We start from the raw sequence: 49,222 nt of genomic DNA, 5'->3' as shown, positions 1-49,222 counted from the left end.
CGCGGCCTCCAGCGCGAAGCCCGTGAGCCCGGCCGCGGCCAGGCGCTGCAGGCCCGCGGCATCGAAGGGGTTGAGCATCCCGATGACGACCGTGCCGGGCTTCATGCGCGCGGCCTCGCCGTCGTCGGGCGCGCGTACCTTCAGCACGACGTCGGCGCCGAAGGCGCCCGCCAGGTCGGTGATCTCCGCCCCCGCCGCCTGGTACGCGGCATCGGTGACGCTGGCCGCAAGGCCCGCGCCCGACTGCACGCGCACCGTGTGGCCTTGGGCCGTGAGTTTCTTGGCTGTCTCCGCGGTCACGGCGACTCGGGTCTCGCCTGGCGCAGTTTCGGCCGGCACGCCTATCAGCATGGACTTCTCCTCAGGGGCAGCGTTGGAATTCGCGCCGAGCTTACATGAAGACGCATCTCTCAAGATACCGGCGCGCCCTTGCGCGATTTCGCGCGATTTGGCGATTTCCGCCTCGCTACACTGGCGCCGCGAGCGACCGGCACACAGATTGCCGGCTCTAAGGAACAACGTTCAGGGGGATAAAAAATGAGAATTGCCGCGCTTGACGACGAGGCGAGCCAGATCGAACTGATCCGGCACACGATGGAGAGCATCGGCCACGAGTGCCACGGCTTCGCGGAGGGCAAGCTGCTGCTGCGCGACCTGCGCCAGCAGACCTACGACCTGCTGATCCTCGACTGGAGCCTTCCCGATGTGCAGGGGCCCCGGGTCGTCCATTGGATCCGCGAAGAACTCAACAGCCGCCTTCCCATTCTTTTCGTGACCAACCGGCGCGAAGAGCAGGACATGGTCGAGGGCCTCGCGGCGGGCGCGGACGACTTCATGGTCAAGCCCATCCGCGTGGCCGAGCTGCAGGCGCGCGTGCGCGCCCTCCTGCGACGCTCCTACCCGACCCGGCACGACGCGGAGCTCGTCTTCGGCGCCTACCGGTTCACGCCGGCGACGCGCGGCTTGCAGATCAACGGCCTGCCGGTCGACCTGAGCCACCGCGAATACGAGCTGGCCTTGTTCCTGTTCCAGAACCTCGGCCGCCTGCTGTCGCGCGAGCACCTGCGAGAGGCCGTCTGGGGCGTGGGCATCGAGACGCCCTCCCGCTCTCTGGACACCCACATCTCGCGCCTGCGGGTCAAGCTCGACCTCCTGCCAGCCAATGGCTTCCTGCTGTCGGCGGTCTATCGTCTGGGCTACCGGCTCGAAGCGATCGACAGCGACCTGCTCGCGCCGATCTACCCCGCGACCGTCACCGCGCCGGAATGAAAGCGCTCGGCTGGCCGCTCACGGCGGTCGCGATGCTGCTCGGCTTCGACCTCGGCAGCGCCCAAGCACAGGCGGCCCCCTCCACGATGGCGCCCGCGCGCGTGGAATTCGTGCAGGGCAAGGCCACCACCCTGCCCGAGGGAAAGACCGTCGCCCCGGGCGCCACGGTCCCCGAAGGCATGCGGCTGCAAGTGCCGGACGACGGCTTCCTCCAACTGCGCCTCGCGGATGGTTCGCTGCTGCGGGTGCTGGCCCGGTCCGACATCCAGATGCGGCGCCTGCGGCGCAACCGCACGACCGGCCGCTCGGAGACGATCGTCGACGTGCGTCGCGGCCAGGTCGAATCGGAAGTCGTCCCGAAGAAGCCGGGCCGGGTGTTCGAGATCAGGGCCCCCGGCGCGGTGGCCAGCGTGCGCGGCACGCGTTTCGCCATGTCGGTCGACCCCGATGGCCGGGTCGGCATCGCGGTGAGCGAAGGCGAGGTGCTCTTGCGCCTGCGCAACAGGAGCCGGGGCGGCCGCGACGCCGCGCTCGCCACCACCGTCACGGCGGGCCAGAGCATCGTGCTCGGCAGCGACGGCCGGCTCGGCCAGCGGCACCCATTGCCCGCCGAACTCGTGAAACGGCACTGATCCAAAACGCCCACACCCGTCCCATGCCCGCCCGCACGCCGCCGGACGCCGACGAAGTTCATGCCGCCTCGAGCCGGGCCCGCGACTGGCTGCGGCGCCACGGCGCATGGCTGCTGCTTGCCGCGGCATTGGTCTGCACAGTGACCGTGCTGACGCTGACCCAGCCCATGCCGCGCGTCGACCGGCTGCTGCAGGACACCGTGAGCGCCGCCCTGGCACCCACGCCTTCGGCGGACATCGTCGTCATCGCAATCGACGAGAAGAGCATCGCCGCCATCGGCCGCTGGCCTTGGCGGCGCGCGCTGCATGCCGAACTCCTGCGCCGCATCGCCGCCCAGTCACCGCGCTGCATCGGCCTCGACCTGCTGTTGACCGAGCCCGACGCGACCCACCCGCTGGACGATGCCGTACTGGCCGAAGCCATGCTCGACAGCGGCTGCGTGGTCCTGCCCATGGCGCTCGGCGACGGCGCGCGCCGGGAGCTGCTGCCGATCCCCACGCTGGCCGCGGCCGCCACGGGAATGGGCCATGCCCATCTCCCGATCGACCAGGACGGCATCGTGCGCGGCGTCTATCTGCGGGAAGGCTTCCCGGGCCGCGCGTGGCCCCACTTCGCGCTCGCGCTGCGCGACGCGGCCGACGCGCACGCCGGGCGGCGCCCCCCGCTGGACCAGCCCGGCCTCGGCACTCCGCCGGACGCCGCCGCCGCGCCGAGCCCCTGGCTGCGCGGCGCCCATGAAATGATCGTGTTCACCCGGGGCTCGGTGCGCTTCGCCACCTATTCCTACATCGACGTGCTGCGCGGCAAGGTGCCGGCCGACGCCTTCCGTGGCCGCCACGTCCTGGTGGGCGCCACCGCCCCCGGGCTGGGCGATGCCCACGCCGTCTCGGCGCCCCGCAGCCCCGGCCTGGTGCCGGGCGTGTTCGTATTCGCCAACGTGCTGCAGGCCGTGCTGGGCGACCACGGCGTGGTGGCGGCCGAGCCCTGGCAGGATCTCCTCTTCAATCTGGTGCCGTTGACGGTGGCGCTCGCCGGCGTCCTGTGGCTGCGCCCGTTCGGCGTGATCGCGCTCGTCGCCGCCATGCTCGCGTTCCAGCTGGGCATCCACATGGCGCGCTCGGTGATCGGCGTGCAGTTCGAGCCCGCCGCCGGCTTCGCCGGCCTGCTGCTGGTGTACCCGCTGTGGAGCCTCATGCGGCTCTCCGCCGCGATTCGCTACCTTCGCCGCGGCACCGAAGAGCTGTGGAGCGACCTCGGCGGCCCGGCGCCCCACGCCCAGCGCCACGTCGGCGATTTCCTCGACCGCCAGATGGCCGCGACCTGGGACGCCGCCCGCCGCATGCGGGATGTGCACCGCTTCGTGCGCGACGGCCTCGACCAGCTGCCCGACGCCACCATCACGCTCAACACGGTGGGCGGCGTGGTCCTCGCCAACCTGGCCGCGCTGGCCTACTGGCAGCGCAGCACGGCCGAGATGCTGGGCCAGGACGCGCATGCGCTGATGGCCGGCATCCGCTGGTGCACGACCGGCGCGCCGATGATGCCCGGCGGCGCGCTGCTCGGGAGCCTGGACCCCATCGTCGGCGAAGGCGAAGACCCGCAGGGCCGCATCCTGCTGCTGCGCTGCGTGCCCTTCTTCGACGCGGGCAACGAGCATGCCGGCTGGATGGTCTCGCTGGTCGACGTCACCGAGATGCGCCGCGCCCAGAGCCAGCGCGACGAGGCCTTGCGCTTCATCTCGCACGATGCCCGCGAGCCTAGCGCGGCGATCCTCACGATCCTGGAGCTTGCGCGGACGAGGCCCGATTCGATGGCCGACGGCAAGCTCCTCCAGCGCATCGAGCGCCATGCGCGCACCGGCCTCGAACTGGCCGACGGTTTCGTCAACCTCGCCCGCGCGGAGGCCGAACCCTTCCGCCCCGACGTGCTCGACCTCGTCGCGCTGCTGCAGCAGACCATCGACGATGCCTGGGCGCACGCGCGCCAGCGCCACGTTCGCGTGCTGCTGGTCGGCTCGCTGGACGAGGCGCTGTGCATCGCGGACCGCAGCCTGCTCACGCGGGCGCTGAGCAACGTGCTGAGCAACGCCCTCAAGTATTCGCCGCCCGGCTTCGACCTGCGCTGCGGCGTGGCCGGCGCAGGGCGCCACTGGCGCATCTCCGTGCAGGACCAGGGACCCGGCATCGCGCCCGAGCTACAGTCGCAGCTGTTCCAGCCTTTTCACCGTCTGCACCACGAGGGCCATCCCGAGGTGCACGGTGTCGGGTTGGGGCTGCTGCTGGTGCGCACCGTGGTGCAACGGCACGGCGGCACGATCGAAATCGACAGCGCGGCCGATGCCGGCTGCACTGTCACCCTGGTGCTGCCGAAGCCGACGGTCGTCGAGCTCGACGCGCTGGCGGGCCTCAAGGAGTGAGCGATTGACGACCCCATCGACCGAGCGCTGGAAACCCAATGTCACCGTGGCCGCGGTGATCGAGCAGGACGGGCGCTTCATGCTCGTGGAAGAAGAGACCGCCGACGGCCTGCGGCTCAACTCGCCGGCCGGCCATCTCGACCCCGGCGAGTCGCCGGCCGAGGGCTGCGCCCGCGAAGCACTGGAAGAAACCGCCCACCACTTCACGCCGACGGCGCTGATCGGCGTCTACATGGCGCGTACCCGCGGCGAGCAGGACATCACCTACCTGCGCTTCGCCTTCTCCGGCACGCTCGGCGCCTTCGAGCCGGGCCGCGCGCTGGACAAGGGCATCGTGCGCACGCTGTGGATGACGGTCGACGAGATCCGCGCGAGCACGCAGCGGCATCGCAGCCCCTTGCTGCTGCAGTGCGTGGAAGACTACCTGGCGGGACGACGCTATCCGCTCGACCTCATCCACCTCGACGAATCGGTGGTGTCGCCGGACGCGCCCTAGGCGGCCGGCGGCGAATCAGCCCACGGCCCGGGCGATGACGCCGCCGCCGAGGCACACTTCGCCGTCATACAGCACCGCCGACTGCCCGGGCGTCACCGCCCACTGCGCTGCGGCGAAGTCGAGTCGGAACGCGCCGTCTGCGCCCTCGCCGAGCGTGCAGCCAGAGTCGGCCTGGCGGTAGCGCGTCTTCGCCGCATAGGCGCCGGCCCGGGGCGCCTCGCCCGCGACCCAGCTCGCATCGTCGGCTTCCAGCGCGGGCGACAGCAGCCAGGGGTGCTCGTGGCCCTGCACCACCCACAGCGTGTTGCTCTCGACATCCTTGCGCGCGACGAACCAGGGTGCGTGCTCGCCGCCGCCGCGCTGAGCGCCCTTGGCCTTGATGCCGCCGATGCCCAGGCCCTGGCGCTGGCCCAGCGTGTAAAAGCTCAGGCCCTGGTGCTCGCCGATGCGGCGGCCGCGCTCGTCCTTGATCGGGCCGGGTTCCTTCGAGATGTAGCGGTTGAGGAATTCGCGGAAGGGCCGCTCGCCGATGAAGCAGATGCCGGTCGAATCCTTCTTCTTGGCGTTGGGCAGGCCGATCTCGTCGGCGATGCGACGCACCTCGGTCTTGCGCAGCTCGCCGACGGGGAACAGCGTCTTCGACAGCTGCTGCTGGTTCAGGCGGTGCAGGAAATAGCTCTGGTCCTTGGCCGGGTCGAGGCCCTTGAGCAGTTGGTGCCGGCCTGTCGCGCCGTCCATCCGGACCCGGGCGTAGTGGCCGGTCGCGATTTTTTCCGCGCCCAGGCGCATGGCGTGATCGAGGAAGGCCTTGAACTTGATCTCGGCATTGCACAGCACGTCGGGGTTCGGCGTGCGGCCGGCCTGGTACTCGCGCAGGAACTCGGCGAACACGCGGTCCTTGTAGTCGGCGGCGAAGTTGACGTGCTCGATCTCGATGCCCAGCACGTCGGCCACGCTGGCGGCGTCGATGAAGTCGATGTTCGACGAGCAGTACTCGCTGTCGTCGTCGTCTTCCCAGTTCTTCATGAAGATGCCGACCACCTCGTGGCCCTGCTGCTTGAGCAGGTGCGCCGTGACGGCGGAGTCGACGCCGCCGCTGAGGCCAACCACGATGCGCTGTTTTTTCATAGGGCCCGCATTGTCCCAGCCCGGCCAAGTCGTTGCCGGGCTACGGGAAATCACCGAGCGAGCGGGGCTGCCCGCGGGCGGGCGGGGCTTTCACAATGGGCTCCCCACAAGGAGCAAGGCATGAACCACCTCAGCGGCATGGACGCATCGTTCCTGCATCTCGAAACGCCTGAATCGCCCATGCACGTGGGCAGCCTGCAACTGCTGGACCTGCCGGCCGGCTACGAGGGGGACTTCGCGGAGGACGCCAAGAAGTATCTGAGCGGCCGTCTGCACCTGGCCTCGGTGTTCGTGCGCAAGCTGGCGATGATGCCCTTCGATCTTGCCAACCCGGTGTGGGTGGATGACGACGACCTGGACCTCGATCACCACATCCACCACGTGATCATGCCGAGGCCCGGCACGCTGGCGCAGCTGGAGCGGCTGGTGGGGCGTCTGCATTCGTCGCTGCTGGACCGCAGCCGGCCGCTGTGGGAGATCCACATCATCGAGGGCCTGCAGACGGGCCAGGTGGCGCTCTACAGCAAGATGCACCATGCGGCGATCGATGGCCAGGCGGGGGTGGCGGTGGCGAAGGCGCTGTTCGACGTTTCGGAGACGCCGTCGGTGGTGAAGGCGCCGCGCGCGACGCGGCGCCGCGACTCGTCGCAGCTGGGGATGGCGGAGCTGGCGAACGCGGCGCTGACGAATACGGTGCGGCAATATGTGAAGCTGATCCAGTCGATCCCGGCCACGGCGAAGGCACTATCGAGCGTGCTGATGCCGGTGTCGGAGGCGACGGGCAAGCGCACGTTCGAGATGCCCAAGGGCTTGAAGACGGCGCCGAAGACGCCGCTGAATGTCTCGATCACGAACCAGCGATCCTTTGCGGGGCGTTCGGTGCCGCTGGCCGAGATCAAGCAGATGTCGAAGGCGACGAGCACGAGCCTGAACGACATCGTGCTGGCGATCTGCGCGGGGGCGCTGCGGCGCTATCTGGCGGACTACGGCTGCAAGCCCGCGAAGCCGTTGATCGCGGCGGTGCCGGTGTCGCTGCGCAGCGAGGGCAACACGGATCTGAACAACCAGGTGTCGGTGATGCTGGTGAGCCTGGCGACGGACATATCGGATCCGCTGGAGCGGCTGGCGGCGATTCATGCCTCCTCGAGCGAGGGGAAGAAGCTGACGGGCAATGTGAAGGCTGCGATACCGACGGACTTTCCCTCGCTGGGGGTGCCTTCGCTGATGTCGGGGCTTGCGTCCTTGTATGGTCGCTCGGGTTTGGCGGACAAGTTGCCGCCGATGGCGAACGTGGCCATCTCGAATGTGCCGGGGCCTTCGTTTCCGCTGTACTTCGCGGGGGCGAAGCTGGCGACGTACTTCCCGGTGTCGATCCCGGGGCATGGGCTGGCGCTGAACATGACGGTGCAGAGCTACAACGGGTCGCTGGAGTTCGGGCTGACGGCCTGTCGTCGCGCGGTGCCGGATGTGGCGGACCTGGGGGACTATGTGTTGGCAGAGCACAAGAAGCTGCTGTCGCTGATTCTCGCGGGGGCTGGGGCGGAGGCTCCTGCGCCAGTCGAGAAGGCAGCGCCGGTGGCGGTCGCTCATGCTGCTGCGAAGCCGAAGCCTGCAGGGAAGAAGGTCGTCGCGAAGGCAGCTCGAGCGAAGGCTATGGCGCGCAAACCGACTACGAAGCCAGCAGGCAAGCGGACCGCTGCACTGAACTGAGACTCAGGTCAAAGAGCGTGCGACGTGTGCGCGCAATGGATAAGCGCCCGGCATGGGATGCCGCAATTGCTCGCGTGGTGTGGACGTAGGCGCTGTGTACGTCGCGCAAGTTGTCGACTTCGTCTGTCGCTTGGAAGGCAAGGGACTTGGCGTTTCGCAGATGCGATGTGAGCGACTCGATCGCCGATTCGAAAGAAGACGAAGAGGTGGAAGATTGCGCGAACGCGCAGGTGCAACCAGCCATGAATGGCCTCCTGGCTACGGTTTGACAGAACCGAAGCGCGGCGATGCAAAGGGGAAGGGCACACCACCCGCCCCCGCGCCCCCGACGAAGGAACGCCTCTTAGTCCTTCAGCCCAGCCAAGATCTCATACGACTTCAACCGCGACTGATGATCAAAGACCTGCGAGGTGATCATCAACTCATCAGCCCCAGTACGCTGCACAAACTCCTGCACTTTCGCCCGGACAGTCTCAGGCGCACCCACGGCAGAGCAGGACAGCACCGAATCCAGCAGTGCATTCTCCGCAGGCCCCACCTTCTCGCGATACCCGGCAACAGGCGGCGGCAGGCGCCCCGGCCTCCCGCTGCGCAGGTTCACGAAGGCCTGCTGCCACGACGTCGCCTTGAACGCCGCCTCTTCATCCGTGTCCGCGGCGAACACGTTGAAGCCCAGCATCACATAGGGCTTGTCCAGCTGCGCCGACGGCTTGAAGGTCTCGCGGTAGATGCGGATCGCCTGCATCAGCTGCTGCGGCGCGAAGTGCGAGGCGAAGGCATAAGGCAGGCCCAGATGCGCCGCCAGCTGCGCGCCGAAAGTGCTCGACCCGAGGATCCACACCGGCACCTCGAGCCCCCGCCCCGGCACCGCCATCACCGGCTGCCGAGGCGTCTTCGACATGAAGTCCATCAGCTCGACCACGTCCTGCGGAAACTGGTCGGAGTCCGACTGCAGGTCGCGCCGCAGCGCCTGCGCCGTGCGCTGGTCCGAACCCGGCGCGCGGCCCAGGCCCAGATCGATGCGGCCCGGATAGAGCGACTCCAGCGTGCCGAACTGCTCCGCAATCACCAGCGGCGAATGGTTGGGCAACATCACGCCGCCCGCGCCGATGCGAATCGTCGACGTGCCGGCACCGATGTATGCCAGCAGCACCGCCGTGGCCGCGCTCGCGATGCCCGGCATGCCATGGTGCTCCGCCAGCCAGTAGCGCCGGTAGCCCAGGCGCTCCCCATGCTGCGCCAGACTGAGCGAATTGCGGAACGACTGCGCGGCGTCGCTGCCTTCGGTGATGGGGGAGAGATCGAGGATGGAGAACGGGACCATGGCGCTAACTTTGCCCGAATCCCCCGCCTTCCGGTGGCGAAGGGATATTGCGCGGCGCCCGATGAAAATCCACCTCCCGCGCATCGAAGGCCTTGACGATCTGCCGCGCCAGTGCCAGCAAGGGCCCCTTCAGCTCCGCCGTCACGTCACTCACCGACTCCTCCGAAGACACGCTGACATTGAGCACATGCGGCCGCTCGTTCTCCAGCAGCAAGGGCGTCGCCAGCGCCACGATCTCCGGCTGCCACGATGCCACGCACCAGCCGCGGCGGCGCACGCTCTCGATCGCCTTGTCGATCTCCTTGCGCAACCGCGGCCAATCGGCACGGCGCGCCTCGAACTCATCGAACAGTTCGAGGCGCCGGGCCTCCGGCGCGACCGCGAGCCAGGCACGGCCGAGCGAAGTGAGCTCGATCGGCACCCGCTGCCCGCTCACCACATTGCGCAGCGACATGCGCCGGTTGTAGCGGATCGACTCCAGATACAGCATCTCCGAACGATCGGCCACCGCCAGCCCGACGTTGATGCGCATCTTCTCCGCCAGCGCGCGCATCAGCGGCGCCGCCACATGCAGCACCGCGGAACCCGTGCGCATCGCGTGCGCGAGGCTCAGCACCGGCGCTGCCAGCCGATAGGCGCGCGCCGAGCGGTCATGCTCCAGCAAGCCGGCGCCCACCAGCGTCTGCGTCAGCCGGCTCACGGTCGCCGGCGACAGCCCGGTCCGCTCCGCCAGCTCGCCATTGCCGAGCAGCGTGGAACCGGGCTTGAAAGCCCGCAGGATCTCGACCCCGCGTTCGAGGGAACGGTTCGATGTCGTCGCCATCAGGTTATTTTCATTTCCATCCAGTGGAATGGGGCAGGTGCGTCCATGGAGTATGCGACCTAAGCTTTGGGCACGCTGAATCCCCGAGACAGCCATCCAGAAAGCGAGACAACCATGCAAGCATCCCTGCGCCGCCGCGCCCTCTGCCTGGGCGCCGCCGCCCTCACCGGCCTCATGGGCCTGGCCTCGTCACCGGCCCTCGCCGCCTTCCCCGACAAGCCTTTCCGCATCATCGTTCCCTTCGCCCCCGGCGGCGGCACCGACGCCATCACCCGCTCCCTCAGCATCGGCCTGGCACAGGCACTGGGCCAACCCGTCATCGTCGACAACCGGCCCGGCGCCGGCACCATCATCGGCACCGACGCGGTCGCCAAGAGCGCGCCCGACGGCTACACGATGGTGATGGCGACCTTCGCCCACGCCGTGAACCCCTCCCTGCAGCCCAAGCTGCCCTACGACACCGACAAGGCCTTCGCGCCGGTGGCGCTGATCGGCGTGTCGCCCAACGTGCTGGTGGTGCGCATCGACCGGCCCTACAAGACGGTCGCCGACCTGATCGCCGCGGCCAAGGCCAAGCCCAACACCTTGACCTTCGCCTCACAGGGCAACGGCACCTCTGCCCATCTGGCCGGCGAACTGTTCAAGTCGCTCGCCAAGGTCGACATCGCCCATGTGCCCTACCGCGGCGCCGGTCCGGCCATGACCGACCTGCTCGGCGGGCAGGTCGACATGATGTTCGCCACCGCCGCGGCGGCGCGCCCCTTCGTCGCCAGCGGCAAGATGCGCGCGCTGGCGGTGACGACGGCGCAGCGCTCGCCCGCCTATCCGGGTGTGCCCACGCTCGCCGAGGCCGGCGTGCCCGGCTACGCCGCGGAGAGCTGGTACGGCCTCTACGCCGCGGCCGGCACCCCCAAGGACGTGATCGCCAGGCTCAACGCCGCGGTACGCAGCGCGGTCAAGGCCGAAGCCTTCGTCAAACAGACCCAGTCGGAGGGCCTCGCGGTCAACGTCGGCACACCCGAGGAGCTCGACCGCTACGTGCGCGCCGAGGAAGTGCGCTGGCGCAAGGTCGTCAAGGACGGAAACATCACGACCGACTGAAGAACAGACAGCACAAGAGAACACCCATGACCACCACAGCCACCACTCTCATCGATCTCCAGGTCCAGTCGGGCATCGCCACGCTGACGCTCAACCGCCCCGAGAAACGCAATGCGATCAGCGACGCGATGCGCACCGAACTCATCCTCGCGCTCGAACAGGTCGCCGGCGACGCCACAATCCGCGCGCTCGTCCTCACAGGCAACGGCAAGGGCTTCTGCGCCGGCGGCGACGTGGCCGGCATGCAGCGGCGCATGGACGCACCGCAAGGCGAGATCGGCTTCAACGGCTGGACCCGCCAGCAACGCGTGCACCACTCCGTCTCGCTGCTGCACACCCTGCCCAAGCCGGTGATCGCGGCGGTCAACGGCTCCGCCAACGGGCTGGGCGCCGACATGGCGCTGGCCTGCGACTTCGTCATCGCCTCCGAAGAAGCCAGCTTCACCTGGAGCTACATCAAGCGCGGCCTGATTCCCGATGGCGGCGGCATGTACTTCCTGCCCCGGCGCGTGGGCCTGTCGCGCGCCAAGGAACTGATCTTCAGCGGCCGCAAGGTCGAAGCCGCCGAAGCGCTGCAGCTGGGCATCGCCGACCGCGTGAGCCGCGCCGACACGCTGCTCGCCGACGCGCAGGCCTGGGCGGCCGAACTCACGCACGGCTCGGCCGCGGCGATCGCGCTGGGCAAGACCATCCTCAACCAGAGCTTCGAGCTGCCGGCCGAACAGGTGTTCGCGCAGGGCAGCCAGGCGCAGGGCATCTGCTACACGACGCAGGCGCATCGCGACTCGGTCCTCGCCTTCCTGGCCGCCAGCAGCAGCGCGAAGGGGAAGGCCGCATGAACGACGCCATCTCGCGCCTGCTCAAGCCGCGCAGCGTGGCGGTGATCGGCGCCTCCGCCGACCCGGGCAAGACCGCCGGCCGCCCGGTCGCCTACCTGACCAAGCACGGCTTCAGCGGGGCAATCTATCCGGTGAACCCGCGCGCCGATCTCATCGGCGGCCTCAAGAGCTACCCCGACGTGCAGTCGCTGCCCGAGGCGCCGGACGTCGGCATCGTGCTGCTGGGCGCGGAGCGCGCGCACGAGGCCGTGCGCGACCTGGCCGCGCGCGGCACCTCGGCGGCGATCGTGCTGGCGAGCGGCTACACCGAGGTCGGCGAGGAAGGCGCGCGCCGCCAGCAGCAACTGCTGGAAGCCGCCGGCCGCATGCGCGTGCTCGGCCCCAACACCATCGGCCTGGTCAACCTGACCGACAACATCACGCTCTCGGCCACCGGCGCGCTGGAGATGGAAGGCTTCCAGGCCGGGCACATCGGCGTGGTCTCGCAGAGCGGCGGCATCCTCGGAGCGCTGCTGTCGCGCGCGGCGGCACGCGGCATCGGGCTGTCCAAGCTGATCTCCACCAGCAACGAGGCCGACCTCGAAATGGCGGATTTCATCGACCACCTGGCCGACGATGAAGCCACCTCCGTCATCGCGCTCTACATGGAAGGAGTGCGCAACCCCGCGAAGTTCCGCGCCGCCGCGCTGAAGGCCGCGCGCAAGGGCAAGCCGGTGGTGGTGTTCAAGATCGGCCGCTCCGAGGCCGGCGCCAGCGCCGCCGTGTCGCACACGGGCGCGCTCGCCGGCGCGGACCGCATGTACGACGCGCTGTTCCGCGAAGTCGGCGCGATCCGCGCCCAGACCTTCGCCGACCTGCTCGACATTCCCGCCGCGCTGGCGAGCTCGCGCGTGCTGCGCGGCCGCCGCGTCGCGGTGCTGACCTCGACCGGCGGCGCGGGCACGCTGGTGGCCGACAGCCTCGGGACCGCGGGCTTCGAGACGCCGGCACCGGATGCGGCCACAGCGGCCGCCCTGCGCGCGCTCCAGTCGGGCGACCACGCGGTGCTCGACCGCAACCCGATCGACGTCACGCTCGCCGGCCTGCAGCCCGCGCTGCTGCGCGGCGCGATCAAGGCGCTGCTGGCGAGCCCGTCCTATGACGCGGCGGTGGTGATCGTCGGCTCCTCCGGCCTCGCGATGCCCGACCTGATGGCCGACGCCATCAACGACTGCCTGCCGGGCAGCGACAAGCCGCTGATCGTCTACGTGAGCCCGCACGCCCCCGGCATCGCGAGCCTGCTGAACCAGCGCGGCGTGCCGGCCTTCATGGCGCCGGAGAGCTGCACCAGCGCGCTGGCCGCCATGCTCGAGCGCGCCCGCTGGACCGAACCTGCCGCCGGCTTCGAACTGCCGCCCGCGGCACGCACCGCCGACGTGCCCGGCGGATCGCTGGACGAAGCGCAGGCCAAGCAGCTCTTCGCCCGCTTCGGCGTGCCCTGCGTGCGCGAGATCGTCGTCTCGGACGCGCAAGAGGCGCAGCGCGCGGCGCGCGAGCTCGGCGGCTCGGTCGTTCTCAAGATCCTGTCGTCCGAGATCACGCACAAGAGCGATGTCGGCGGTGTCGCGGTCAACGTGAGCGCGGAGGCCATCGGCGCCCGGCTCGAACGCATGGCCGGCGAGGTCGAGACCCGCGCCGGCGTGCGGCCGAAGCAGTTCCTGGTGCAGGAGATGGTGAGCGGGGGCGTGGAGCTCATCCTCGGCTTCCACCGCGATCCGCTGGGCTGCGCCATCCTGCTCGGCATGGGCGGCGTCACGGCCGAGCTGCTGAAGGACACGACCCTGCGCATGCTGCCGCCCACCGGACTGTCCCGCGCGGAGGCCGAATCGCTGGTGCGCGAACTCAAGACCTGGCCGCTGCTCGACGGCTTTCGCGGCCGGCCGGTGTGCGACGTGCACGCGCTGGTCTCGGCGATCGTCGCGTTCTCGCGGATGGCCGCGGCACTGGGAGACCGCCTCGTCGAGGCGGAGATCAATCCCGTTTTCGTCCTGCCCCAGGGGCAGGGCGTGCGCGCGGCCGACGGCGTCGCCGTGCTGACCCGCTGATCCACGACAACAACACAAGAAGGCAAGACCATGAATCCCAAGACCCACACGAGCCTCTCGCGCCGCCGTTTCAACGCCACGATCGGCGCCGGCCTCGCGCTGTCGGCACTGCCGCTGGCGGCCAGCGCGCAGACCTTTCCCTCCAAGCCCATCCGCATCATCGTGCCCTTCTCGGCGGGCGGCCCGACCGACCTGATGGCGCGCGCCATCGGCAAAACCCTGTCGACCAACATGGGGCAGCCGGTGATCGTCGACAACCGGCCCGGCGGCGGCGGCGTGATCGGCATGACCGAGGTCACGCGCTCGCCGGCCGACGGCTACACGATGGTGTTCCCTTCGATCCTCGCCGTGACCAATCCGGCGCTGATGAGCAACTATCCCTTCGACACCCTGCGCGACTTCCAGCCGCTCACGGTGGTGGGCTTCATTCCGCATGCGGTGGTGGTGCGACCGGACTTCCCGGCGAAGAACCTGCAGGAATTGGTGGCGATGGCCAAGGCCAAGCCGAACAGTCTCTCCTACGGCTCCTCGGGCAACGGCACCTCGGCCCACCTGGGCGGCGCGCTGTTCGCCAGCCGCGCCGGCATCCAGGTCACCCATGTGCCCTACCGCGGCGCGGGCCCCGCGGTGCAGGACCTGATGGGCGGGCAGATCCAGTACATGTTCCTCGACATGAGTTCGGCGCTGGCGCAGATCAGGGCGGGCAAGCTGCGCGCCCTGGCGGTGGCGCCGGCGAAGCGCTTCTCCGGCCTGCCCGACGTGCCGACGGTGGCCGAGCAGGGCTACCCCGGCTTCGACGTGCACGGCTGGTACGGGCTGCTGCTGAAGGCGGGCACGCCGGCGCCGATCGTCCAGCGGCTCTACACGGAGGTCAAGCGTGCGCTCGACACCAAGGAGGTGCGCGACATCTTCCAGGCGCAGGGCATCGAGCCCGGCGGCATGCCGCCCGCGCAGTTCACGACGCTGGTGCGGGACGACCTCGCGCTCTGGCAGCGCACTGTCAAGCAGCTGAACATCACGCTCGAGTAAGGAAGCGAGTCCACCATGCGCATCGTCATCCCCGACGACTACCAGGACTGCGTCCGCACGCTCGACTGCTTCGGCAGGCTCGCGGGCCACCAGGTCACGATCCACAACGACACGGTGAGCGGCACCGACGCGCTGGCCGCGCGCTTCGCCGATGCCGAGGCCATCGTGCTCACGCGCGAACGCACGCGCATCGACGCCGCGCTGCTCGATCGCCTGCCGCGGCTGCGCCTGATCAGCCAGACCGGCAAGCTGGCGGGCCATGTGGACCTGGCCGCGTGCACGGCGCGCGGCATCGTCGTGGCCGAGGGCAGCGGGGCCGGCTCCGCCACCGCCGAGCTGAGCTGGGCACTGGCGCTGGCCAGCCGGCGGCATCTGGTCGCCGAGGCCAACCGCCTGCGCCAGGGCCTGTGGCAGGGCCACCTGGGCCAGCAGCTCGGCGGGCAGCGCCTGGGCGTGTGGAGCTACGGCCGCATCGGGCGCCAGGTGGCCGCCTATGGCCGCGTCTTCGGCATGAAGGTGTGGGTGTGGGGCCGAGAGGCCTCGACGGCCGATGCGCGCAAGGACGGTTTCGAGGTGGCGCCCTCGCGCGAGGCCTTCTTCGCCGAGAGCGACGTGATCAGCCTGCACGTGCGGCTCAGTGCCGCGACCACGGGCCTCGTCACGGCGCAGGACCTGGCGCGCATGAAGACCAGCGCGCTGCTCGTGAACACCAGCCGCGCCGAACTGGTCGCCCCCGGGGCGCTGGAGCATGCGCTCGCGCGGGGCCGGCCCGGCTTCGCGGCGATCGACGTGTTCGAGCAGGAGCCGGTGCTCGGCGCCGACCATCCGCTGTTGCGCCTGCCCAATGCCCTGTGCACGCCGCACATCGGCTACGTCGAGAAGGACAACTACGAGCGCTACTTCGGCATCGCCTTCGAGCACATCAACCGCTTTGCCGAGGGCACGCTGACGGATGCCGTCAACCCCGAGGCGCTGCCGGGCCGCCCGGCGCCTTGACCCGTTGCCGGCCGTGGCCAGCCGCAAGCAGGTACGCTTGCGGCCATGGCAGCGCGCATCTTCGTCCACCTCTTCACCGCGATCCTGGCGCTCGCGCTGGGCGGCTGCGGATCGCTTCCCTCGCGCGTCGAGCGCCCGGTATCGAGCAGCCTGCAGGCCACGCCGGCGCAGAGCCCTCTCGCCGCGCTGGCCGCCGCCCAGATGCCCGAGGGCGCGCCCTCGGCCTTCCGCCTGCTGCCCCTGGGCCCCTACGCGCTGGACGCGCGGCTGCAGCTGATCCGCCGCGCCACGCGCACGCTGGACCTGCAGTACTACATCTTCGAGAACGACGAGTCGGGGCGCGCCGTCTTCAGCGCGCTGCGGGATGCGGGCGAGCGCGGTGTGCGCGTGCGGCTGCTGCTCGACGACCTGAACACCGCCCACGCCGAAGAACTGCTGCACGCGCTGGCGGCCGTGCCGAACATGGAAATCCGGCTGTTCAACCCCTTCTGCTGCGCGCGCGGCGGCGTCCTGGGCCGCTTCATGACCTCGCTGGGCGACCTGTCCAGGCTGGACCACCGGATGCACAACAAGCTGCTGATCGCCGACGGCGCCCTGGCCATCGTCGGCGGGCGGAACATCGCGGATGAGTACTTCACCCTGAGCCCGGGCGCGAACTTCATCGACCTCGACGCCATCGCCGCCGGCCGGGTCGTGCCGCAGCTGGGCACGATCTTCGACCGCTACTGGAACAGCCGCCAGTCCTACCCGGCCGCGTATTTCGGCGGGCGGCGCGAGCCGGATGCGGTCGCCCGCGCGCTGCTCGACAAGCTGCTGCCCCCGGGCACGGACATCCGGCTCGACCTGCCGGAGAAAGACCTGCTGGGCCGCGAGCCGGTCGGCAAGGAATTGGCGGCCAACCGCCTGAGCCTGGTGGGCGGCGTCGCCTACGCGGTGGCGGATCGCCCTTCCAAGCGGCTGGATGCGCCGGAGGTGATGGAGACCACGACCCTGATGTCGGGCGCCGTGAGCCAGATGGAGGGTGCGCGCTCCGAACTGGTCGTGACCTCGCCCTACCTCGTGCCGGGCAAGCGGGGCATGGCGGTGATGCAAAGCCTGGCGCGCAAGGACGTGAAGATGACCGTCGTCACCAACTCGCTGCGGGCCAACGATTCGCTCTTCGTCTACTTCGGCTATTCGCGCTACCGCAAGCCCATGGTGCGCCTGGGCGTCGACCTGTACGAAGTGAGCGCGACCACATCGAGCGCCAACAAGCTCGGCTTCGGCAGTTCCTCGCAGGGCCGGCTGCACGCGAAGCTGGCCGTCATCGACCGCGAGACGGTGCTGCTGGGCTCGCTCAACCTCGACCCGCGCTCGGCGCGGAAGAACACCGAGGTCGGCGTCGCCATCGACAGCCGCCCGCTGGCGGAAGAGGCGCTGCACATCGTCGACGCCATGAAGGCCGATGCCTATGCGGTGCGGCTCGGTGCACAGGGCAACCGGCTGGAGTGGCTGTCGCCCGGCGAGGGCGACGAGCCGCCGCTGGAGGACGAGCCGGGGGTTTCGCCGCTCACCGTGCTGCAGCGGCTGCTGCTGGATCCGCTGGTGCCGGAGGATTTGCTGTGAAATCCACGCCGGCGTCCGCGCGTCTGTCGTGCTTCCCAGCCGCCGTCGCAGGAAACCCAGCCCCCACCCGCGGCAGTTAAGATCCCCCATCCATGCCCCGCTGGCTCGTCGCTTCCATTCTCGCCATCGTGCTGTCTTGCTGCGGCCTGGCCGCGCTTGCGCAGAATCTGGCGAATGCGAGCCTGAATCTCCATGGCGGAAACAGCCAGATGCAGGTGTGCGACGGCCATCCGGACCCGGTGTCGGAGGGCACGTCGCCGACGGACAAGGCACAGGCCGTCGACCTCTGCGACGCCTGTGACGATTCGCCGTCCCACGACGAGGCCGGCTCCGACCACGTGGCGGCCGTCGACGGCGGGCACCGCGCATCCGGTCCGTTCGCGCACTCGGAAGCGCCACGGGGGCTCGCCTTGACGCCCTCGCTGTCGCCGTTCCTCGAACGGCCCAAGCGGCCTCCCCGCGGCACCGCTTTCAGCGCATAGGCCTGCGAGCCTTGCCGCGGCCGAGCGCTGTCGGCTCCCGCCTCCCCGCTTCGACCGCCTCCGGGCGGTTCCATGTTCGGCCGCCGCGCGTGTCGGCATCCGTTTCCATTCCGTTCTTCCAAGGAACAACCATGTTCAACAGTCAAACTGCCTACCACCCGGCGCTCGACGCGCCACTCGCTTCCGCCGAGCAACGCAACCGCGTTCTTCGCAATACCTACTGGCTGCTGGCCCTGTCGATGGTGCCCACCGTGCTCGGCGCATGGCTCGGCGTCTCGACCGGCCTCGCGCGCGCCATGTCCCCGGGCGTCGGCCTCGTCGTCTTTCTGGCGGGCGCCTTCGGCTTCATGTTCGCCATCGAGAAGACCAAGGACTCAGCCGCCGGCGTGCCCGTGCTGCTGGGCTTCACCTTCTTCATGGGCGTCATGCTGTCGCGGCTCGTGGGAACGGTGCTCGGCCTGTCCAACGGCGCAAGCCTGGTCATGACCGCATTCGCGGGAACCGGGGCGATCTTCCTGGGCATGGCTTCGCTGTCGTCGATCATCCAGCGCGATCTCTCGTCGATGGGCAAGTGGCTCTTCATCGGCGCCATCCTCCTGCTCGTGGCCGGCATCGCCAACTTCTTCATCCAGTCGAGCGCGCTGATGATGACGCTGTCGGTCGCGGCGATCGGCATCTTCTCGGCCTTCATCCTGCATGACCTGAAGCGCGTCAAGGACGGCCTGGAAACCAACTACATCACGGCCACGCTGGGGGTGTACCTCAGCCTCTACAACGTGTTCCAGTCGCTGCTGGCCCTGCTCGGCCTCGCAGGGGGCCGGGACGAATAGCCACACGATCTCACACGGGAGACTTCGATGCGCCTCACAACCAAGGGCCGCTTTGCGGTGACCGCGATGATCGACGTCGCATTGCACGGACGAAAGGGTCCGGTCAATCTGGCCTCGATCAGCCAGCGCCAGCGGATTTCACTCTCTTACCTGGAACTGCTGTTCGCCAAGCTGCGCCGCTGCAAGCTGGTCGAATCGACGCGCGGACCGGGCGGCGGATACTCGCTCGCCCGCAAGCCGCAAGACATCACGGTCGCGGACATCGTCCTTTCGATCGAGCAGGACCGCCCCGCCGCGGTCCCACGGCTGCAGGGGGCGGAGGCCGGAGACAAGGTCGGCCGCTACACCACGGATGAACTCTGGGCCTCCGTGAACCTTCGCGCGGTGGAGTTCCTGGATTCGATCACGCTCCAGAGCTTGGTCGAGGGCCAGGAGGCCCGGCGCAAGGAGACCGACGCCCGGCCGGCCGACAGACGATCGGCGGCCCGTCTCGCGCCCGTCAAGCCGCCGCCGGTCAACGCGCCGAACTCGGTGTTCGCGCTCGGCGTGCGCGCGCTGGCCAAGCGCTGAACCGGCTCAGGCCTTGCGGCCGCACTCGAAGAGGAACCACGTGCGCCGCTCCGCCTCGTCGATCCACACCTCCAGCAGGCTGGCGGTCGCGACGTCGTTGGCTTCGTCGCACAGCGCGTGCGTTTCGCGCATGAAGGCCGAGAGGCGCTGGTTGTCCTCGCGCAGTTCGGCCAGCATGTCGCCCGGGGTGACGAAATCGGCATCGTTGTCCGCAAGCCGCTGCAGCCGGGCGATATGGCCCGTGGAGCGCAGCGTCGTGCCGCCCAGCTTGCGCGCGCGCTCGGCAATGGGATCGGTGATCGCGAAGATCTCGTTGGCCTGCTCATCGAGCATCAGGTGGTAGTCGCGGAAATGCGGGCCCGACATGTGCCAGTGAAAATTCTTGGTCTTCAGGTACAGCGCGAAGGTGTCGGCCAGCAACACGTTGAGTTCGGCGGAGATGTCGCGGGCGGCATCGGGGCCCAGGTCGTTGGGTGTGTGCAGCGGCGCCATCCGGCGTGCCGTGGTGGTCTTGAGGTCTTTCATGGGCGTTCGCTTTCCTTGAATGGACTGGAGGAGGTTGTCGAGGCCTTCTGACTGTCAGGCGAATGCATTGCACACGAATTGCGGCGAAAGCGCCACCGGTTGCAGATGAAACCGTCGGTTGAAAAAGCCGCGCGGCGCCGCCACCTCATTCGCTTCTACCCACTGAAAGAGGCGCTTCATGGGCGCACGCGACGACTTCCTTCTCGATTCCTACTCGACCACGGTGGCACAGGTTGCCGAGACCGCGAGCGCGGCGGTCGCTCACATCAAGGTCCGCAAGCAGGGGCAGCGCGGCGGGGCCGGCGCGCAGGGCAGCGGCTCCGGGTTTCTCTTCACGCCCGACGGGTTTTCACTCACGAATGCGCACGTCGTCGAGGGCGCAACCGAGTTGCGCGCGGCTTTCGCGGATGGCACGGAGGGTCCCGCCCGCCTCATCGGCCTGGACGCATCGACGGACATCGCCGTGCTGCGCCTCGAGTCGCATCCCTCGGTGTTCCTGCCGCTCGGCAGCTCCGCCCGCCTGCGGCCCGGCCAGGTCGCGGTGGCCGTGGGCAATCCGCTGGGCTTCGACTTCACCGTCACGGCGGGGATCGTCAGCGCCCTGGGACGCAGCCTTCCCTCGCGCGGCGGCCGCCTGATCGAGGATGTCATCCAGACTGATGTGGCGCTCAATCCCGGCAATTCGGGCGGCCCTCTGCTCGACAGCGCGGCGCAGGTCATCGGCGTGAACACGGCGGTGATCCCGTCGGCGCAGGGCCTGAGTTTCGCGGTCGCGAGCGACACGGCGCGCTGGGTAGCCGGTGAGCTGATGCGTCATGGCGCCGTGCGGCGCGGCAGGCTGGGCGTGCAGTGCGCGGCGGTGGCGCTGCCGCGGCGCTGGGTGCGGGAAAACGAGTGGCCGGTCTCGACCGGTGTCCGCGTGGTCGAGGTCGTCGCCGGCTCGGCGGCGGCCCGCGCCGGCCTGCACGGTGGCGACATCCTGGTGGGTTGCGATGGGCTGCCCCTGGCGCAGCTGTCGGACCTGCTCAAGCGCCTCGCGGGCGAGGGCTATGGCCGCCCGATGCTGCTCAAGCTGCTGCGGCCGGTGGCCGGCACGCTGACGCCCTTCTATCTCACGGCGACGCCGGAGGCCTGAGCAGGCCACCCGGACGCGGCAGGTCAGAAGGGAATGTCGTCGTCCATGTCGTCGAAGCCCGACGACGATTTGGCCGGAGCCTGACGCGCCGCCGGCGCGGCCGCCGGTGCGCGCGGAGCCGCAGCGGGCGGACGCGAGTAACCACCGCCGCCGCCACCGCCACCGCCTTGCGAATACCCGCCGTCGTCTTCGCCGCCCGAAGGGCCGCCCTGGCCCTGGCGGCTGCCCAGCATCTGCATCTGGTCGACGCGGATGTCGGTCGCGTACTTCTCGACGCCATCCTTGTCGTTGTACTTGCGCGTGCGGATCTGGCCTTCGACGTAGATCTGCGAGCCCTTGCGCAGGTATTGCGCGGCGATTTCGGCCAACCGGCCGTTGAACACGAGGCGGTGCCACTCGGTGGCCTCGCGCATTTCGCCGCTTTGCTTGTCTTTCCACTTGTCGGTGGTGGCGAGGGTCGCATTGCAGACCTGGTCGCCGCTCGGGAAGGTACGTGTTTCCGGATCGCGCCCGAGATTGCCGACGAGGATGACTTTGTTGACCGATGCCATGTGCACTGCCCCTGATGAATGGTGAAAGGAGAAGGAAACAGAGGATTGTGCCGCATGCAGGCGGGCGGGAGAGGTCGGCGAGAATCGCCCGCTGTCATGAACCGCGAACCCGACTTCCTGGAAAACCTGCGCGCCGAGCTGTCGAGTTGGCGCCTCTGGTTCGACCGCGCCATCGTGCTCGCCTACGCGGTGGTCGCGGGCCTTTTCGTTGTCGCCTTCACCATGGCGAGCGACCGGGCCTTCTCGCTGTTCCGAAGCCTCTACAGCGCCCACCCGTGGGTTGTCCTGCTCTGGACGCCCGCCGTCACGACGGGCATCGTCTGGGCCACACGGCGCTGGTGCCCGGGGGCGGCCGGCTCCGGCATTCCGCAAGTCAAGGCCGTGCTCGACCCGGCCGTGSCGCCCGAACGGCGCGGGCGGCTGGTCTCGCTGCGGCTGGCCCTCGCCAAGGTCGGGCTCGCGGTCGCGGGCTTCGGCGCAGGCCTGTCGATCGGCCGCGAAGGGCCGTCGGTGCAGGTCGCGGCGGGTGTGATGCAGCATGCGCGGCGCTGGCTTTCACCCGGCACGACGATCGATGCGCGCGCGCTGCTGCTGGCCGGCGGCGCGGCCGGCATTGCCGCCGCCTTCAATGCACCGCTCGCGGGCGTCGTGTTCGCGATCGAGGAGCTCTCGGGCCGATTCGAGGCGCGCACCAGCGGGCTGATCATCACGGCGATCGTGCTGGCGGGCCTGGTCGCGGTCTCGGTGTTCGGCAACCTCAGCTACTTCGGCATCATCCGGACGCCTCATTTCGGCTGGGAGGCGCTGTGGCCGGGCCTTCTGGTGGCACTCGTGGCCGGGCTGGCTGGCGGCGTCTTCTCCAGACTGCTGGCCGCCTCCCTCACCGGCGCCCCGGGCCGGATGAACCGCTTGCGCGCGCGCTGGCCGGTGCGTTTCGCGGCGGCCGGCGGGCTGGCGGTGGCCGTGATCGGGCTGGCGACGGGCGGCGTGAGCTTCGGCTCGGGCTCCGAAGCCGTGAAGTCGATGATGGCGGGCCACGACGGGCTCACCCCGCTCTACACCCTGCTCAAGTTCATCGCCACCTGGCTGACGGCCTGGTGCGGCGTGCCGGGCGGCATCTTCGCGCCCGCGCTGTCGATCGGCGCCGGCATGGGCGACGCCATCTCGCGCTTTGCCGGACCCGCGCTCGGCCCGGCCTTGATCGCCATGGGCATGGCCTGCTTCCTGGCGGCCGTGACGCAGGCGCCGCTCACCGCCTTCATCATCGTGATGGAAATGGTCGACGGGCATGCCATGGTGCTGAGCCTCATGGCCTCGGCCATGCTGGCGAGCCTGATCTCGCGAATGATCAGCCGGCCGCTCTACGAGACCCTGGCCGCGCACATGGTGGCCGCGGCGGCCGGCCCCGCGGCGGCGGCGGAATCCCCCGACGGGCCCTGAAATCGCCGGGCACGTATCATGCTCGGTTGCCCAAAACCGACACATCAGTGAATTCATCCCCCCTGGAAGCCGCGGATCCGGCGGATCGCGCGGACAGCGCCTACCTCGGCGCGGCGCTCGCGCAGCAGCGCATCAGCATCCGCGGCGCGCGCACGCACAACCTCAAGAACTTCGACCTCGACATCCCGCGCAACCAGCTGGTGGTGATCACCGGCCTGTCGGGCTCGGGCAAGTCGAGCCTCGCGTTCGACACGCTCTATGCCGAAGGCCAGCGCCGCTACGTCGAGAGCCTGTCGGCCTATGCGCGGCAGTTCCTGCAGCTCATGGACAAGCCCGACGTCGACGTGATCGAGGGCCTGTCGCCCGCGATCAGCATCGAGCAGAAGGCAACCAGCCACAACCCGCGCTCCACCGTGGGCACCGTGACCGAGATCCACGACTACCTGCGCCTGCTGTATGCCCGCGCCGGCACGCCCTACTGCCCCGACCACCACCTGCCCCTGCAGGCGCAGACGGTGAGCCAGATGGTGGACGCGGTGATGGCCATTCCCGACGAACCGCGCCTGATGATCCTCGCGCCCGTGGCACGCGAGAAGAAGGGCGAGTTCCTCGAACTCTTCGCCGAAATGCAGGCCGCCGGCTACGTGCGCTTCCGCGTCGACGGCGAGACCTTCGAATACAACGACCTGCCCAAGCTCAAGAAGACCGAGAAGCACGACATCGACGTGGTCATCGACCGCCTGCGCGCGCGCCCCGACATGCAGCAGCGCCTGGCCGAGAGCTTCGAGAACGCGCTGCGCCTGGCCGAAGGCCGCGCGATCGCGCTCGAGATGCACGAGGACGGCAGCAGCAAGGAACATCTCTTCAACGCCAAGTTCGCCTGCCCGATCTGCCACTACTCGCTGGCCGAGCTCGAACCGCGCCTGTTCTCCTTCAACTCGCCGGTGGGCGCCTGCCCGAGCTGCGACGGCCTGGGCCACCGCGAGGTCTTCGACCCGGCCCGCGTGGTCGCATTCCCGACGCTGAGCCTCGCGAGCGGCGCCATCAAGGGCTGGGACCGGCGCAACGGCTATTACTTCAGCATGCTGGAGAGCCTGGCCAAGCACTACAAGTTCGACATCGATACGCCCTTCGAGAACCTGCCCGCTTCCGTGCAGCAGGCCGTGCTGCACGGCTCGGCGCAGGAAGAGATCAAGTTCAGTTACGTGATGGACAGCGGCCAGCAGGCCGGCAAGAAGCTCACGCGCAAGCACCCCTTCGAGGGCGTGATCCCGAACATGGCGCGGCGCTATCGCGAGACCGATTCGACGATGGTGCGCGAAGACCTCTCGCGCTTTCGCAACATGCAGCCCTGCCCGGAATGCGACGGCACGCGGCTGCGGCGCGAAGCGCGCAATGTGTTCCTGGTCGACGAGTCCGGCGCCGAGCAGCAGCGCATGGCGATCTTCGAGATCAGCCGCGCGACGCTGCGCGACAGCCTCGCCTACTTCCAGCAGCTGCACTTGCGCGGCGCCAAGGCCGAGATCGCCGACAAGATCGTGCGCGAGATCGGCCTGCGGCTGAAGTTCCTGAACGACGTCGGGCTCAACTACCTGAGCCTGGACCGCAGCGCCGAGACCCTCTCGGGCGGCGAGGCGCAGCGCATCCGGCTCGCTTCGCAAATCGGCTCCGGCCTCACGGGCGTGATGTACGTGCTCGACGAGCCCAGCATCGGCCTGCACCAGCGCGACAACGACCGGCTCATCGGCACGCTCAAGCACCTGCGCGACATCGGCAACAGCGTGATCGTGGTCGAGCACGACGAGGACATGATCCAGGCGGCGGACCACGTGATCGACATGGGCCCCGGCGCCGGCGTCCATGGCGGGCGCGTGATGGCGCAGGGCACCTATGCCCAGGTCGCGGCCAATCCGGCGTCGCTGACCGGGCAGTACCTTTCGGGCCTCAAGAAGATCGCCGTGCCCGAGCGCCGCACGCCCTGGCTGCCGGTGGTCGCGAAGCCGGCCTTCAACGAGGGCAAGAAGGCCTCGCGCTTTCCGCCGAGCCCGGCCGCCGAGCGGCGCGCCGCGCGCGAGGCGGCGCACCTGGCATCGCAGACCGCGCTGCAGGAGATCCGCGTCATCGGCGCGACCGGCAACAACCTCAGGAACGTGGACGTGGCTTTCCCGGTCGGCCTGCTCACCTGCGTGACGGGCGTGTCGGGTTCGGGCAAGTCGACCCTGGTCAACGACACGCTCTACAGCGCGGTGGCGCGCACGCTCTACCGCGCGCACGAGGAGCCCGCGCCGCACGAGGCGATCGAAGGCATCGAGTATTTCGACAAGGTCATCAACGTCGACCAGTCGCCCATCGGCCGCACGCCGCGCAGCAACCCGGCGACCTACACCGGCCTCTTCACGCCGATCCGCGAGTTGATGGCCGAGACCAACGCGGCGCGCGAGCGCGGCTACGGCCCCGGGCGCTTCAGCTTCAACGTGGCGGGCGGCCGCTGCGAGGCCTGCCAGGGCGACGGCGTGGTGAAGGTGGAGATGCACTTCCTGCCCGACGTCTACGTGCCCTGCGAGGTTTGCCATGGCCATCGCTACAACCGCGAGACGCTGGAGGTGCAATACAAGGGCAGGAACATCGCGCAGATCCTCGACATGACGGTCGAGACCGCGCACGAGTTCCTGAAGGCGGTGCCGACCATCGAGCGCAAGCTGCGCACGCTGCTGGATGTGGGCCTGAGCTACATCAAGCTGGGCCAGTCGGCGACCACCTTGTCCGGCGGCGAGGCGCAGCGCGTGAAGCTGGCGCTGGAGCTGAGCAAGCGGGACACGGGGCGCACGCTCTACATCCTGGACGAGCCGACGACGGGGCTGCACTTCGCGGACATCGAGCTGCTGCTGAAGGTGCTTCACCAGCTGCGCGACGCGGGCAACACCATCGTGGTGATCGAGCACAACCTCGACGTGATCAAGACCGCCGACTGGCTCATCGACATGGGACCGGAGGGCGGGGCGGGCGGCGGGACTGTGGTGGGTGTGGGGACGCCGGAGGACATCGCGGCGAACGAAGAGAGCCATACCGGGCGGTATCTGAAGCGGCTGCTCTAGGCGCCATCGAAGGGTCCCCCCAGGTCAGCAAGCTCAAGCTCGCCCTTTGACCTCTAGCGCCTCCCTCCCGCATAAGCGCTACTGGGGCAAAGAGGGCCACGCCACGCGCAATGAACTGAGCGCGCTGCTGCGCATGGTCAATGGGAATTCAGTCGTTGCATCGGCACAGTGGGCGACGCCATCGAGGCCGTGCGAGAAGCCTTGGTCAAGTGAGCCTCCCGCGTCTCTGCGCGCCAGCCCCTAGGTGTAACCCCAGGGCTGATCTCAACCCCGCTCGTATACGATATTCGAAATACCACGAATCCACCATGATGCTCCCCTGGCTCACCGAAGCCACTCACCACAACATGTCCGCCGTGCGCGACATCCCGCTGGCCAAGCTCGTGCGCGACGACATGCTCGCCATGATCCTGCGCGGCGAGCTGGTCCCCGGCCAGCGCATCAACGAGCCCGACGTGGCCGCGCGCCTGGGCATCTCCCGCGTGCCCGTGCGCGAGGCCCTGCGTGAACTCGAGAGCACCGGCCTGGTCGTGGCGCGCAAGCACGCGGGCGTCTTCGTGCGCGAGCCGGACGCCGACGAGGTGCGCGACCTCTATGAAATGCGCGGCCTGCTCGACGGCTTTGCCGGCCGGCGCGCGGCGCGCCTGCCCGAGGCGGCGCGCCTCGCGCTCGCCGACCTGCTCGACGCCTCCATCGCCGTCATGCATGAGGCCGCCGCCGCGCACGAGGTACAGCGCTACTACGGCGAGAACCTCAACTTTCACTGGGCCATCGTGGAAGCCGCCGGCAACCACGCGCTGGCCGAAACCTACCGCGGCGTGGTGCAGAAGCTGCACCTGTCGCGCCTGAAGAACCTCTCGCACGACACCGGCATGCGCGCCTCGATCACCGAGCACGAGGCGATCGCCGCTGCGCTGCGCGAGGGCAACGTCGCGCGCGTCGAAAAGCTCATGGCCCGCCACGTCGGCGACGCCTACACGCGGCTTCCGGGCTCCGCGCCCTGAGCGCCGCCGGCTCTGCATTCGAAATCAATCCCAGGAGACACCCATGCAACGTCGCGCCTTCGTCCTCGCGCTTCCTCCGGCCCTCATCGGCCTGCCCGGCCTGGCCCGGGCGCAACAAGCCTTCCCGAGCAAGCCCATCCGCTACATCGTGCCGGTGGCGGCCGGCGGCGGCAGCGACCTGGTCGGGCGGACGGTGACGGAGCGCTGGGGCCGGGTGCTGAACCAGACCTTCATCGTGGACAACCAGGGCGGCGGGGGCGGCGTCCTCGCATCGCAGAACACGGCGCGCGCGACGCCGGACGGCTACACGCTGATGCAGGGCTATGTGGCCACGCACGGCACGAGCCCCGCCACGCGCAAGCTGCCCTACGACCCGATCAAGGACTTCACGGCGATCGGCATGATCGGCGGCACACCCAATGTGCTGGTGATCAACAACGACGTGCCGGCCAAGGACTTCCAGCAGTTCGTCGCCTACGCGAAGGCGAACCCGAGCAAGCTCAGCTACGGCTCGGCCGGCGCGGGCTCGCTCACGCACCTGACGATGGAACTCTTCAAGCAGCAGATGGGCGTGTTCATGGTGCATGTGCCCTACCGCGGCATCGCGCCGGCCTTCACCGACCTGATGGGCGGACAGACGCAGGCCATGTTCCCCGGCCTGGCGGCGGCCCTGGCCCACATCCACTCCGGCCGCGTGCGCGCCCTGGCCGTGACCGGCAGGACGCGCCACCCCGCGCTCAAGGACACGCCGACGCTGGAAGAGCTCGGCCTCAAGGGCTTCGACGCCATGCAGTGGTATGGCGTGGTCGGCCCGGCCGGCATGCCCGCCGATGTGGTGGCCAAGCTCAACGACACGCTCAACACGGTGCTCAAGGCGCCTGACCTGCGCGACAAGCTCTCGGTCGAGGCGATCGAGCCCCAGCCCATGACGCCCAGGCAGTTCAGCGACTTCATGGTGGCCGACATCGCGCGCTGGACCCAGATCGCGCGCGACCGCAAGATCCAACTCGACAACTGATCCTTTCTTCCTTCAACTCTCCAGGCAAGTCTCTCCGCATGGCCCGCAATACACAGGTCGCAGCCGACCACAACGCACCGCCCGTCACCCGCATCCTGGCCGAATACGTGGCCAACCATCCCTCGCGCGGCTGGAGCGACGCGGTGGACCACGAGGCCCATCGCACCTTCCTCAACTGGTTCGGCTGCGCCGTGGGCGCCGCCCGCCACGAGGCCGCCGAGGCCGCGCTGGCCGCGGTGCAGGTGCTGCAGCCCGCGCCGCAGGCCACTATCCTCGGCCGCGCCGAGAAGGTGGACATCGCCAGCGCCGCGCTGCTCAACGGCATCACCTCGCACACCTTCGACTTCGACGACACGCACCTGAAGACCATCATCCATCCGGCCGGCCCGGTGGCCTCCGCCGCGCTGGCGCTGGCCGAGCACACCGGCGCGAGCGGCCGGCAGGTGCTGGACGCGCTGGTGCTGGGCATCGACGTGGCCTGCCGCCTGGGCAACACGGTCTATCCCGAGCACTACGACCGCGGCTGGCACATCACCGGCACCACCGGCATGCTGGGCGCCGCCGCCGCATGCGCACGCCTGCTGGGCCTGAACGCGGACCAGACCGCGATGGCGCTGGGCATCGCGGCATCGCAGCCGGTCGGCCTGCGCGAGCAGTTCGGCACCATGACCAAGCCCTTCCATCCCGGTGGCGCGGCGCGCGCCGGCCTGATGTCGGCACTGATGGCGCAGCACGGCTACACCGCGAGCCCGAGGGCGATCGAAGCGCCGCGCGGCTGGGCGCAGGTGCTCTCCACCAAGTACGACTGGAACGAAGTGACGGACGAGCTCGCCAAGCGTTTCGAGATCTCCTTCAACAGCTACAAGCCCTTCGCCTGCGGCATCGTGATCCACCCGAGCATCGACGCCTGCGTGCAGTTGCGCGACCGTGGCGTCCTGCCCGAGCAGGTCGAGCGAATCGAGCTCAAGGTCCATTCGCTGGTGCTCGAACTCACCGGCAAGAAGGAGCCGGCGGATGGCTTGCAGGGCAAGTTCAGCGTCTACCACGGCTGCGCGGCCGGGCTGTTCTTCGGCCGCGCCGCGGAGGAGGAGTTCGCCGACGACATCGTGAACCGCCCCGACGTCGTCGCGCTGCGCCGCAAGGTGGTGGCGACGGTGGACGACAGCATCGACGAGGCGAGCGCGGACGTGACGGCCGTGCTCAAGGACGGCCGCCGCGAACACGTGTTCGTCGAGCACGCGATCGGCTCGCTGCAGCGCCCGATGAGCGATGCCGACCTGGAGCGCAAGTTCCACGGCCTGTCGGACGGCATCCTCGGCCAGAAGAGGACCACCGAAGTGCTGGCCGCATGCTGGTCGCTCGGCGAGGCTGCGGACGTTCGCGCGCTGACCGCGCTGGCGCGGCCATGAGCGCCGCGCGTCCCCGCATCGTTGTCCTCGACGATTGGGAGCGGGCGTTCGAGCGCCTGGGCGACTGGCGCGCGATCAGCTCGCGCGCCGAGCTGCGCGTTCACCACGAACCGATCCACGGCGCGGCGCTCGTCGACGCGCTGCGCGACGCCGATGCCGTGGTGCTGATGCGTGACCGCACGCCCTTCGACGCCGCATTGATCGCGCAGCTGCCGAAGCTGCGCTACCTGGTCTTCACCGGCACGCGCAACACCACGCTGGATCTCGCGGCGCTCGAAGCCCGTGGCATCCCGGTCGGCCATACCGGATGGGGTCCGTCGAAAGAGAGCACCTGCGAGATGACCTGGGCCCTGATCCTCGCGGCCACGCGCCAGATGCCGGCCCAGACGGCGCTGCTGCGCAAGGGCCTCTGGCGCGCGCCCGAGGGCGGCGTGCTGCCTCAGGTGCTGCGCGGCCAGCGCATGGGCATGATCGGCCTGGGCCAGATCGGCGGGCGCGTGGCGCGCATCGCGAAGGCCTTCGGCATGGAGATCGTCGCCTGGAGCCCGCACATGACGCCGGAGCGCGCGGCCGAGCATGGCGCCACGGCCGTGCCACTGGAGACGCTGCTGTCGACCTCGCAGGTGGTCAGCCTGCACCTGGTGCCGGCGCCGGCCACGCGGCACCTGATCAATGCCGAACGTCTCGCCTTGATGCGGCCGAACAGCCTGCTGGTCAACACCTCGCGCTCGGCCCTGGTCGATCACGCGGCGCTGGCGGACGCCTTGCGCGCCGGTCGGCCCGGCATGGCGGCGCTCGATGTCTTCGACACCGAGCCCTTGCCGGCCGACGATCCGCTGCGCGAGGTGCCGAACCTGCTGCTGACGCCGCACACCGGCTTCGTCTGCGAGCCGACCTACCAGCAGTTCGCGCACGACGTCACCACGCAATTGGAGGCCTGGCTCGACGGCCTGGCACCGGCCGCATGACCTCGGAGGTCATCGACCTCGCGCGTGTGCCCTGAGACAGTGGATGCAAGCCGGAACCGAGGTGGTTCCGGCAGCCACCAGGCCGGACTTCCAGGGCCGCGAAAGCGCATCATGACCTCAGGTTTCGACATCCTCCCCCTCGCCGTCGGGCTCCTCATCGGCATTGCCGCGGTGGGCTCATGCATCGGCATCGGCATCGTCGGATCGAAGCTGCTCGAAGGAACGGCCCGGCAGCCGGAACTCAAGGACAGCTTGCAGACGATGTTCTTCCTGATCGCCGGCGTGACAGACGGCGCCTTCATCATCGCCACCGGCATCGGGCTCTGGTTCGCGACCGCGAATCCGTTTCGCGGCTGAAGCACGAGGGCAGCGGGCGAGCCGCGCGGGTGTCAGTCGAGCTTGACGTGGGCGCTCTTCACGATCGCGCCCCACTTGGGCACTTCCTTCTGAAGGTAGGCGCCGAAGTCGGCAGGCTTCATCCATTCGGCGGTGAAGCCCTGCGCGGCCAGCCTGTTCTTGATGTCGGGCATGGCCAGCACCTTCTCCATGTCGGCGTTGAGCTTCGCGATGACGGGCACTGGCGTCTTTGCGGGCGCAAGCATGCCGATGAAGGCGACCGCCTCGAAGTTGGGATAACCCTGCTCGGCCACGGTCGGCACATTGGGGAGTGCCGGCGAGCGCGTCCTGCCCGTGACCGCCAGCGCCTTGAGCTTGCCCGAGCTCACGAAGGGCGCGGCCGAGATCATGGTGTCGAGCATGAAGGTGGTCTGCCCGCCCATCACGTCGGTGAGCGCCGGACCGCTGCCCTTGTAGGGCACATGGATGGTCTGGATGCCGGCGGCGCTGGAAAGCATCTCGCCGCCCAGGTGGGTCGACGAGCCGTTGCCCGACGAGGCGAAGGAAAGCTCGCCGGGCTTGGCCTTGGCCGCGGCGACCAGTTCCTTGAGGTTGCTGGCCGGGAAGTCGGGGCGCGTGACCAGCACCAGCGGACCGGTCATGATCATCGAGACCGGCGCGAGGTCGGTCAGCAGGTCGTACTTGAGCTGCGACTTGGGAAACAGCGTCATGTTGATCGCGTGCGAAGTCGCCGCGATGAGCAGCGTGTATCCGTCGGCCGGCGCCTTGGCGACGTACTCGGCACCGATGTTGGAGCCTCCGCCCGGCCTGTTCTCGACGATGAAGGACTTGCCTTCGATCTCGCCGAGCTTGCTGGCAAGCAGGCGGGCGACGATGTCGTTCGGACCGCCGGGCGCGTAGGGCACGATGACCTTCACGGGCTTCGAGGGGTACTTGTCCTCGGCCCGGGCCACAGGCGCCGCGATGGTGGAGGCGCAGGCCGCCGAGATGACGAGAGTCTTGAGCAGGGCTTTCATGAGCTTGTCTCCGATGATTGGAATTCAGGTCTTGTAGGAAGGGTCTTCGCGGTCGAGCTGGCGCAGCAGCGCGGGCCACTCCATCGGGGCGAAATTGATCTTTCCCTCGGGGCCGTAGCGCCTGGCCATTGCGGCGGCGAGTTCGGGACCCGGCATGCTGGTCTCGGCGCCGCTGGCGAGCACGTCGACCTGCACCTTGCAGGCGGTCTCCAGCCAGTACATGAGGTTCCAGGTGTCCTGGACCGAGGGGCCGCAGGCGAGCAGGCCATGGTTGCGCAGGATCAGCGCGCTGTGCGGTCCGAGGTCGCGCGCGATGCGCTCGCGTTCGCTCATGTCGACCGTGGGCTGCTCGTAGTCGTGAAAGCCGATTGCGCCGTAGAAGCGCATCGCCGTCTGGGTCAGCGGCAAGAGGCCGTGCTTCATCGCCGAGACGGCCATGCCTGCGCGGGTGTGCGTGTGCATCACGCACTTCAGGTCGCCGCGCGCGCCGTGGACGGCGCTGTGAATCATGAAGCCGGCGCGGTTGACCGGAAACTCCCCGAACTCGCCCTCCGGCTTGTCGACCGTGTTGCCGTCGAGGTCCAGCGTGTAGAAGCAGGACGCCGTGATCTCGGTGTAGAGCAGACCGAAGGGATTGATGAGGAAATGGTCGGGGCTGTCCGGCACCTTGGCGGTGATGTGGTTGTAGATCAGGTCGCTCATGCCGTAGCGCGCGATGAGGCGATAGCAGGCGGCGAGGTCGGTTCGGATCTTCCACTCGGCGTCGCTGACGCGATCGCGAACAGAAGCGGGTCTGGCAATGTTCATGGTCATGCTCCCGCCCTTCAGGAAGAGGATGCGCCTGCCGCGAGCGGTCGGCCGGCGAGCATGCGGCGCGCCGTGTAGTCGAGCACCGGCTCATCGTGCTGATTGAACACGCGCACGATCGAATCGACGATGGCGCGATTGCCCTTGGACGTCGGCCGCACACCGGCGACCTCGACGATCGCGTGGATGGTGTCGTTCACGCGCACCGGGCCGAGGACCTTCTGCGTGCACTCCAGCATGGCAAGGCCCGTGCCCTGAACCATGGTCTGCAGCAGGAAGCCCTCGATGATCGAATAGGTCAGGGCCGCGGGGACCGGTCGGCCGCCGATCGCACCGGCGGCGCCCTCGGCGTCGATGAAGATGGCTTCGAGCATGCCGGTGACGGAGATGAAGTTGACCAGGTCGGTCTCGGTCAGCGTGCGGTTGAAGGTCTGGAACTTCTGGCCGACGGCGAGGTCCTGCCAGAAGAAGCCCTGGCCGAGCAGGGGGTAGGTGGATGCGGGGGCTGCCATGTCGGTGCTTCCTAGAGTCAGTTGAAGGGTGCGATGCCGGCTTCGCGCAGCACTTCGTCGGTGTGCTCGCCCAGGCGCGGCGCCATGCGCACCGGCAACTGCCGGCGATCGATGCGCACCGGCGCGCCGGGGAAGCGCAGCGTGCCCATCGCGGGGTCTTCGATGGTCTTGAAGAATCCGGTCGCCTGGAGGTGCTCGTCGTGGACGAGGTCTTCGAGGCGATTCATGCGCGAGGCCGGTACTTCGAGCCGGGCGAACACCTCGAGCCATTCGGCCGTGCCGCGCGTGGCGATCACTTCCGCGGCCAGGGTGTAGAGCGCATCGATGTGGCGCGTGCGCTCGGCAATGTTGGCAAAGCGTGGATCGGCCGCCGCCTCGGGCATGCCGCCTTCGGTGAAGAAGCGCTTCCAGTGCGCGTCCGTGTAGGGCATGGCGCAGAGGTAGCCATCGGCCGTGCGGTAGGGACGGCGGTGCTTGGCGAAGAGGCGCGGGTAGCCGGGGTCGGCGAGTGGCGGCACGAAGTGATGCCCGTAGAAGTGCTCCACCAGGTTGAAGGAAGCCATCGACTCCAGCATCGGCACTTCCACATAGCCGCCCTTGCCCGTGCGTTCGCGGCGGAACAGCGCGGCGAGGATGGCGTGCGTGGCGACCAGCCCCGAGGTCTTGTCCGCGGCGATGGTGGGGAAGTATTGCGGTGAGCCGGACTGCCGCTCCATCAGCGCGGCGCAGCCCGACAAGCCCTGGATGATGTCGTCATACGCGGGCATGCCGCCGTAGGGGCCGTCTTCGGCGAAGCCGTGCAGGCCCACGTAGACCAGGCGCGGATTGCGCGCCAGCAGCGTGTCGGGATCGAGCCCGATGGCCGCGAGCTTCTGGGGCCGGATGCTGTGCATCAGCACATCGGCGCTGTCCACGAGCTTGAGCAGCGCCTCGCGCGCATCGGCCTTCTTGAGATCGAGCACGACGCTGCGCTTGCCGCGATTCACGCCGAGGAAGATCGCCCCCATGCCGGCTTCGGTGCTGGGGCCGGTGCGGCGCGTGGAGTCGCCCTCGGGCGGCTCGATCTTGATCACGTCGGCGCCGTACTCGGCAAGGTTCTGGCTGGCATACGGGCCGAGGACCACGGCGCTCAGGTCAAGCACGCGCACGCCGGCGAGGGGCAGGTTCGATGGGTTCATCGTGGATTGGCGAGATCTCGGGGCGACCGGGTTTTCAGGAATGGCTGGATCGTAGAAATCTCGGCTTAATGCGTCCAATACCAATCAAGACTCTCGCGATATACGCTGAATATCAATGGAATTGCGACAACTGCGCCAGTTCGTGGCCGTGGCCGAGACGCTGAATTTCCGCCGCGCCGCCGAATGCCTGCATATGGCGCAGCCGCCGCTGTCGGTGGCGATCCGCAAGCTGGAGGAAGAGATCGGCACGCCGCTCTTCACGCGCCTGCCGCGTGGCGTGCAGCTGACTTCGGCGGGTGTCGCCGCGTTGCGCACCGCGCGGCAGTGCATCGATCAGGCCGAGAACCTGGGGGCCGCCGCGCGCGCGGCGGCCAGCGGCGAAAGCGGCCGCCTGCGCGTGGGCTTCGTCGGCTCCGCCACCTATTCGCTGATGCCGCGACTGCTTCCGGCGTTCAGGGCGCGCTATCCGCAGGTCGAGCTCGTCCTGCATGAATCGACCAATCTCGAACTGCTCGCGATGATCGAGGCCGACAAGATCGATATCGGCCTGGTGCGCTATCCGACTGCCTCGGCCAGTTCGCTTCGATTCGAAGTGGTGGAACGCGACGTGTTCTGCGCGGTGCTTCCGCTCGGGCACCCGCTCGCCAGAAAGCGTCGCCTCAGCCTGCACGATCTGGCGAAAGAGCCCCTGGTCGACTACGCATCGACCCGGGTGTCGGGCCTTCATGCGATGGTGATGCGGGCCTTCCAGCAAGTCGGCCTGAGCCCGCGCGCGGTGCAGGAGGCGACGCAGGTGCAGACGGTCATCAGCCTGGTGCAGAGCGGCATGGGCGTGGCGCTCGTGCCATCGGTCACGCAGCGGCTGTCGCCCGACAAGGTGGTGTTTCGGCCGATCGACGATCTGCCGGTCTCGGCCGGGATTGCGATCGCCATGGCTTCGCATCCGCGCAGCGACAGCGTGACCGCGCAGCGATTTCGCGAGATCGCAACCCGGGTCGCCCAGAAGGCGCCCATCCGCGCCGCGGGGAAACGCAACGCCTCGTGACGCGGCGCGAAGGCGCAGCGGCTGCGACTCAGCGCATGCCGATGTGCGTGTCCCCGAACAGCGCCTTCAAGTCGCGCGGCTGCGAACGCCAATACTGCGGCGGCGCCTCGACCTGTCCACCCAGCTCGGCGGCGGCGCGCCACGGCCAGTGCGGCTCGAACAGGATCGCGCGGGCCATGGCCACCAGGTCGGCCTGGCCGCCCGCGACGATGGCCTCGGCCTGCTTCGGTTCGGTGATGAGGCCGACCGCGATCACGGGCACGTCGACCTCGGCCTTGATGCGCTCGGCCAGCGGCACCTGGTAGCCGGGCACGAGGGTGATCTTCTGCCGCGGCGAGACGCCGCCAGAGGACACATGCACGAAGCCGCAGCCGCGCTGCGCCAGGGCCCTGGCAAAGACGATGCTCTGCGCGATGTCCCATCCGTCGGCCACCCAGTCGGTGGCCGAGATGCGCACGCCGACAGGCATGGCCTGCGGGACGGCGGCGCGCACGGCCTCGAACACCTCGAGCGGAAAGCGCATGCGGTTCTCCAGCGATCCTCCGTAGGCATCGTCGCGCTGGTTGGCGATCGGCGAGAGGAACTGGTGCAGCAGGTAGCCGTGCGCCGCATGCAGCTCGATCGCGTCGATGCCAAGCACCACCGCGCGCTGCGCCGCGCGCACGAAAGCCGCCTTCACGCGGGCGAGACCCTCCGCGTCGAGGGCGATGGGTGGCGGCTCGCCGGGCGCGTGAGGCAGCGGCGACGGGGCGACGGTCTGCCAGGCGCCTTCCCCGGGCTTGAGGCACTGGCCGCCGTCCCAGGGCGCATGGCTGGAGGCCTTGCGTCCCGCATGGGCGAGCTGGATGGCGACGGGAATGCGCGAATGGCGGCGGATGGCGGCCAGCACGCGAGCGAGCGCGGCCTGGTTGTCGTCCGAATAGAGACCCAGGTCGCCGGGGGTGATGCGCCCGATGTCCTCGACGGCGGTCGCCTCGATGATCAGCAGGCCCGCGCCAGACAAGGCCAGCTGTCCGAGATGGATCATGTGCCAGTCGGCCGCGTTGCCGTGGTCGGCGCTGTACTGGCACATCGGCGCGATGACGATGCGATTGCGAAGCGGCAGCGAGCCGAGGGCGAAGGGGGTGAAGAGGGCGCTCATGGAAGACCTGAGAGGCTGTGGGTGCACTCGTTATAGCAACACCGCCCCGCCGCCGCTCGTCCGGGGGCTTGGAGCTCGGAGGAACGACAGACTCTTCGCATGACGGCCGGCTCGGGCGCTGGCGGAAACCTACTCTTTCGCATCGGCGCGGCGCGGGCCGCGCCGTCCACCGCACGAAGAACAGAAAGCCCTCATGTCCGTCCTCGATCCCATCGCCGTTGCAGCACCACCCCGGTGGCTCTCGCCTTCGCGCACCCCCGGCCTGTACGCCGCCTGCGCACGAACGCCGCGCATGACACCATTGCGCGACGACGGGGATGTCCTGGTGATCCAGCTTTCCGAAGTCCCCGAGGTGCCATGCAAGGGCATCCTCACGCCGTCGGTGCCGAACCTGCGCGACTGGCCCCGGCTGGAAGCCATCTGGCATGCGCACTGCCGCCCCGTCAGCCCGCACTTCCAGGTCAGCTGTGAAACACAGGCGCACGGGACATCCGAGGTTCCGGCGCTGCCCGCGAACAGGAGCGGCATGCTGCACGAGACCTGGGTGATGATGATGCGCCCGGGCCGCGCACAGTGGGCCGCGCCCGCTCCCCGCCCCGTTCCGGATGTCCGGTGGCTCATGCCCAGCATCGATCGACAGGCCTTCCTCGATCTCATGCATGAGGGCGACCGCGAGGAAGGCTTGCACGATGGCTGGCACGACCTGTTCTCCGCCCACCGGATGCGCACCTGGCGGGAAGGCCCGCGCTGGGTCATCGGCCTGTTCGAGGACTGCGTTCTCCATGGCAGCGCCGCCGCGCATCGCTTCGACGCCTTCTGGTACGTCGAGGATGTGTATGTGCGGGCGAGTGCGCGCCGGCGCGGCCATGCGCGCGCGATGCTGACGCGACTCATCGCCGACCTGCATGCCGAGGAGCCGGATGCGCCCGTGCTGCTGCGCGTCGACCCGCGAAACCCGGCGCTTGCGCTCTACGAGTCGCTGGGCTTCGTGCGCTTCACCAGCGTCTGGTCGTGGTCGCTGACGGGCTGAACGCCCAGGTTCTTCAGGCTCTCGGGCCGCACGCGCAGCATGCCCTCTTGCGCGGTGGAGGCGACCAGCCGCCCGTCGCGCGTGAAGAGGCTGCCGCGGCACAGGCCGCGGGCGCCGCTCGCGCTTGGCGAATCGATCGCATAGAGCAGCCACTCGTCCATGCGGAAGTCGCGGTGGAACCACATCGCGTGGTCGAGGCTGGCCGGGCGCACGTTCTCGCGCATGAAGCTCAGGCCGTGGGGCAGCATCGCGGCGCGCAGCAGGCCGTGGTCGGACGCGTAGGCGAGCAGCGCGCGGTGGACGACGGGGTCATCGGGCAACGGCGCGATGGCGCGCATCCAGATCCCGCTCTCGGAGGACCGGCGATCGGGCGTCAGCAGGTCATCCGGCTCGGCGGGGCGGTATTCGATGCCGTGCGGCTCGATGCCCTTGGGCCTCCAGCGCGCGGGCAGCCGGTCGCCGAGCGCCACGCGCAATTCCAGTTCGCTGCGCAAGTCCTCGGGCGGCGGCACCTCGGGCATCGGGAACTGGTGCTCGATGCCTTGCGCGGCGGTCTGGAACGAGGCCGACATCTCGAAGATCGTGCGCCCGTCCTGGCGTGCCACGACATGCCGGGTCGTGAAGCTGCGGCCATCGCGCACGCGGTCGACGGCGTATTCGATGGGCGCATGCTCGCCGGGCAGCAGGAAGTAGGCGTGCATCGAATGAATCGGCCGATCGGCATCGACGGTGCGGCTCGCCGCGACCAGCGCCTGGCCCAGCACCTGCCCGCCGAACACCGCCGGCGTGCCGATGTCCTCGCTCTGGGCGAGGAAGCGGTCGTCGCCCAAGGGTTCGAGGTGCATCAGGTCGACGAGTTCGGCGACAAGGCGAGCGGCGTGGGCGGAATCAGTCATCGGGAAGTGCGGGTCGCGGGAAGAAGGGAGCCCGCACGATAGCAAAGCAACAGCGGCGGCGCTGTCTCGCGGCTGTCAGTCCACCCGGCCCCCCTTCAGCGGTCGAGGTCGGCGCCGTCGGCCACCAGCTTGCGCTGCAGGGCCGGCACGTCGACCGCGGCGAAGCTTCCCGCCCCCAGCGCGGCCGCCGCCGTGCCCGCCGCCTGGCCCATCACGAAGCAGCCGCCACTGGCGCGCGCGGCCGACTGGCCTTCGTGCGTCATGGAGGCACAGCGGCCGGCCACGAGCAGGTTGTCGGCGCCGCGCGGCACCAGCATGCGCCACGGCAAGTGGTTGTAGGTGCGCCGGTCGTCGCGCGGGAAGGCCCACTCGATCTTGCCGGCGGCATGCATCTCCATCGGCCACGCGTTGACGCCGATGCTGTCGTCGAAGCGCGCGGACGAGAGGATGTCCTCGCCCGTCAAGGCATAGAGCCCCTCGATGCGCCGGGTCTCGCGGATGCCGACCTGCGGCGCGATCTCGACGATGGCGGCGTGTTCGAAGCCGGGCACCTCGGCCTTCAGGAAGCGGAAGTACTCGCTGATCTGGCGCCGCCCCTCGACCTCGCCGTCGCTGAGCTGGCGCGCGTCGACGCCGTTCATCGCGCCGCCTTCGGCATTGCGGATCTGCGTGACGTTGGCGCGCCACTCGCGCGGATCGATCTGCGGGCGCAGGATCGCGCCTTCGCGCGGAAAGCGGTAGGCCCCGGGGTCGCGTTCGCGCGCCCGGGCCATCAGGTCGTTGATGGCCTTGAACTCGCCCACCGCCGCCAGCGCGCGCGGCGCATCGACGTGGCCGACGCGGAACATCGTGGACGGGAAGAGCCCGCTGCCGTGGCCGTCGCCGACCGTGAAGGGCACGCCGGCGAAGGCGGCGACATCGGCGTCGCCGCTGGCGTCGACGAAGGCATTGGCGCGGATGGCCTGGCGGCCCGACTTGGTCTCGACCACCAGCGCCGCGATGCGGCCGCCCTCCATCACGACGGCCGCGGCCCAGGCGTGGAACAACAGCTGCACGCCCGCGTCCAGCAGCAGCTGGTCGGCCGCGCACTTGTAGACGGAGGTGTCGTAGGAGCGCACCCGGATGCGCCCCTGCATGCCATCCTGCGGTTTGTTGAGGCCGCCCAGCGCATCGATGCGCGCGAGCAGCTCGTCGGCCACGCCATGCACAAGCTGCGTCATCTCGCCGTCGCGCTTGCCGTAGAGGCCGGCGAAGTTGGTGACGCCGCCGGCCGTGCCCATGCCGCCGAGAAAGCCGTAGCGCTCCACCAGCAGCGTGCGCGCGCCATGGCGCGCGGCGCTCACGCTGGCCGCGATGCCGGCCGGACCGCCGCCGACCACGACAACGTCGTACTCGCCGAAGACGGGAAGATCGCGCGCGGGTTCGCGCAAGGTCGCGGTCATTGCAGCTTGATGCCGTTCGTCGAAATGATGCGGCTCATGATGGCCGACTCTTCCTTCACCCGCGTGCGCATGCCTTCGGGCGACGTGCCCACGGCCTGCCAGCCCTGGTCGAACAGACGCTGGCGCACTTCGGGCGACTTCATGATGATCGCGAGCTCTTTCGCGATACGGTCCTGCGCGGCCTTGGAAAGATTGGCCGGCCCGACCAGTGCGGTCCAGACTTCGAGATTGAAGTCCTTCACGCCGGCCTCGGACAGCGGTGGCACTTCGGGCACCAGCGTGCTGCGCCCGCTGGTGATGCCGATGGCCTTGATCTTGCCCGACTTGACCTGAGGCATCGCCAGGCCGGGCGGGATCAATGCCATCTGCAGGTTGTTGCCGATGAGGTCGGTGAGCACCTGCGGGTTGCCCTGGTAGGGCACGTGCTCGACCTTGAGTCCGGGCACTCGGCTCTTGAGCAGTTCCATGCCCAGGTGGCCGACCGAGCCGACGCCCACCGAGCCGTAGTTCCACTTGTCGCCGCCCTTGCGCGCAGCGTCGAAGAAGGCGGCACCCGAGGGCAGGGTGTTCTGTGCCACGAGCACCAGCGGCGCGGTGGTGAGCAGCGAGAGGTAGGTGAAGTCCTTGGCCGGGTCGTAGGGCAGCTTGGGGTACAGCATCTGCGACGAAGTCAGGTTGCCGTTGATGACCACGCCGATGGTGTGATCGTCCTTCGCCTTGGCCACGAAGTCGGCCGCGATGTTGCCGGACGCGCCCGGCTTGTTGTCGACGATCACGGGCTGGCCCAGCGCCTTGGCCAGCGGGTCGGCGATGGTGCGTGCCGCGATGTCGGGCGTGGAGCCGCCGGTGAAGCCGACGACGAGACGAACCGGCTTGGTGGGCCAGACCGCGCCCTGTGCGGCGGCGGCCAGCGGCAGCGCGCCGGCGGCGAAGCCGCAAGCGGCGATCAGGAGTGCTCTCTTGGATGCGTGCATGGGAAGGTGAGCTCGATATGAAGTGAGAAACGAAGGATAAGGCCAAGCTGTGACCAGACGTAAATCCCCTCGCTCACCCATTCGCTCACTCGAGTGGCAGCGTCATTCGAGAAACACCGCGGAAACGGCTCTGCCGGTCCGCCGGTGTTGTCCCCTGCAAGGGGGAAGACGGCCGCACGAAGTGGGCAAGCCTGGGGGTGAGCTCACCTCACCATCACGGAGATCGGTTCGAGGCCGTCGATGCGCACCTTCATCGTCTGGCCCCGCTGCACCGCACCGACGCCTTCGGGCGTGCCGGTGAAGATCAGGTCGCCGGGCTGCAGCGCGAACAGCGTCGACAGGTTGGCGATCACCTCGCTCACCGACCAGATGAGGTTGCGCACATCGCTCTTCTGGCGCGTCTGGCCGTCCACTTCGAGCGTGATGGCGCCGCCCGTCAACTCGCCCGTCGCGGCGCGCGGGCGCACCACGCCGACCGGCGCGGAGAAGTCGAAGGCCTTGCCGATCTCCCATGGGCGGCCTTGCTCGCGCATCTTCATCTGCAGGTCGCGCCGGGTCATGTCCAGGCCGACGGCGTAGCCGTAGATGTGATGGACGGCATCAGCGACGGTGATGTCGCGGCCGCCCTGGCCGATCAGCACGACCAGCTCGGCCTCGTAGTGATAGTTGGCGGTCTGGCCGGGGTACGGAATGCTCACGGTCTCGCCTGCGGGGACGGGAACGACGGAGGCATCGTCGTTGGGCTTGCAGAAGAAGAAGGGCGGCTCGCGGTCGGGGTCGAAGCCCATCTCGCGTGCATGCGCCGCGTAGTTGCGGCCCACGCAGTAGACACGGCGCACCGGAAACAGGTCGCTGGAACCGGCAACGGGGAGGCCGACGACGGCCGGAGGGGAAACGACGAAAGACATGGAGACTCCTGCCGCGCGCGGCGGCGATGGTTCGGGAAGTGGAAGTGGGCCGGGCCGCTCTTCGCGGCGCGCATCTAGGCGTCTTGCAGGAAGGCTTCGCGCAAGATGCCCATGGCCTGCTGCACGGGCCGGTCCGAGAAGCTGAACAGCACGCTGTCCTCGGCGGCCGACAGGCGCAGGGGCGCCCACGAGGGCACGACGAAGGTGTCGCGCGGACCGAAGGCGAAGCGCTGGCCACCGATGTCGGCACTGCCGTGGCCTTCGACCACGCTGTAGACCGCGCCATCGGTCGCGCGGTGCGTCTTGCCGGCGAAACCGGCGGGCAGCAATTGCAGGTTGGTGGCGATGGTCGGCATCGGCGAACCGCCGGTCAGCGGGTTGATATAGCGCAGCTTGTGGCCCAGCCACGCATCCGGCGCTTCCTGCTTCTGCAACTGCGCCAGCGCCTCGCGACTGCGCACGTAGGGGTAGTTGAAGATCGGCGAGGTCGGCGCGACGTGATCGTGGCGCACCGGCACCATGTTGTGGCCGAAGCGCGCCAGGCTGTTGCCCTCGGGCCGCGCGACGTGCTGCACCTTGGCGTCGTCGTTCTCCGCGAAGCCGGCGTCGAAGAAACGCAGCATGGGGATGTCGAGGCCGTCCAGCCACACGACCGGCTCGCTGACGCCTGCGATGCCCTCGTTGCCATGGTCGTGCCAGGCCCAGGAGGGCGTGATGATGAAGTCGCCGGGGTACATGGTGGTGCGCTCGCCGGCCACCGTGGTGTAGGCGCCCTTGCCGTCGACGATGAAGCGCAGCGCGGACTGCACGTGGCGATGCGAGGGCGCCACTTCGCCGGGCATGATGAGCTGCAGGCCGGCGTAGAGGGACTGCGTGATCGACGAGCGGCCGGGGAGGGCCGGGTTCTCGAGCACCAGCACGCGGCGCACGGCTTCTTCGGCGGTGATGAGATCGGCCGATTCCATCAGCAGCGGGCGGATCTCGTCGTAGCGCCAGAGCGCGGGGACGCACGGGGTCTGCGGCTCGCGCGGGACCAGCGTGTGGAGCGACTCCCACAGCGGCGTCAGGTGCAGGGGCAGGATGCGGTCGTAGTAGGCGCGGCGTTGCGCGGCGTCGGTGCGCGCGGCCTGCGTGGCGTTGGTCATCGGGGGCGTCTCCGGGCGCCCGGATGGGGAGAAAGAGTGGGCGCCAATGCGGTGTATTGTTCGCCCGCCCCACTATTTGTTCAAGCTCGTCCATCAATACCTCGAATTCCAATTTCGAATAATGGTGTCCGTTCAAGAGGAATCAAAGGTCCACGATGTCCAAGCTCGATCTCGAATGGCTCTCCGTCTTCGACGAGGTCTACAAGACCGGCAGCGTCTCCAAGGCGGCCGATCGCCTCGATATCGCGCAGGCGGCGGCCAGCACCATGCTCAACAAGCTGCGCGCGCATTTCGACGATCGCCTGTTCGCGCGCACGGCGCAGGGGATGCAGCCCACGCCGCACGCGCAGCGGATCTACCCGCACGTGCGAGAGGCGCTGGCCCAGCTCGACCAGGCCCGCGGCAGCCGCGGCGGGTTCGACCCCGGCCAAGCGCGCCGCAACTTCCGCATCTGCATGACCGACATCAGCGAGGTGGTGCTGCTGCCGGGGCTGCTCGACCATCTGCGCCGGGTCGCGCCGGGCGTGGGCATCGAGACCGAGATCGTCTCGACCGAGAGCGGCCGGCGGCTGGAGGACGGCGATGTCGACATGGCGGTGGGCTTCATGCCGCAGCTGGAGGCGGGCTTCTACCAGCAGACGCTCTTCATGCAGAACTTCATCTGCCTGGCGGCGCAGAACCATCCCCGCGTCGGTGCGCGCCTGACCCTCAGGCGCTTCGAAGCCGAGGCGCACGCGGTGATCTCGTCCTCGGGCACGGGCCACGCCATCATCGACAAGACGATCGCGCGCCTGGGCCTGGAGCGCAACGTGGTGGTGCGGCTGTCGAGCTTCCTGAGCGTCGCGCGGATCGTCGCGCACACGGAACTCCTGGTCATCGTGCCGCGCATCCTGGGCGAAGTCCTGGCCACCCAGGAGCCGGTGCGACTCCTGGAGCCGCCTTTTGTACTACCTTCCTACGCGGTCAAGCAGCACTGGCACGAGCGCTTTCACGCGGACGCGGGCAATGCCTGGCTGCGGCGTACGCTGGCGCAGCTCTTCGGCGCAAAAACCACCGCACCGCTCGCATAATTGCGCGCAGCGTCAACGAATCAACTCCTCGCCGAGGGCAACCCATGTCATCCATCACGCTGCGATTCCTCGCAGAACCCAGCACCGTCAACTTCGGCGGCAAGGTCCACGGCGGCACCGTCATGAAGTGGATCGACGAGGCCGGCTACGCCTGCGCGACGAGCTGGTCCAAGCGCTACTGCGTGACCGTCTTCATCGGCAGCATCCGCTTCCACCGCCCGATCATGATCGGCGACCTGGTGGAGGTGGAGGCGCGTCTGGCCTACACCGGCAACACGAGCATGAACATCTCGGTCGAGGTGCGCAGCGGCGACATGAAGGGCGGCGAGATGCAGAAGACGACCGAATGCCTGATCGTCTTCGTCGCGGTGGATTCGCACGGACGCACGCTGCCGGTCGACAGCTTCACGCCGGGCACGCCGGGCGAGATGGCGCTCGCCGAGCGGGCCAGGGCGCATCTGGAGGCGTCGCGGGCGGCCTCGGGGAACAGTTAGCGCCGCATCCGGCTCAGCCGGCGGGCAGCACAGTCCCGCTGACCTCGCCCAGCCCGATGCGCGCCGCCCCGTCGCGCTCGCACCAGCCCCGCAAGGTCAGCGTGTCGCCATCTTCCAGGAAGGTACGGCGCTCACCGTTGGGCAGCGTGAGGGCTTGCTTGCCGCCCATCGTGAGTTCGAGCAGCGAACCCGCTTCGTCGGGCTTCGGGCCCGAGAGCGTGCCGGAACCCAGCAGGTCGCCCGGCTGCAGGTTGCAGCCGTTCACCGTGTGGTGGGTGACCAGTTGCGCGGCCGTCCAGTACGCGGCCTGCGCGGTGTTGCCGCGCGTCAGGCGCACGGCAGCCTCGCCGGCTTCGCGCATCCTGGCGGTCTGCAGCCAGACTTCCAGCGTGATGTCGAGCGCCCCGCTCGCGCGGTTGACGGGTGAGTCGAGGTAAGGCAGCGGCTGCGGGTCGCCGACCGGGCGCTCGAACTTCCCGCGGAAAGGCGCGAGCGCTTCCATCGTCACGATCCATGGCGAGAGCGTGCTTGCGAAGTTCTTGGACAGGAAAGGGCCCAGTGGCTGGTATTCCCAGGCCTGCAGGTCGCGGGCCGACCAGTCGTTGAGCAGGGTCACGCCGAAGAGGTGCGCCTCGGCGTCGGCAATACCGATCGGCTCGCCCAGCGCATTGCCGCGGCCGATGACGAAGCCGAGCTCCAGCTCGTAGTCCAGCCGCTTCGACGGGCCGAAGGTCGGCGCCTCGGCATCCGGCGCCTTGGTCTGCCCTTGCGGCCGCTTGAAGCGCTGGCCGCTTACCGCGATGGACGAGGCGCGGCCGTGGTAGCCGATCGGCACCCACTTGTAGTTGGGCATCAGCGGCTGGTCCGGACGGAACAGCCTGCCGACGGCGGTGGCGTGGTGGATGCCGGTGTAGAAGTCGGTGTAGTCGCCGATGCGGCACGGCAGCGTCAGCTCGACCGCCGACAGGGCCGAGAGCGCCTTCGACCACGCGGCCTGCTTGTCGCTGCCTTCGGCCAGGCCGGCCGAGATCGCGGCGCGCAGACGGGCGCGCGCGGCCGGGTCCTGCGCCAGCAGCACGTTCATGTCGTCCGTGTCGACGAGCCCCGTCGCCTTCAGGTCGAGCACCTGGTCGCCGATGGCGACACCGATGCGGAAGGCATCGTTGCTGCCGCCGGGGCGGAAGCGCCCGAAGGGGAGGTTCTGGATCGGGAAGTCGCTCCCGGCCTGGTTGGCCGAGGCCACCCAGCTGCGCAACTTCGGATCGTGGGTGGCGTTGATGGCGTCGTTCATGGCTTGAACTGGTCCTTGAGGCCGGCCCAGCAGTCGGCATAGTTGTCGTCGAGCGCCGGGCTTTTCATGGCGTACTCGGTCGGAATGAAGCGCAGGCGGCTCTCGAACATGAAGGCCAGCGTGTTGCCGAGCTTCTGCGGCTTCAGCTCGGCATGGCTGGCCTTGTCGAAGGCTTCCTCGTCGGGGCCGTGCGGCACCATGCAATTGTGGAGGCTCGCGCCGCCGGGCTTGAAGCCGCCGGGCTTGGCGTCGTATTGGCCGTAGACCAGGCCCATGAACTCGCTCATGAGGTTGCGGTGGTACCAGGGCGGACGGAAGGTGTCTTCCATCACCATCCAGCGGGGCGGGAAGATCACGAAGTCGCAGTTGGCTGTGCCGGGCGTGTCGGAGGGCGAGGTGAGCACGGTGAAGATCGACGGATCGGGATGGTCGAAGCTGATCGATCCGATGGTCATGAAATTGGCGGTGTCGTATTTCACCGGCGCGAGGTTGCCGTGCCAGGCGACGACGTTGAAGGGCGAGTGGCTGGTCGGCGCCGACCAGAAGCGGCCGCCGTATTTCTTGACCAGCTCGTAGTCGCCGCTCGCATCCTCGAAGGCGGCGACGGGTGCCCGGAAGTCGCGCGCGTTCGCCAGGCCGTTGGAGCCGATTGGGCCCAGCTCGGGCAGGCGGAACTGGGCGCCGTAGTTCTCGCAGAGGTAGCCGCGGGAAGGCCCATCGGGCAACGCGACCTTGAAGACGACACCGCGCGGCACCAGTGCGATCTCGCCGGGCTTCACGTCGAGCACGCCCATCTCGGTGGTGATCACGAGGCGGCCCTGCTGCGGGACGAAGAGCATCTCGCCGTCGGCATTGACGAGGGCGCGGCGCTCCATCGAGCGGCTGGCAAGGTAGATGTGGGCGGCGATGCCGCTCTGTGCCTCGGCATCGCCGTTGGCGGCCAGCGTATGGATGCCATCGATGAAATCGACGTCGGCGTGATCCACGGGGATGGGCGCCCAGCGCAGCGGCTCCGGCGGCAGCGCGAACGCGCGGTCGGCGCCTGTCGTCCAGTGCGCCTGCGCATAGGGCTTGTAGCGTCCGGCGACGACCGAGGGCTGGCGGCGATAGACCCAGGTACGCCTGTTCGCATGGCGCGGTGCGGTGAAGGCCGTGCCCGAGATCAGCTCCGGGTACAGGTCGAAGGGCGCGCGCTGCGGGCTGTTGCGGCCCTGCGGCAGGGCGCCGGCCACGGCCTCGGTGGCGTATTCGTTGCCGAAGCCGCCCTGGTAGCGACGCTCGTCGGTGGATGTGGAAGTCATGGTGTCCTCTCTCGATGTTCAGTGGGGTGGCTGCGCGGCGGCCGCGGCCAGGGCCTCGCGCAGCACGGCCAGCGAGCCGATGTGGTTGGCCAGCACCAGCACGAGCCGGGCATTGAAGGCATGGCTCTCTTCGGTCGACAGGTCCTGGTGCGCCTCGATCAGCGCCTCGTAGAAATCGTCGGGCGCGTCGAGGTGGGCGGTGGTGATCAGTTCCATGGCGTGTTCATCCCTTGGCCAGTGCACGGTCGACGGCCGCGCGCAGCGCCTGCGGGGTCGCTTGCCGCCAGCGCGCGCAAACATGTTGGTCGGGGCGCAGCAGGTAGACGGTGCCCGGCTGCGCGTCATAGCGTCGGGCGGCCAGCTGGCCTTCGCCTGTCGCCGCCACGCGCACCACGTGCAGTGGCAGGTCGGACTCGGCAATGGCGCGCAGACTCGGCTGCGCCGCATCGCCCTCGCCGAAGACGAGGGCCGTAAAGCGCGTCGCGCCGCCGCCAGCAGCGGGCGGACAAAGCTCGCGCAGCAGCCAGCCCGCCTGGCCATCGGCTCGCACGATGGGCGCATCGGCCGCGGCTGCGCCCGGGACCATCGCGCCTTCGAAGCGGTCCACGTCCGCGGTGTTCAGCGGCGAACCCTGCAAGGTGGTCGGGACCGAGAGCCGCCCGCTGTTGACCAGCGCTCGGGCAAAGGCATGGCGCTTGGCGAGTTCGAGCACCGCGTCTCGGAACAGGCGGCTGACATCGCTCTTGGGCGTGATGAAGTCGGTGGCGCGCGTCGAGTTGCGGATGTTCTCGTCGGCCGCGTATTCGCGCTCGCTCGCATAGCTGTCGAGCAGTGCATCGGGCGCCTCGCCCCCGAGCACCGCTGCGAGCTTCCAGGCGAGGTTGTCGGCGTCCTGCACGCCGGAGTTGGCGCCGCGCGCGCCGAAGGGCGACACGCCGTGCGCCGCATCGCCCGCGAAGAGCACGCGGCCATGCCGGAAGTGCTCCATGCGCTGGCAGGCGAAGGTGTAGACACTGGCCCAGTCGATGCGGAACTGCACGCGCTCATGGCCAATGCTGTCGAGCAGCGCGCGCACGCGGGGGATGATGTTCTCGTGCTTTCGCTCTTCGACGGGATCGGCGTCCCAGCCGAGCTGGAAGTCGATGCGCCAGCCGCCATCGGCCTGCTTGTGCAGCAGCGCGCTCTGCCTGGGATGGAAGGGCGGGTCGAACCAGAAGCGCCGCTCGGGCGGCAGGTCGGCGTCCATGGTGATGTCGGCGATGAGGAAGCGGTCGCGGAACACGCGGCCCTTGGCTTCCTGTCCCAGCAATTGCCGCAGGCTGGAGCGCGAGCCGTCGCAGGCGACCACGTAGTCCGCCGCCAGCCGGTAGTCGCCGTCGGGGGTCTCGATGGTCAGCAGCGCGTGGTCGGCATGCTGCTCGATGCCGATAGCCTTGTTGCACCAGCGCAGGTCGATGAGCGGCAGTTCGGCGGCGCGTTCCGACAGGTAGCCCTCGACGTAGTACTGCTGCAGGTTGATGAAGGCCGGGCGTTCGTGCCCCTCCTCGGGCAGGAGGTCGAAGCGGTAGACCTGCTCGTCCTTGAAGAAGACCTTGCCTACATGCCACGACACGCCCTTGGCGACCATGGGCTCGGCGCAGCCCAGGCGGTCGAAGACCTCCAGCGTGCGCTTGGCGAAGCAGATGGCGCGCGAGCCGCTCGAGAGCGTGCAGTCGTTGTCCAGGAGGACGACGGGCACCTGTTGCTGCGCAAGATCGATGGCGAGCGCGAGGCCGACCGGCCCGGCGCCGACCACCACGACCGGGTGGCGCGCCGGCGATGCGGCGTCCTGGTCCGGATGGCGGCGGTAGTCAAAACGCAGCGACTGATAATCGACCGGCGCTTCGGCAGTCGATGTGGGGAGTCGGGCATCCGACATGATCAGCTCTCCAAGGCCTTCCACATTTCGATGTCGCGCTCCGCGGTCCAGATGCGCGGGTCGGTGTACTGCGTCGCCTCGTCGTAGCAGCGCGTGACGTCGAAGGGCATGCAGTGGTCGAAGATCACCCAGTGGCCGTACTTGGGCTTCAAGGCGGCATAGGTGTCCTTGTAGACCGCGTTCAGGTCCTTGCCCGCGGCCACGCCCTTCTGCACGT

46 protein-coding genes and 2 pseudogenes are annotated in these 49,222 nt (G+C 69.0%); 26 read left to right on the top strand and 22 right to left on the bottom strand.

The features are described 5' to 3' along the window. A pseudogene (locus AC1DNF_RS28405) lies at nt 1-351 on the bottom strand (NAD(P)(+) transhydrogenase (Re/Si-specific) subunit alpha); the annotation flags it as partial. A gap of 186 nt (nt 352-537) precedes the next feature. Between AC1DNF_RS28405 and AC1DNF_RS28400 the strand changes: the two are divergent. Genes AC1DNF_RS28400 through AC1DNF_RS28385 form a run of 4 tightly spaced genes read left to right on the top strand, consistent with a single transcriptional unit; the run spans nt 538 to nt 4,814 of the window. After that, nucleotides 538-1,269, top strand: a complete 732-nt coding sequence (locus AC1DNF_RS28400; RefSeq protein WP_478151999.1) for a response regulator transcription factor — start codon at nt 538-540, stop codon at nt 1,267-1,269. Further along, the gene (locus tag AC1DNF_RS28395) at nt 1,266-1,901 is read left to right on the top strand and encodes a FecR family protein (RefSeq protein ID WP_478151998.1); all 636 of its coding nucleotides are present in this window, start codon (nt 1,266-1,268) and stop codon (nt 1,899-1,901) included. The genes AC1DNF_RS28400 and AC1DNF_RS28395 overlap by 4 nt, the downstream gene beginning before the upstream one ends. A 23-nt stretch (nt 1,902-1,924) precedes the next feature. Beyond that, entirely contained in the window at nt 1,925-4,318 is a 2,394-nt protein-coding gene (locus AC1DNF_RS28390) for a CHASE2 domain-containing protein (protein WP_478151997.1), read from the top strand. Nucleotides 4,319-4,322: 4 nt separating this feature from the next. Beyond that, the gene (locus tag AC1DNF_RS28385; RefSeq protein ID WP_478151996.1) at nt 4,323-4,814 is read left to right on the top strand and encodes an NUDIX hydrolase; all 492 of its coding nucleotides are present in this window, start codon (nt 4,323-4,325) and stop codon (nt 4,812-4,814) included. Between the two features lie 15 nt (nt 4,815-4,829). Here the strand turns inward: AC1DNF_RS28385 and mnmA are convergent, their stop codons facing one another. Next, nucleotides 4,830-5,942, bottom strand: a complete 1,113-nt coding sequence (mnmA, locus tag AC1DNF_RS28380) for a tRNA 2-thiouridine(34) synthase MnmA (protein ID WP_478151995.1) — start codon at nt 5,940-5,942, stop codon at nt 4,830-4,832. 120 nt (nt 5,943-6,062) lie between these two features. Here mnmA and AC1DNF_RS28375 point away from each other — a divergent pair, with 120 nt between their 5' ends. Then, nucleotides 6,063-7,652: a WS/DGAT/MGAT family O-acyltransferase gene (locus AC1DNF_RS28375; RefSeq protein ID WP_478151994.1), complete on the top strand. Its 1,590-nt coding sequence runs from the start codon at nt 6,063-6,065 to the stop codon at nt 7,650-7,652. A gap of 343 nt (nt 7,653-7,995) precedes the next feature. Here AC1DNF_RS28375 and AC1DNF_RS28370 read toward each other — a convergent pair whose 3' ends face one another. Both AC1DNF_RS28370 and AC1DNF_RS28365 read right to left on the bottom strand, forming a co-directional pair. Beyond that, nucleotides 7,996-8,976, bottom strand: a complete 981-nt coding sequence (locus AC1DNF_RS28370) for an LLM class flavin-dependent oxidoreductase (protein WP_478151993.1) — start codon at nt 8,974-8,976, stop codon at nt 7,996-7,998. A 4-nt stretch (nt 8,977-8,980) separates the two neighbouring features. Beyond that, the gene (locus AC1DNF_RS28365) at nt 8,981-9,799 is read right to left on the bottom strand and encodes an IclR family transcriptional regulator (protein WP_478151992.1); all 819 of its coding nucleotides are present in this window, start codon (nt 9,797-9,799) and stop codon (nt 8,981-8,983) included. 114 nt (nt 9,800-9,913) lie between these two features. Here AC1DNF_RS28365 and AC1DNF_RS28360 point away from each other — a divergent pair, with 114 nt between their 5' ends. The 9 genes from AC1DNF_RS28360 to AC1DNF_RS28320 all read left to right on the top strand — a co-directional run bounded on the left by AC1DNF_RS28360 (nt 9,914) and on the right by AC1DNF_RS28320 (nt 19,335). Then, nucleotides 9,914-10,900, top strand: a complete 987-nt coding sequence (locus tag AC1DNF_RS28360) for a tripartite tricarboxylate transporter substrate binding protein (protein ID WP_478151991.1) — start codon at nt 9,914-9,916, stop codon at nt 10,898-10,900. 26 nt (nt 10,901-10,926) lie between these two features. Beyond that, nucleotides 10,927-11,739 carry an enoyl-CoA hydratase/isomerase family protein gene (locus tag AC1DNF_RS28355; protein WP_478151990.1) on the top strand — a complete coding sequence of 271 codons (813 nt, stop codon included), beginning with the start codon at nt 10,927-10,929 and terminating at the stop codon, nt 11,737-11,739. Beyond that, entirely contained in the window at nt 11,736-13,823 is a 2,088-nt protein-coding gene (locus AC1DNF_RS28350; RefSeq protein ID WP_478151989.1) for an acetate--CoA ligase family protein, read from the top strand. The genes AC1DNF_RS28355 and AC1DNF_RS28350 overlap by 4 nt, the downstream gene beginning before the upstream one ends. 30 nt (nt 13,824-13,853) lie before the next feature. Beyond that, nucleotides 13,854-14,852, top strand: a complete 999-nt coding sequence (locus AC1DNF_RS28345) for a Bug family tripartite tricarboxylate transporter substrate binding protein (protein ID WP_478151988.1) — start codon at nt 13,854-13,856, stop codon at nt 14,850-14,852. Between the two features lie 15 nt (nt 14,853-14,867). Further along, the gene (locus AC1DNF_RS28340) at nt 14,868-15,848 is read left to right on the top strand and encodes a D-2-hydroxyacid dehydrogenase family protein (RefSeq protein ID WP_478151987.1); all 981 of its coding nucleotides are present in this window, start codon (nt 14,868-14,870) and stop codon (nt 15,846-15,848) included. A gap of 45 nt (nt 15,849-15,893) precedes the next feature. Next, entirely contained in the window at nt 15,894-17,453 is a 1,560-nt protein-coding gene (locus tag AC1DNF_RS28335) for a phospholipase D family protein (RefSeq protein WP_478151986.1), read from the top strand. Between the two features lie 92 nt (nt 17,454-17,545). Beyond that, nucleotides 17,546-17,935, top strand: a complete 390-nt coding sequence (locus AC1DNF_RS28330) for a hypothetical protein (protein ID WP_478151985.1) — start codon at nt 17,546-17,548, stop codon at nt 17,933-17,935. Between the two features lie 131 nt (nt 17,936-18,066). Then, nucleotides 18,067-18,765 (top strand): Bax inhibitor-1 family protein, encoded by a 699-nt coding sequence (locus AC1DNF_RS28325; protein ID WP_478151984.1) that lies wholly within the window; start codon nt 18,067-18,069, stop codon nt 18,763-18,765. 27 nt (nt 18,766-18,792) lie between these two features. Further along, a complete protein-coding gene (locus AC1DNF_RS28320; RefSeq protein WP_478151983.1) occupies nt 18,793-19,335 on the top strand; it encodes an Rrf2 family transcriptional regulator in 543 nt (180 codons plus the stop codon). A 6-nt stretch (nt 19,336-19,341) separates the two neighbouring features. Here the strand turns inward: AC1DNF_RS28320 and AC1DNF_RS28315 are convergent, their stop codons facing one another. Next, a complete protein-coding gene (locus AC1DNF_RS28315) occupies nt 19,342-19,860 on the bottom strand; it encodes a Dps family protein (RefSeq protein ID WP_478151982.1) in 519 nt (172 codons plus the stop codon). A 54-nt stretch (nt 19,861-19,914) separates the two neighbouring features. Continuing rightward, entirely contained in the window at nt 19,915-20,040 is a 126-nt protein-coding gene (locus AC1DNF_RS28310; protein WP_478151981.1) for a hypothetical protein, read from the bottom strand. Here AC1DNF_RS28310 and AC1DNF_RS28305 point away from each other — a divergent pair. Beyond that, nucleotides 20,039-20,995, top strand: a complete 957-nt coding sequence (locus AC1DNF_RS28305) for a S1C family serine protease (RefSeq protein ID WP_478151980.1) — start codon at nt 20,039-20,041, stop codon at nt 20,993-20,995. The two genes, AC1DNF_RS28310 and AC1DNF_RS28305, sit on opposite strands and share 2 nt — an antisense overlap. 23 nt (nt 20,996-21,018) lie before the next feature. Here the strand turns inward: AC1DNF_RS28305 and ssb are convergent, their stop codons facing one another. After that, entirely contained in the window at nt 21,019-21,546 is a 528-nt protein-coding gene (gene ssb / locus AC1DNF_RS28300) for a single-stranded DNA-binding protein (RefSeq protein WP_478151979.1), read from the bottom strand. 96 nt (nt 21,547-21,642) lie between these two features. Here ssb and AC1DNF_RS28295 point away from each other — a divergent pair, with 96 nt between their 5' ends. The 7 genes from AC1DNF_RS28295 to atpE all read left to right on the top strand — a co-directional run bounded on the left by AC1DNF_RS28295 (nt 21,643) and on the right by atpE (nt 30,837). Further along, nucleotides 21,643-22,986: a chloride channel protein gene (locus AC1DNF_RS28295; protein ID WP_478151978.1), complete on the top strand. Its 1,344-nt coding sequence runs from the start codon at nt 21,643-21,645 to the stop codon at nt 22,984-22,986. Between the two features lie 47 nt (nt 22,987-23,033). Then, complete coding sequence (uvrA, locus tag AC1DNF_RS28290; protein WP_478151977.1) at nt 23,034-26,081, top strand: excinuclease ABC subunit UvrA; 3,048 nt, start codon at nt 23,034-23,036, stop codon at nt 26,079-26,081. Between the two features lie 308 nt (nt 26,082-26,389). Continuing rightward, nucleotides 26,390-27,085 carry a GntR family transcriptional regulator gene (locus tag AC1DNF_RS28285; protein WP_478151976.1) on the top strand — a complete coding sequence of 232 codons (696 nt, stop codon included), beginning with the start codon at nt 26,390-26,392 and terminating at the stop codon, nt 27,083-27,085. 43 nt (nt 27,086-27,128) lie between these two features. After that, the gene (locus AC1DNF_RS28280) at nt 27,129-28,103 is read left to right on the top strand and encodes a Bug family tripartite tricarboxylate transporter substrate binding protein (protein WP_478151975.1); all 975 of its coding nucleotides are present in this window, start codon (nt 27,129-27,131) and stop codon (nt 28,101-28,103) included. Nucleotides 28,104-28,141: 38 nt separating this feature from the next. Then, nucleotides 28,142-29,512, top strand: coding sequence for an MmgE/PrpD family protein (locus tag AC1DNF_RS28275; RefSeq protein WP_478151974.1), 1,371 nt, complete (start codon nt 28,142-28,144; stop codon nt 29,510-29,512). Then, nucleotides 29,509-30,480, top strand: a complete 972-nt coding sequence (locus AC1DNF_RS28270) for a D-2-hydroxyacid dehydrogenase family protein (RefSeq protein ID WP_478151973.1) — start codon at nt 29,509-29,511, stop codon at nt 30,478-30,480. Before AC1DNF_RS28275 ends, AC1DNF_RS28270 begins: the two co-directional genes overlap by 4 nt. A gap of 111 nt (nt 30,481-30,591) precedes the next feature. Beyond that, nucleotides 30,592-30,837 (top strand): F0F1 ATP synthase subunit C, encoded by a 246-nt coding sequence (gene atpE / locus AC1DNF_RS28265; RefSeq protein ID WP_478151972.1) that lies wholly within the window; start codon nt 30,592-30,594, stop codon nt 30,835-30,837. A gap of 32 nt (nt 30,838-30,869) precedes the next feature. On the opposite strand, the gene AC1DNF_RS28260 is transcribed toward atpE, so the two are convergent. The 4 genes from AC1DNF_RS28260 to AC1DNF_RS28245 are packed head-to-tail and all read right to left on the bottom strand — an operon-like array spanning nt 30,870 to nt 34,350. Next, entirely contained in the window at nt 30,870-31,853 is a 984-nt protein-coding gene (locus AC1DNF_RS28260; protein ID WP_478151971.1) for a Bug family tripartite tricarboxylate transporter substrate binding protein, read from the bottom strand. A gap of 24 nt (nt 31,854-31,877) precedes the next feature. After that, nucleotides 31,878-32,660 (bottom strand): class II aldolase/adducin family protein, encoded by a 783-nt coding sequence (locus AC1DNF_RS28255; RefSeq protein ID WP_478151970.1) that lies wholly within the window; start codon nt 32,658-32,660, stop codon nt 31,878-31,880. Between the two features lie 17 nt (nt 32,661-32,677). Then, a complete protein-coding gene (locus AC1DNF_RS28250) occupies nt 32,678-33,172 on the bottom strand; it encodes a MaoC family dehydratase (protein WP_478151969.1) in 495 nt (164 codons plus the stop codon). Nucleotides 33,173-33,189: 17 nt separating this feature from the next. Then, the gene (locus AC1DNF_RS28245) at nt 33,190-34,350 is read right to left on the bottom strand and encodes a CaiB/BaiF CoA transferase family protein (protein ID WP_478151968.1); all 1,161 of its coding nucleotides are present in this window, start codon (nt 34,348-34,350) and stop codon (nt 33,190-33,192) included. Between the two features lie 115 nt (nt 34,351-34,465). Here AC1DNF_RS28245 and AC1DNF_RS28240 point away from each other — a divergent pair, with 115 nt between their 5' ends. Further along, nucleotides 34,466-35,395: a LysR family transcriptional regulator gene (locus tag AC1DNF_RS28240; protein ID WP_478151967.1), complete on the top strand. Its 930-nt coding sequence runs from the start codon at nt 34,466-34,468 to the stop codon at nt 35,393-35,395. A 28-nt stretch (nt 35,396-35,423) separates the two neighbouring features. Here the strand turns inward: AC1DNF_RS28240 and AC1DNF_RS28235 are convergent, their stop codons facing one another. After that, a complete protein-coding gene (locus tag AC1DNF_RS28235; RefSeq protein ID WP_478151966.1) occupies nt 35,424-36,536 on the bottom strand; it encodes an NADH:flavin oxidoreductase/NADH oxidase in 1,113 nt (370 codons plus the stop codon). Between the two features lie 193 nt (nt 36,537-36,729). Here AC1DNF_RS28235 and AC1DNF_RS28230 point away from each other — a divergent pair, with 193 nt between their 5' ends. After that, nucleotides 36,730-37,566: a GNAT family N-acetyltransferase gene (locus AC1DNF_RS28230; protein WP_478151965.1), complete on the top strand. Its 837-nt coding sequence runs from the start codon at nt 36,730-36,732 to the stop codon at nt 37,564-37,566. On the opposite strand, the gene AC1DNF_RS28225 is transcribed toward AC1DNF_RS28230, so the two are convergent. The 5 genes from AC1DNF_RS28225 to gtdA form a co-directional block, all read right to left on the bottom strand. Then, nucleotides 37,506-38,462: an acyl-CoA thioesterase gene (locus AC1DNF_RS28225; RefSeq protein WP_478151964.1), complete on the bottom strand. Its 957-nt coding sequence runs from the start codon at nt 38,460-38,462 to the stop codon at nt 37,506-37,508. The two genes, AC1DNF_RS28230 and AC1DNF_RS28225, sit on opposite strands and share 61 nt — an antisense overlap. Nucleotides 38,463-38,557: 95 nt before the next feature. Next, nucleotides 38,558-39,904, bottom strand: a complete 1,347-nt coding sequence (locus AC1DNF_RS28220) for an FAD-dependent oxidoreductase (protein ID WP_478151963.1) — start codon at nt 39,902-39,904, stop codon at nt 38,558-38,560. Further along, the gene (locus AC1DNF_RS28215; RefSeq protein ID WP_478151962.1) at nt 39,901-40,878 is read right to left on the bottom strand and encodes a Bug family tripartite tricarboxylate transporter substrate binding protein; all 978 of its coding nucleotides are present in this window, start codon (nt 40,876-40,878) and stop codon (nt 39,901-39,903) included. The genes AC1DNF_RS28220 and AC1DNF_RS28215 overlap by 4 nt, the downstream gene beginning before the upstream one ends. A gap of 203 nt (nt 40,879-41,081) precedes the next feature. Then, nucleotides 41,082-41,786, bottom strand: coding sequence for a fumarylacetoacetate hydrolase family protein (locus AC1DNF_RS28210; protein ID WP_478151961.1), 705 nt, complete (start codon nt 41,784-41,786; stop codon nt 41,082-41,084). A gap of 74 nt (nt 41,787-41,860) precedes the next feature. Beyond that, the gene (gene gtdA / locus AC1DNF_RS28205; RefSeq protein WP_478151960.1) at nt 41,861-42,931 is read right to left on the bottom strand and encodes a gentisate 1,2-dioxygenase; all 1,071 of its coding nucleotides are present in this window, start codon (nt 42,929-42,931) and stop codon (nt 41,861-41,863) included. A 155-nt stretch (nt 42,932-43,086) separates the two neighbouring features. Here gtdA and AC1DNF_RS28200 point away from each other — a divergent pair, with 155 nt between their 5' ends. Both AC1DNF_RS28200 and AC1DNF_RS28195 read left to right on the top strand, forming a co-directional pair. Next, entirely contained in the window at nt 43,087-44,001 is a 915-nt protein-coding gene (locus AC1DNF_RS28200; protein WP_478151959.1) for a LysR family transcriptional regulator, read from the top strand. 44 nt (nt 44,002-44,045) lie between these two features. Beyond that, on the top strand, nt 44,046-44,495 hold the full coding sequence (locus AC1DNF_RS28195; protein WP_478151958.1) for an acyl-CoA thioesterase: 450 nt from the start codon (nt 44,046-44,048) through the stop codon (nt 44,493-44,495). Nucleotides 44,496-44,508: 13 nt separating this feature from the next. On the opposite strand, the gene fahA is transcribed toward AC1DNF_RS28195, so the two are convergent. The 5 genes and pseudogenes from fahA to AC1DNF_RS28170 form a co-directional block, all read right to left on the bottom strand. Then, nucleotides 44,509-45,786 carry a fumarylacetoacetase gene (gene fahA / locus AC1DNF_RS28190; protein ID WP_478151957.1) on the bottom strand — a complete coding sequence of 426 codons (1,278 nt, stop codon included), beginning with the start codon at nt 45,784-45,786 and terminating at the stop codon, nt 44,509-44,511. Further along, a complete protein-coding gene (gene hmgA / locus AC1DNF_RS28185) occupies nt 45,783-47,087 on the bottom strand; it encodes a homogentisate 1,2-dioxygenase (protein ID WP_478151956.1) in 1,305 nt (434 codons plus the stop codon). The genes fahA and hmgA overlap by 4 nt, the downstream gene beginning before the upstream one ends. An 18-nt stretch (nt 47,088-47,105) precedes the next feature. Further along, complete coding sequence (locus AC1DNF_RS28180) at nt 47,106-47,303, bottom strand: DUF2783 domain-containing protein (RefSeq protein WP_478151955.1); 198 nt, start codon at nt 47,301-47,303, stop codon at nt 47,106-47,108. A 7-nt stretch (nt 47,304-47,310) separates the two neighbouring features. Next, on the bottom strand, nt 47,311-49,005 hold the full coding sequence (locus tag AC1DNF_RS28175; RefSeq protein WP_478151954.1) for an FAD-dependent oxidoreductase: 1,695 nt from the start codon (nt 49,003-49,005) through the stop codon (nt 47,311-47,313). Nucleotides 49,006-49,007: 2 nt separating this feature from the next. Further along, a pseudogene (locus AC1DNF_RS28170) lies at nt 49,008-49,222 on the bottom strand (MBL fold metallo-hydrolase); the annotation flags it as partial.

The organism is Variovorax sp. 01T432, from assembly GCF_056398605.1.
Note: the sequence above shows the minus strand (reverse complement) of the source record. Positions and strands in the feature narration are given on the sequence as shown.

Coding starts and splice junctions, on each gene's coding strand:
- AC1DNF_RS28400 (WP_478151999.1), top strand. CDS start 538: ATGAGAATTGCCGCGCTTGACGACGAGGCGAGCCAGATCGAACTGATC.
- AC1DNF_RS28395 (WP_478151998.1), top strand. CDS start 1,266: ATGAAAGCGCTCGGCTGGCCGCTCACGGCGGTCGCGATGCTGCTCGGC.
- AC1DNF_RS28390 (WP_478151997.1), top strand. CDS start 1,925: ATGCCCGCCCGCACGCCGCCGGACGCCGACGAAGTTCATGCCGCCTCG.
- mnmA (WP_478151995.1), bottom strand. CDS start 5,942: ATGAAAAAACAGCGCATCGTGGTTGGCCTCAGCGGCGGCGTCGACTCC.
- AC1DNF_RS28375 (WP_478151994.1), top strand. CDS start 6,063: ATGAACCACCTCAGCGGCATGGACGCATCGTTCCTGCATCTCGAAACG.
- AC1DNF_RS28370 (WP_478151993.1), bottom strand. CDS start 8,976: ATGGTCCCGTTCTCCATCCTCGATCTCTCCCCCATCACCGAAGGCAGC.
- AC1DNF_RS28365 (WP_478151992.1), bottom strand. CDS start 9,799: ATGGCGACGACATCGAACCGTTCCCTCGAACGCGGGGTCGAGATCCTG.
- AC1DNF_RS28360 (WP_478151991.1), top strand. CDS start 9,914: ATGCAAGCATCCCTGCGCCGCCGCGCCCTCTGCCTGGGCGCCGCCGCC.
- AC1DNF_RS28355 (WP_478151990.1), top strand. CDS start 10,927: ATGACCACCACAGCCACCACTCTCATCGATCTCCAGGTCCAGTCGGGC.
- AC1DNF_RS28350 (WP_478151989.1), top strand. CDS start 11,736: ATGAACGACGCCATCTCGCGCCTGCTCAAGCCGCGCAGCGTGGCGGTG.
- AC1DNF_RS28345 (WP_478151988.1), top strand. CDS start 13,854: ATGAATCCCAAGACCCACACGAGCCTCTCGCGCCGCCGTTTCAACGCC.
- AC1DNF_RS28340 (WP_478151987.1), top strand. CDS start 14,868: ATGCGCATCGTCATCCCCGACGACTACCAGGACTGCGTCCGCACGCTC.
- AC1DNF_RS28335 (WP_478151986.1), top strand. CDS start 15,894: ATGGCAGCGCGCATCTTCGTCCACCTCTTCACCGCGATCCTGGCGCTC.
- AC1DNF_RS28330 (WP_478151985.1), top strand. CDS start 17,546: ATGCCCCGCTGGCTCGTCGCTTCCATTCTCGCCATCGTGCTGTCTTGC.
- AC1DNF_RS28325 (WP_478151984.1), top strand. CDS start 18,067: ATGTTCAACAGTCAAACTGCCTACCACCCGGCGCTCGACGCGCCACTC.
- AC1DNF_RS28320 (WP_478151983.1), top strand. CDS start 18,793: ATGCGCCTCACAACCAAGGGCCGCTTTGCGGTGACCGCGATGATCGAC.
- AC1DNF_RS28315 (WP_478151982.1), bottom strand. CDS start 19,860: ATGAAAGACCTCAAGACCACCACGGCACGCCGGATGGCGCCGCTGCAC.
- AC1DNF_RS28305 (WP_478151980.1), top strand. CDS start 20,039: ATGGGCGCACGCGACGACTTCCTTCTCGATTCCTACTCGACCACGGTG.
- AC1DNF_RS28310 (WP_478151981.1), bottom strand. CDS start 20,040: ATGAAGCGCCTCTTTCAGTGGGTAGAAGCGAATGAGGTGGCGGCGCCG.
- ssb (WP_478151979.1), bottom strand. CDS start 21,546: ATGGCATCGGTCAACAAAGTCATCCTCGTCGGCAATCTCGGGCGCGAT.
- AC1DNF_RS28285 (WP_478151976.1), top strand. CDS start 26,390: ATGATGCTCCCCTGGCTCACCGAAGCCACTCACCACAACATGTCCGCC.
- AC1DNF_RS28280 (WP_478151975.1), top strand. CDS start 27,129: ATGCAACGTCGCGCCTTCGTCCTCGCGCTTCCTCCGGCCCTCATCGGC.
- AC1DNF_RS28275 (WP_478151974.1), top strand. CDS start 28,142: ATGGCCCGCAATACACAGGTCGCAGCCGACCACAACGCACCGCCCGTC.
- AC1DNF_RS28270 (WP_478151973.1), top strand. CDS start 29,509: ATGAGCGCCGCGCGTCCCCGCATCGTTGTCCTCGACGATTGGGAGCGG.
- atpE (WP_478151972.1), top strand. CDS start 30,592: ATGACCTCAGGTTTCGACATCCTCCCCCTCGCCGTCGGGCTCCTCATC.
- AC1DNF_RS28260 (WP_478151971.1), bottom strand. CDS start 31,853: ATGAAAGCCCTGCTCAAGACTCTCGTCATCTCGGCGGCCTGCGCCTCC.
- AC1DNF_RS28255 (WP_478151970.1), bottom strand. CDS start 32,660: ATGAACATTGCCAGACCCGCTTCTGTTCGCGATCGCGTCAGCGACGCC.
- AC1DNF_RS28250 (WP_478151969.1), bottom strand. CDS start 33,172: ATGGCAGCCCCCGCATCCACCTACCCCCTGCTCGGCCAGGGCTTCTTC.
- AC1DNF_RS28245 (WP_478151968.1), bottom strand. CDS start 34,350: ATGAACCCATCGAACCTGCCCCTCGCCGGCGTGCGCGTGCTTGACCTG.
- AC1DNF_RS28240 (WP_478151967.1), top strand. CDS start 34,466: ATGGAATTGCGACAACTGCGCCAGTTCGTGGCCGTGGCCGAGACGCTG.
- AC1DNF_RS28235 (WP_478151966.1), bottom strand. CDS start 36,536: ATGAGCGCCCTCTTCACCCCCTTCGCCCTCGGCTCGCTGCCGCTTCGC.
- AC1DNF_RS28230 (WP_478151965.1), top strand. CDS start 36,730: ATGTCCGTCCTCGATCCCATCGCCGTTGCAGCACCACCCCGGTGGCTC.
- AC1DNF_RS28225 (WP_478151964.1), bottom strand. CDS start 38,462: ATGACTGATTCCGCCCACGCCGCTCGCCTTGTCGCCGAACTCGTCGAC.
- AC1DNF_RS28220 (WP_478151963.1), bottom strand. CDS start 39,904: ATGACCGCGACCTTGCGCGAACCCGCGCGCGATCTTCCCGTCTTCGGC.
- AC1DNF_RS28215 (WP_478151962.1), bottom strand. CDS start 40,878: ATGCACGCATCCAAGAGAGCACTCCTGATCGCCGCTTGCGGCTTCGCC.
- AC1DNF_RS28210 (WP_478151961.1), bottom strand. CDS start 41,786: ATGTCTTTCGTCGTTTCCCCTCCGGCCGTCGTCGGCCTCCCCGTTGCC.
- gtdA (WP_478151960.1), bottom strand. CDS start 42,931: ATGACCAACGCCACGCAGGCCGCGCGCACCGACGCCGCGCAACGCCGC.
- AC1DNF_RS28200 (WP_478151959.1), top strand. CDS start 43,087: ATGTCCAAGCTCGATCTCGAATGGCTCTCCGTCTTCGACGAGGTCTAC.
- AC1DNF_RS28195 (WP_478151958.1), top strand. CDS start 44,046: ATGTCATCCATCACGCTGCGATTCCTCGCAGAACCCAGCACCGTCAAC.
- fahA (WP_478151957.1), bottom strand. CDS start 45,786: ATGAACGACGCCATCAACGCCACCCACGATCCGAAGTTGCGCAGCTGG.
- hmgA (WP_478151956.1), bottom strand. CDS start 47,087: ATGACTTCCACATCCACCGACGAGCGTCGCTACCAGGGCGGCTTCGGC.
- AC1DNF_RS28180 (WP_478151955.1), bottom strand. CDS start 47,303: ATGGAACTGATCACCACCGCCCACCTCGACGCGCCCGACGATTTCTAC.
- AC1DNF_RS28175 (WP_478151954.1), bottom strand. CDS start 49,005: ATGTCGGATGCCCGACTCCCCACATCGACTGCCGAAGCGCCGGTCGAT.